General features: G+C 60.7%; 54 protein-coding genes and 1 pseudogene (2 of these 55 cut by a window edge). 17 read left to right on the top strand and 38 right to left on the bottom strand.

The window, feature by feature from the left end; genetic code table 11:
- Positions 1–123: the 3' portion of a hypothetical protein gene (locus ACO06P_RS17750; RefSeq protein WP_420346550.1), read on the top strand. 894 nt of this gene lie to the left of the window's left edge; the window shows 123 of its 1017 coding nt (coding positions 895–1017); its start codon lies off the left edge, out of view; the stop codon is at positions 121–123.
- Position 124: 1 nt separating this feature from the next.
- Entirely contained in the window at positions 125–1327 is a 1203-nt protein-coding gene (locus ACO06P_RS17745; RefSeq protein ID WP_420346549.1) for a S8 family peptidase, read from the top strand.
- Between the two features lie 1046 nt (positions 1328–2373).
- On the opposite strand, the gene ACO06P_RS17740 is transcribed toward ACO06P_RS17745, so the two are convergent.
- Both ACO06P_RS17740 and ACO06P_RS17735 read right to left on the bottom strand, forming a co-directional pair.
- Entirely contained in the window at positions 2374–3681 is a 1308-nt protein-coding gene (locus ACO06P_RS17740; RefSeq protein WP_420346548.1) for a type II toxin-antitoxin system HipA family toxin, read from the bottom strand.
- Positions 3678–3965 (bottom strand): helix-turn-helix domain-containing protein, encoded by a 288-nt coding sequence (locus tag ACO06P_RS17735; RefSeq protein WP_420346547.1) that lies wholly within the window; start codon positions 3963–3965, stop codon positions 3678–3680. Before ACO06P_RS17735 ends, ACO06P_RS17740 begins: the two co-directional genes overlap by 4 nt.
- A gap of 228 nt (positions 3966–4193) precedes the next feature.
- Here ACO06P_RS17735 and ACO06P_RS17730 point away from each other — a divergent pair, with 228 nt between their 5' ends.
- Genes ACO06P_RS17730 through ACO06P_RS17720 form a run of 3 tightly spaced genes read left to right on the top strand, consistent with a single transcriptional unit; the run spans position 4194 to position 8248 of the window.
- Positions 4194–4904, top strand: a complete 711-nt coding sequence (locus ACO06P_RS17730; RefSeq protein ID WP_420346546.1) for an RNA polymerase sigma factor — start codon at positions 4194–4196, stop codon at positions 4902–4904.
- Positions 4905–4915: 11 nt separating this feature from the next.
- The gene (locus ACO06P_RS17725; protein ID WP_420346545.1) at positions 4916–6469 is read left to right on the top strand and encodes a hypothetical protein; all 1554 of its coding nucleotides are present in this window, start codon (positions 4916–4918) and stop codon (positions 6467–6469) included.
- Positions 6470–8248, top strand: coding sequence for a DEAD/DEAH box helicase (locus ACO06P_RS17720; protein WP_420346544.1), 1779 nt, complete (start codon positions 6470–6472; stop codon positions 8246–8248).
- An 84-nt stretch (positions 8249–8332) separates the two neighbouring features.
- On the opposite strand, the gene ACO06P_RS17715 is transcribed toward ACO06P_RS17720, so the two are convergent.
- Positions 8333–9325: an HNH endonuclease gene (locus tag ACO06P_RS17715; protein WP_420346543.1), complete on the bottom strand. Its 993-nt coding sequence runs from the start codon at positions 9323–9325 to the stop codon at positions 8333–8335.
- A gap of 200 nt (positions 9326–9525) precedes the next feature.
- Here ACO06P_RS17715 and ACO06P_RS17710 point away from each other — a divergent pair, with 200 nt between their 5' ends.
- Positions 9526–9654 (top strand): hypothetical protein, encoded by a 129-nt coding sequence (locus ACO06P_RS17710; protein WP_420349719.1) that lies wholly within the window; start codon positions 9526–9528, stop codon positions 9652–9654.
- Here ACO06P_RS17710 and ACO06P_RS17705 read toward each other — a convergent pair.
- From ACO06P_RS17705 to ACO06P_RS17625, 17 genes and pseudogenes are all read right to left on the bottom strand, one after another.
- Positions 9655–9963: pseudogene (locus ACO06P_RS17705) on the bottom strand (endonuclease III domain-containing protein); the annotation flags it as partial.
- A 46-nt stretch (positions 9964–10009) separates the two neighbouring features.
- Positions 10010–11401, bottom strand: a complete 1392-nt coding sequence (locus ACO06P_RS17700; RefSeq protein ID WP_421938139.1) for a DNA cytosine methyltransferase — start codon at positions 11399–11401, stop codon at positions 10010–10012.
- 46 nt (positions 11402–11447) lie between these two features.
- Complete coding sequence (locus tag ACO06P_RS17695) at positions 11448–11639, bottom strand: hypothetical protein (protein ID WP_420346541.1); 192 nt, start codon at positions 11637–11639, stop codon at positions 11448–11450.
- 219 nt (positions 11640–11858) lie between these two features.
- Positions 11859–12167, bottom strand: a complete 309-nt coding sequence (locus ACO06P_RS17690) for a DUF736 domain-containing protein (RefSeq protein WP_420346540.1) — start codon at positions 12165–12167, stop codon at positions 11859–11861.
- Positions 12168–12170: 3 nt separating this feature from the next.
- Positions 12171–12428, bottom strand: a complete 258-nt coding sequence (locus ACO06P_RS17685; RefSeq protein WP_420346539.1) for a DUF2274 domain-containing protein — start codon at positions 12426–12428, stop codon at positions 12171–12173.
- Complete coding sequence (locus ACO06P_RS17680) at positions 12425–13744, bottom strand: TrbI/VirB10 family protein (protein ID WP_420346538.1); 1320 nt, start codon at positions 13742–13744, stop codon at positions 12425–12427. Before ACO06P_RS17680 ends, ACO06P_RS17685 begins: the two co-directional genes overlap by 4 nt.
- A complete protein-coding gene (gene trbG / locus ACO06P_RS17675; protein ID WP_420346537.1) occupies positions 13741–14766 on the bottom strand; it encodes a P-type conjugative transfer protein TrbG in 1026 nt (341 codons plus the stop codon). The genes ACO06P_RS17680 and trbG overlap by 4 nt, the downstream gene beginning before the upstream one ends.
- Positions 14763–15461, bottom strand: coding sequence for a conjugal transfer protein TrbF (trbF, locus tag ACO06P_RS17670; protein WP_420346536.1), 699 nt, complete (start codon positions 15459–15461; stop codon positions 14763–14765). Before trbF ends, trbG begins: the two co-directional genes overlap by 4 nt.
- Positions 15458–16798 (bottom strand): P-type conjugative transfer protein TrbL, encoded by a 1341-nt coding sequence (gene trbL / locus ACO06P_RS17665; protein ID WP_420346535.1) that lies wholly within the window; start codon positions 16796–16798, stop codon positions 15458–15460. Before trbL ends, trbF begins: the two co-directional genes overlap by 4 nt.
- A gap of 21 nt (positions 16799–16819) precedes the next feature.
- The gene (trbJ, locus tag ACO06P_RS17660; RefSeq protein ID WP_420346534.1) at positions 16820–17551 is read right to left on the bottom strand and encodes a P-type conjugative transfer protein TrbJ; all 732 of its coding nucleotides are present in this window, start codon (positions 17549–17551) and stop codon (positions 16820–16822) included.
- The gene (locus tag ACO06P_RS17655; RefSeq protein ID WP_420346533.1) at positions 17548–18255 is read right to left on the bottom strand and encodes a hypothetical protein; all 708 of its coding nucleotides are present in this window, start codon (positions 18253–18255) and stop codon (positions 17548–17550) included. The genes trbJ and ACO06P_RS17655 overlap by 4 nt, the downstream gene beginning before the upstream one ends.
- Entirely contained in the window at positions 18239–20698 is a 2460-nt protein-coding gene (trbE, locus tag ACO06P_RS17650) for a conjugal transfer protein TrbE (RefSeq protein WP_420346532.1), read from the bottom strand. The genes ACO06P_RS17655 and trbE overlap by 17 nt, the downstream gene beginning before the upstream one ends.
- The gene (locus ACO06P_RS17645) at positions 20692–20949 is read right to left on the bottom strand and encodes a VirB3 family type IV secretion system protein (protein ID WP_420346531.1); all 258 of its coding nucleotides are present in this window, start codon (positions 20947–20949) and stop codon (positions 20692–20694) included. The genes trbE and ACO06P_RS17645 overlap by 7 nt, the downstream gene beginning before the upstream one ends.
- Entirely contained in the window at positions 20946–21296 is a 351-nt protein-coding gene (locus tag ACO06P_RS17640) for a TrbC/VirB2 family protein (RefSeq protein WP_420346530.1), read from the bottom strand. The genes ACO06P_RS17645 and ACO06P_RS17640 overlap by 4 nt, the downstream gene beginning before the upstream one ends.
- Positions 21297–21308: 12 nt before the next feature.
- Positions 21309–22289, bottom strand: a complete 981-nt coding sequence (gene trbB / locus ACO06P_RS17635) for a P-type conjugative transfer ATPase TrbB (protein ID WP_420346529.1) — start codon at positions 22287–22289, stop codon at positions 21309–21311.
- On the bottom strand, positions 22282–22827 hold the full coding sequence (locus tag ACO06P_RS17630; protein WP_420346528.1) for a CopG family transcriptional regulator: 546 nt from the start codon (positions 22825–22827) through the stop codon (positions 22282–22284). The genes trbB and ACO06P_RS17630 overlap by 8 nt, the downstream gene beginning before the upstream one ends.
- A gap of 11 nt (positions 22828–22838) precedes the next feature.
- The gene (locus ACO06P_RS17625) at positions 22839–24866 is read right to left on the bottom strand and encodes a conjugal transfer protein TraG (protein WP_420346527.1); all 2028 of its coding nucleotides are present in this window, start codon (positions 24864–24866) and stop codon (positions 22839–22841) included.
- A 353-nt stretch (positions 24867–25219) separates the two neighbouring features.
- On the opposite strand from ACO06P_RS17625, the gene ACO06P_RS17620 reads away from it, so the two are divergent.
- Positions 25220–27742 carry a DEAD/DEAH box helicase family protein gene (locus tag ACO06P_RS17620; RefSeq protein ID WP_420346526.1) on the top strand — a complete coding sequence of 841 codons (2523 nt, stop codon included), beginning with the start codon at positions 25220–25222 and terminating at the stop codon, positions 27740–27742.
- A 44-nt stretch (positions 27743–27786) separates the two neighbouring features.
- Here the strand turns inward: ACO06P_RS17620 and ACO06P_RS17615 are convergent, their stop codons facing one another.
- From ACO06P_RS17615 to ACO06P_RS17560, 12 genes are all read right to left on the bottom strand, one after another.
- On the bottom strand, positions 27787–29778 hold the full coding sequence (locus ACO06P_RS17615) for a DUF3363 domain-containing protein (RefSeq protein WP_420346525.1): 1992 nt from the start codon (positions 29776–29778) through the stop codon (positions 27787–27789).
- Positions 29779–30027: 249 nt separating this feature from the next.
- Positions 30028–30489, bottom strand: coding sequence for a S26 family signal peptidase (locus ACO06P_RS17610; RefSeq protein ID WP_421938138.1), 462 nt, complete (start codon positions 30487–30489; stop codon positions 30028–30030).
- Positions 30490–30530: 41 nt separating this feature from the next.
- Entirely contained in the window at positions 30531–30998 is a 468-nt protein-coding gene (locus ACO06P_RS17605) for a DUF2840 domain-containing protein (protein WP_420346523.1), read from the bottom strand.
- Positions 30991–31209 carry a helix-turn-helix domain-containing protein gene (locus ACO06P_RS17600; RefSeq protein ID WP_420346522.1) on the bottom strand — a complete coding sequence of 73 codons (219 nt, stop codon included), beginning with the start codon at positions 31207–31209 and terminating at the stop codon, positions 30991–30993. Before ACO06P_RS17600 ends, ACO06P_RS17605 begins: the two co-directional genes overlap by 8 nt.
- Positions 31210–31318: 109 nt before the next feature.
- Positions 31319–31927 (bottom strand): DNA -binding domain-containing protein, encoded by a 609-nt coding sequence (locus tag ACO06P_RS17595; RefSeq protein WP_420346521.1) that lies wholly within the window; start codon positions 31925–31927, stop codon positions 31319–31321.
- A complete protein-coding gene (locus ACO06P_RS17590) occupies positions 31893–32141 on the bottom strand; it encodes a transcriptional regulator domain-containing protein (protein WP_420346520.1) in 249 nt (82 codons plus the stop codon). Before ACO06P_RS17590 ends, ACO06P_RS17595 begins: the two co-directional genes overlap by 35 nt.
- A 273-nt stretch (positions 32142–32414) precedes the next feature.
- On the bottom strand, positions 32415–32744 hold the full coding sequence (locus ACO06P_RS17585; RefSeq protein WP_420346519.1) for a DUF736 domain-containing protein: 330 nt from the start codon (positions 32742–32744) through the stop codon (positions 32415–32417).
- Between the two features lie 713 nt (positions 32745–33457).
- Entirely contained in the window at positions 33458–35167 is a 1710-nt protein-coding gene (locus tag ACO06P_RS17580) for a ParB/RepB/Spo0J family partition protein (RefSeq protein WP_420346518.1), read from the bottom strand.
- A 3-nt stretch (positions 35168–35170) separates the two neighbouring features.
- Positions 35171–35437 carry a hypothetical protein gene (locus ACO06P_RS17575; RefSeq protein WP_420346517.1) on the bottom strand — a complete coding sequence of 89 codons (267 nt, stop codon included), beginning with the start codon at positions 35435–35437 and terminating at the stop codon, positions 35171–35173.
- The gene (locus ACO06P_RS17570; RefSeq protein ID WP_420346516.1) at positions 35434–35724 is read right to left on the bottom strand and encodes a hypothetical protein; all 291 of its coding nucleotides are present in this window, start codon (positions 35722–35724) and stop codon (positions 35434–35436) included. Before ACO06P_RS17570 ends, ACO06P_RS17575 begins: the two co-directional genes overlap by 4 nt.
- A gap of 9 nt (positions 35725–35733) precedes the next feature.
- Positions 35734–36297: an antirestriction protein ArdA gene (locus ACO06P_RS17565; protein WP_420346515.1), complete on the bottom strand. Its 564-nt coding sequence runs from the start codon at positions 36295–36297 to the stop codon at positions 35734–35736.
- Positions 36298–36763: 466 nt separating this feature from the next.
- Positions 36764–37786 carry a hypothetical protein gene (locus ACO06P_RS17560; protein WP_420346514.1) on the bottom strand — a complete coding sequence of 341 codons (1023 nt, stop codon included), beginning with the start codon at positions 37784–37786 and terminating at the stop codon, positions 36764–36766.
- A gap of 462 nt (positions 37787–38248) precedes the next feature.
- Between ACO06P_RS17560 and ACO06P_RS17555 the strand changes: the two genes are divergently transcribed.
- The 9 genes from ACO06P_RS17555 to ACO06P_RS17515 all read left to right on the top strand — a co-directional run bounded on the left by ACO06P_RS17555 (position 38249) and on the right by ACO06P_RS17515 (position 48036).
- On the top strand, positions 38249–38704 hold the full coding sequence (locus ACO06P_RS17555; protein WP_420346513.1) for a (2Fe-2S)-binding protein: 456 nt from the start codon (positions 38249–38251) through the stop codon (positions 38702–38704).
- Between the two features lie 6 nt (positions 38705–38710).
- Entirely contained in the window at positions 38711–40888 is a 2178-nt protein-coding gene (locus tag ACO06P_RS17550; protein ID WP_420346512.1) for a molybdopterin cofactor-binding domain-containing protein, read from the top strand.
- Positions 40889–40896: 8 nt separating this feature from the next.
- Positions 40897–41451: a nuclear transport factor 2 family protein gene (locus ACO06P_RS17545; protein ID WP_420346511.1), complete on the top strand. Its 555-nt coding sequence runs from the start codon at positions 40897–40899 to the stop codon at positions 41449–41451.
- A gap of 201 nt (positions 41452–41652) precedes the next feature.
- On the top strand, positions 41653–42606 hold the full coding sequence (locus ACO06P_RS17540; RefSeq protein WP_420346510.1) for a zinc-binding dehydrogenase: 954 nt from the start codon (positions 41653–41655) through the stop codon (positions 42604–42606).
- 153 nt (positions 42607–42759) lie between these two features.
- Positions 42760–43653 carry a helix-turn-helix domain-containing protein gene (locus ACO06P_RS17535; RefSeq protein WP_420346509.1) on the top strand — a complete coding sequence of 298 codons (894 nt, stop codon included), beginning with the start codon at positions 42760–42762 and terminating at the stop codon, positions 43651–43653.
- Positions 43650–44552: a helix-turn-helix domain-containing protein gene (locus ACO06P_RS17530; RefSeq protein ID WP_420346508.1), complete on the top strand. Its 903-nt coding sequence runs from the start codon at positions 43650–43652 to the stop codon at positions 44550–44552. Before ACO06P_RS17535 ends, ACO06P_RS17530 begins: the two co-directional genes overlap by 4 nt.
- A gap of 122 nt (positions 44553–44674) precedes the next feature.
- Positions 44675–45391 carry an SDR family oxidoreductase gene (locus ACO06P_RS17525; RefSeq protein WP_420346507.1) on the top strand — a complete coding sequence of 239 codons (717 nt, stop codon included), beginning with the start codon at positions 44675–44677 and terminating at the stop codon, positions 45389–45391.
- 26 nt (positions 45392–45417) lie between these two features.
- The gene (locus ACO06P_RS17520) at positions 45418–46899 is read left to right on the top strand and encodes an aldehyde dehydrogenase family protein (RefSeq protein ID WP_420346506.1); all 1482 of its coding nucleotides are present in this window, start codon (positions 45418–45420) and stop codon (positions 46897–46899) included.
- A 555-nt stretch (positions 46900–47454) separates the two neighbouring features.
- Positions 47455–48036, top strand: a complete 582-nt coding sequence (locus tag ACO06P_RS17515) for an isochorismatase family protein (RefSeq protein ID WP_420346505.1) — start codon at positions 47455–47457, stop codon at positions 48034–48036.
- 254 nt (positions 48037–48290) lie between these two features.
- Here the strand turns inward: ACO06P_RS17515 and ACO06P_RS17510 are convergent, their stop codons facing one another.
- From ACO06P_RS17510 to ACO06P_RS17485, 6 genes are all read right to left on the bottom strand, one after another.
- Positions 48291–49694, bottom strand: coding sequence for an alginate export family protein (locus tag ACO06P_RS17510; protein ID WP_420346504.1), 1404 nt, complete (start codon positions 49692–49694; stop codon positions 48291–48293).
- Positions 49695–49726: 32 nt separating this feature from the next.
- A complete protein-coding gene (locus ACO06P_RS17505) occupies positions 49727–50494 on the bottom strand; it encodes an SDR family NAD(P)-dependent oxidoreductase (RefSeq protein WP_420346503.1) in 768 nt (255 codons plus the stop codon).
- A gap of 32 nt (positions 50495–50526) precedes the next feature.
- The gene (locus ACO06P_RS17500; RefSeq protein ID WP_420346502.1) at positions 50527–51561 is read right to left on the bottom strand and encodes a zinc-dependent alcohol dehydrogenase family protein; all 1035 of its coding nucleotides are present in this window, start codon (positions 51559–51561) and stop codon (positions 50527–50529) included.
- A 779-nt stretch (positions 51562–52340) separates the two neighbouring features.
- Positions 52341–52994, bottom strand: a complete 654-nt coding sequence (locus ACO06P_RS17495; RefSeq protein WP_420346501.1) for an NADPH-dependent F420 reductase — start codon at positions 52992–52994, stop codon at positions 52341–52343.
- Between the two features lie 70 nt (positions 52995–53064).
- Positions 53065–53757, bottom strand: a complete 693-nt coding sequence (locus ACO06P_RS17490; RefSeq protein ID WP_420346500.1) for an SDR family oxidoreductase — start codon at positions 53755–53757, stop codon at positions 53065–53067.
- Between the two features lie 280 nt (positions 53758–54037).
- Complete coding sequence (locus tag ACO06P_RS17485) at positions 54038–55714, bottom strand: aspartate:alanine exchanger family transporter (RefSeq protein ID WP_420346499.1); 1677 nt, start codon at positions 55712–55714, stop codon at positions 54038–54040.
- Positions 55715–56400: 686 nt separating this feature from the next.
- On the opposite strand from ACO06P_RS17485, the gene ACO06P_RS17480 reads away from it, so the two are divergent.
- A protein-coding gene (locus ACO06P_RS17480) for an NADPH:quinone reductase (RefSeq protein ID WP_420346498.1) crosses the window boundary here: on the top strand, positions 56401–57267 show its 5' portion. Its footprint extends 117 nt past the window's final position; 867 of the gene's 984 nt are visible here — the first part of the coding sequence; it begins with the start codon at positions 56401–56403; its stop codon lies off the right edge, out of view.

Here is a 57267-nt window from a genome sequence, read left to right as displayed (position 1 = left end):
GCTTGGGGCATACCTGACGGGGACATGTCCTACATTATTGGACCGGGCGATGTGGGCTTGGCCGATGTCTACGAGGAATTGGGTTTAAGCGGTCTCTCCGATAAGCAGTCTGAAAGGAATTGAAGTGTCTAGATACACCATTGTTTTTAAAAACATAAATATAGACCGCTCTGAAGCATCACAGGCATTGAAGTGTCAGCCGGAAGACTTGACGGATTTTACCGAGCTTTCGCGACTGAATAGAAACGATATAAGAACGAGCGCTCTCATATTCGAAGACGCGGGTGTCTGCTATGCTCAACTGGATAAGGAAACGGCAGAAAAGCTAAGTGGTCACAGTGCCATTTCTCATATCCGCCCAATCGACCATGTGATGCGGGATCCATCCGAAAACCCGACGAACACATTCACGCGAGAGAGCTTCAAAGCCACACCGGCTGCTCAAACGATCCCTTGGCACATTAAGCGGACAGGTGCTGATCGTTGCTGGGGAACGGCAACGGGTCGAGGCGTTAAAGTTGGCATCATTGATTCAGAAGTCGACAACGCACACCCCGATCTCCCAATTGTTGAGGGAGAGACATTTCATCCAGACACCGACAATTGGCATGACGGCAACGACTTTCATGGAACCTTTTGCGCTGGAATCGTCGGAGCACGCAACAACGGTACCGGCGTTGTCGGCGTGGCACCGGATTGCGACTTGTATGCTTTGCGCGTCAACAAGAATGGGGCCGGGAATACCGACTACATATTTGCTGCGATGATGTGGGCGGCAAATCGCAACCTGGACGTCGTTTCAATCAGCCAATGGAAAACCAGTGGAGCAGATGACCCCCAAGAAGCGCCCTGGCCGGACATGGTGAGAGGAGCTGAAATCCTCAATAAAGCTGGCTGTAGCGTTGTCGGCATTTCCGGAAACTCCGGCGCATTTGCCAATCATTGGGTAACTAACCCTGGACGATGCCCAAACTTCATCGCTGTCGGTGGGACGCAATCAGATGATACATGGTGGAATTCGTCGTCCTATGGGCCGGATGAATTGGAACCTAGAATGGCCGTAGAGCTTGTCGCACCTGGCTCCGATATCACTTCCACGATTCCAGGGGGCGGATTTGCTTCGGGAGGCGCAGGGACAAGCTTTGCCTGTCCTCATGTGACTGGGCTTATTGCACTCCTCAAGGAGCTTCATCCCGACTGGTCTCCCGACGATATTTTACAACACATGAAGTCAACAGCGGTTGATCTTGGACCGGCTGGACTAGATGCAAAACACGGCATTGGTTTGATCGATGCCTATGCAGCCGTTGTCGGAAGTATCGCGTAGGTCCAGTCTGCAAAGCCAGAGATAAGCGGAGGTTGAGACGAACCAACAGGCGAAGCTTACTCTCTCGGCGGATCTCATGACCATGACCGACCTTCAGCATCTGGATCACCAGTTCGGAATCTACCGACGGCTGGCCGAACTGCACCCATTCGAGCTTCGCGCAGCATTCGGTGCTTTGGTCTCGAAGCTGTCATGCGATGCGCAGCAGCGATCCAGTCGAGCTAGCACCCAGACCAACGAAAGTCACCGACCTAACCAGCGCAATCGCTCTTTCGGCTCAATGGTCATAAAGGGCTTAGCCCAGCCACCTGGTTACTCTGGTCGTACGCTAGTCTGGACGCATGTTGGTTGCGGGGTGATTTGAACCTGCAGGCTAAGTCATTGATTCTTGGTCGCATGAAAAAAGCGGACTCTTGGCCCGCCTTGTTTAGTCTTTGATCTTGTTGGATTATCTTGGCGCAAATTGGTTGCGGGGGCCCGCAACCGTCGTGAGCAGCAGGGGCTTTTCCAAGCTGCGGCATGATGGTCCAAGAAGCGCCATGATTGACCCTTTCTCGAATCGTGCAGTTTGATTGCCTCGTCACTTCAGCCCATCATGCAATGATGGAAAGCGTCGACCTTGATACACCGGCCGACCTTGAGCCGTCCCGATGCCTCCTGTCAGTATGGGCATTCCGGTCCGGGCGCAAGTATGCCCTCGACTAGCACGCGCCCCTCGGCAACCTCCTGACCCCGCTCCCTCAGGACGACCCGGATCAGTTCACCTTCCTTGTCCAGTGTGCAGAGGTCCAACTCATGGAGCCGTTGCAGGTCGGCACAGATGACATCGTGACTTGCGGCAAGCCCCAATCGGCTAAGCCAATCGTGCAGTAACAGAGCATTCGACATGTACGCGGGGCAGCGCAACAAGACACGAAGAATCGCTAGGAGACGGTGCTCATTGTGGATTTCTTCGAGCAGGTTTCTGTTGCTAGCCTTCATGCGGCGAACCAACTCTGTTGTTGCGCGAACCAGAGAATCCCTGGGTGACATCGAAGACCCAAGCGTTACGAGCCCCCAGAGGTGTTCTTCGAGGTGACTTGAAAGCTCTTCAAGCAAACTGTCGCTCTAGATGCCAAACGGTCGGCGAGGCGTCCGATCAGAGGATGATCTAGTCCTTGAGACTTCATGTCGTCACGAACGGCTATCGCATCGTCGGGCAATTGCTCAGCAAGGACCGCCAAGCGCCCGACAACTGCATCTGGGTCTAGTCGGACGTCCATAGCGAAACGGCGCCAGTCATTCGGGCCAACATCGCGCAGGCGATAGTTGCGGCCAATCTTCATTGCGAGTTTGAGTTTCTGTATGTCGATATCGTCATAAGGCAATGCGCTAGCGAGGTCATACAACGGCGCCAAACGCACCCGACCGCTCGGTCCAATAAGAACAGAGTAGTTCTTAGCGTGCGCGTCAGTGCCTGCAATCAGCCAGTTGAAAGCAAGTGCGTCCACGAATGTCGAGACATCTTCCTCTCTTGCTCCTGAGTATTCTCGCAGCAGGTCGATAACGGCGCGCGGTCCCGGCCCACCTTCGTTTTCATATTTGCGCGTCGGAAGCACACTGAGAGCTTGGCAAATGTCTTCCTGATGAACTCGGATCAGCCCCTTTTTTGTGTGGCGCCTATCATAGCGCTCAACAACAATCGCCGTTTGGTCCTCGAAGCGCATAACGTCTGAGGAAACAGTCGGCATGCCGAGACGCCCCGCCAACTTCAAACAGAGGTGCTCGTTCTCAGCGTGTCCGTCGAACTCACCTGTCGGGGGTTTCAGAATATGCGTCGTGGGTACGCGCCCAGAAGGCACACCCCATCGTCCATTTTCGAGCAGCAGGGCTGTCTTCGGCTGGGCACCAGCCAGACTGAACTGGCCTGTGTCCCGTGGCGCTCGCCAAGCTGAGTGGTCTGCTCGGAGCATACGTAGCCGTTCGGCCACTCCTAGCTCGTCGAGCCACTCCACCGCGCCCGGATCTGTCCCGACATATGCTTCAAACCTTTCTGATCGAACGAACTGCGCGGCACCGGCACAGTCTTCGCCGACATGAGATATGAGAGCGAAAGCGTTTCGAGCGGAGACGTGGAATTTCCGCGCCCATCGGTCGAGTACGAACTCGTTGTCGGGCAGGAGGCCCCAAAGGAATGCCTCGACAGCGGCATGCCCGTGCTCGGCTGCGGCCAGGGGCATCGACACTGACAGTGGATACGCACCACGCGCATCGCGCCAGTCATCGTTGTAGATAAAGGAGAGGCGTCCCCGACGGTCGCGGCGAACATGCCCGACGGCCCGTCCGCCAAGCAGAGCAACCAACTGATCCGTCATCGACCCTTCCCCTTCGCATTGTCTACGATTTGGTCAATGTCGATCTCCGGCTCTGTTTCGGTAGCATCGGTCTGGCGAGCACTATCAAGAGACAGACGGATGCCCAAGGCATCAAGGGCGCGGAGCACTAACCCAACCTCGGCTCGCGCTTTCCCCTTTTCCATCTCGACCACCCACTGGCGGCTGACGCCGATCTTTGATGCGAGTTCCTTCTGGTCCAGACCGTGCCGGCGCCGGTGCTCGCGGATGACAGCCCCCAACTCCCGGGGCGTGCGGATCAACATGGCATTTTCTCCGATTTGTCACCGTTCGCTTACATCATACACATGTCACCGTTCGGCGACAAGCAGTGATGTATGCGTTCGCCGACATTCACGCATGTCGCCGTTCGGCGACATGCGTCCTTCCCATCGACTCTTCAGCTAAAACCTGTTTCGGCTGGAGACTTATAGATGAGGGGCACGGCTAACGCGTCCGGCTCCTAAACCTGGAGAGACTGCCCGAGGCGCACTGTGACCCAACCAGCCCCCGACGACGAGCCCAAGCCGACTTCATCCGACGACCTCTTTACGGTTGCTCGGAAAGCGGCCGAAGACCGCCAGCCTGATCGCATGATTGAGGCTCTGGCGGCCAGTGGGTTCCTTGACGGTCTGGTTCGGCGCCTTGACGCGAAATGGGGCCAGTTGCCCAGGATGGACATCGAAGACACCGTCGCCAAGGCCGTTGACGGCGCCTATGACGCGCTCACGCAGGGGCGGGCTATTCGGAGTCTGGGTGCCTGGCTCTGGAAAGCAGCCGACAACCAGGCAAATGATCGCTGGCGGGACGACCACTCGCTCCGGGCCGCGGGTGATGGAGACATCGACGGAATCCCAGGCGAGACGCCGTCGACCGACGCCGAACGCCTCGACCGGGAGGAATTGGCGGAACACCGGCGTGCCGAGGCGATCCGGCTTGCGCGCCGCCTGCTGCCGAGGATCGGTCAGGGCCAGGTCGTTAGTGTCATGGAACTGGTGATCGATGCCGTCGAACACGGCGTGCCCGACCTGTCGCCTGCCGATATCGGCGACGCTCTCGGTATCTCATCGGATGCCGCTAGGACGCTGCTCGGGCGGGGGTTCAGCAGACTGCGCCGTGAAGCCCGCCGTGAGGGAATTACATTCCCGGATGACCTGCCGGGTGCTGAGCATGCCGACGACAGTCCAACGATGACGACCGAGTGAGGACAAAAGCTATGAGTGACATGCAGAACGATATCGCCAACGAATTCCGAGCGCTGGTCGAAGCCGCCCATCGCGTGTCAACCGATGTGGGTCAGACGGTCGAGGAAATCCTAGTAGCCGGCACCGGGGATCCTTTGCCGACGGAAGAGGCCCGCTCGCTCTTGACCCGGGTCGTCGAGGTTGTCCGCAGCGGTGCGGCCGATCGGGGCGACAAAGGTGGCGTGGCCGTGCTCAGCCGCGACCTGGAGGGATTCATCAATCAGGTCATGGCCACCCGTACCCGCCTGGGATTGACGCCCGGTCGTGCTCCAGACTGCAACAAGGCGCCACTCCTGCTACAGGGGTACAACGGCATCCAGCCGAGGCCGGTCAAGCCCAGCCCGGTCTTCCACGAACGTGAGATCCCAGTCGTGGAGGGGTTCGTCCGCACCCGTGACATCAGGGTCTGGGACGAGAACGAACGCATCGACATCCACCTCAACCAGTTCCAGCAGGTGCATGGCCGTGCGCCCACCTCTGACGAGCTCCTCGACATCATGCTGGGGAAACTGAAGCTGCCGGGCATCACGGACGATGACCAGTTCGCCATCCGTGAACTTGCCCGCAGCATCGCGGTGAACGGAGTGCGGAAGTCGCCGATCATCGATATCGACGGGACCCTGCTCGATGGTAACCGTCGCGTCTCGGCCTGCTATTTCATCCTGAACAGCCCGGACTTCTCTGCTGAAGAGAAGCGTCGTGCGGAGTGGCTCCAGGTCTGGCAACTGACGGAACATGCGACGGACGCCGACAGGGACTCCGTAATCGTTTCGCTGAACTTCGAGCCAGACTACAAGCAGGACTGGCCGGAATACGTCAAAGCCCGAAAGGTCTACGAACACTGGCAGGCCATGCTGGCTCTTGAGCCGCGGGCCAACCCGAGCAACACGCGTCAGCGCGAGATGAAGAGAGAAATCGCACGTCGGTTTGCGCTTAGCGTGGACGAAGTTAGCAAGAAAATCGCGATGGTGAGTCTCGCGGAGGAATTCGAGGACTACCACGTCTCGGAGCGCAACCAGGATAAGTACGCGGTCAAGCACCGGGCAGAGCGGTACTTCCAGTATTTCGACGAACTCGGCAAAGGCAAGGGGTCCGGCGGTGTCTATTGGTCCCTGAACCAGGACGACGCCTTCAAGCACCTCGTCTATGACCTGCTGTACGAAGGGAAGTTCCAGAACTGGAACAAGATCCGTGACCTGAAGTACGTGTACCAAAACGAGGATGCGCTCGCCTGCCTGCGTCGTGCCCGGGAAGAGGCTGACGTCGAAGCTGGTCAGGAACTGGTGAACGACGGGTGCGGTCTCGCCCGTGCGTCGAGGGCCGAACAGCGCCAGCTGGGCGCCAACACGCGGGTTAAGGTGTTCGTTGACTGGTTCAAAGACCTGCCCGTCAAGACGTTCCAGAGAGAAGAACCCGGCGCCATTACCCAGGACAACCTCAAGGGATTGCATGGCGTGCTGCAACTCGTGGAGCAATACCTAAGAGAGGCTGCAGAGGCCGATAGCAGACGCGCGGCGGGCGAATAGATGCTGACTGGAACGAAGATCGTCGCCGATGTCCGGATGTCGGACGTGTTGGACACGCTCTACCTCACACCGCGGGACCCTGGCCAAGGTTCCGACCTCGTCCGGATGCTGAAGAAAGCGCTCCCAGATGCGGCGGTCTCGAAGCGGACGGCCGACGGTGTGCGTATCTCCGCCAGCCATGCGGCGTATGTCTTCGATCGGCTGGAAGACATCGACTTCCGCCTCAATGCCGATACCGAGCGGTTCGTTGCCAACCGCCAACGGGCCGACGCGGCGCACCCTCAACTGTTGGCTAGGCTCCGGAACATCAAGGCTCGCGATCCTGAAGTGGCTGCGACACACATCCCGGATAGCGCTGGTCTCGGCGTGCTCGACCCACACCAGGTCGTCAACGTCGCCGCCATGACGATGCCGGACGGACTCGGGCTGTGTGTGTTCGACGAACAGGGCGCGGGCAAGACAGTCACCTTCATTTTCGCCTTCGACCTGCTCGTTGCCCGCGACCAAGCCGATACCGCGCTGATCGTTGCGCCGAAGAGCATGGTCCCCGAGTGGCCGAGGGACTTCGCGCGGTTCCGGGGCGATATCTACAAGGTGGCGGTCATAGCCGGCTCGGCCCGCGACAAGCGCAAGGCGCTCAACAGCGGTGCTGACGTGCTCGTCACCAACTTCGAGACAGCTGTGGCGATGGAGGCGGAACTGAAAGCGATCCTGCGTGCCGGGCGCGGCCGGTATGTCCTGGCGGTGGATGAATCGTTCTTCATCAAATCTCTCGATGCGAAGCGGACGCGGGCGCTGCGCCGCCTTCGGGAATGGTGTGACAGGGCATTTGTCCTATGCGGAACGCCGGCACCAAACGCGCCACAGGATCTGATCCAGCAGTTCAACCTGGTGGATTTCGGCCTCACCTTTGAGGGCGTAGATATCCCGGAGGATCGGAGCGCCGCAGCACCGGTGGTGCAACGCACCATCGATGAGCGAGGGCTGTTCGTTCGGCACCTGAAGTCGGATGTCCTCCCCGATCTGCCGGAGAAGACGTTCCATAGGGTCTACGTCCCTATGGAGCCCATCCAACGCCGGATCTATGAGGCCGCACTGAAGAACCTAGTGCTCGACCTCGAAGCTACGACCGATGACGAGTTCAAGCGACAGATCACAAGCTTCTTTGCGCGCCGCTCGGCACTGTTGCAGGTCTGCTCAAACCCAGCCGCTGTTGCCGAAGGGTACGCGGAGATACCGGCGAAGCTCCTGACCCTCGACAACCTGCTGCAAGAACTCGTCGAACAACAGGGTGAGAAGGTGGTCCTTTGGTCCTTCTACACGCAATCGATCTCCACGATGGTGGAGCGCTACGGCCGCTATGGCGCCTTACGCTATGACGGCCAGGTCCCTGATGTGGACATGCGACGGGACGCCGTACGCCGCTTCCAGGAAAGTGACGACGCCATGTTGCTGGTGGCGAACCCAGCCGCAGCAGGTGCCGGCTTGACGCTCCACCGCGCCCGGTATGCGATATACGAGTCTTTCTCGAACCAGGCTGCGCACTACCTCCAGAGCCTCGACCGCATCCACCGGCGTGGCCAAGGCCGCGACGTTGAGTACCTTGTGCTCCTATGCGAGGACACTTTAGAGATCCAGGAATACGACCGTCTGCTCTCCAAAGAGGCGGCCGCTCAGTCGCTGCTCGGCGATCAGGTCACAGCACCTGTCACTCGTGAATCCTTCCTCGCCGACGTTCGGTCCACGGCGACATTCCCACACGGTTCAGGTGACAAGTGACTTGTCTCGACGCCGGATTGGAATCTGTGCACTACCAACCCAGTGCGGGCAACTTTCATCGCTGTATGTTTGTCGATGAGTACCTTAGTCGACGAATATCTCAGATCGGTGGTAGGCTAAATATTTGTACTGAGGATCAGCGAAACCACGCGTACGCCAAGTTGCCGGAGCTTCTGAGAAACCAAAGTGCTCCCAAACAAGCTGTTGGAACCCAAGACGACGGAGGTCGTCCCCATCAACACGGGGCGAGACAAGGACTTCGCCGTCATCCTCAAAGCTAATAAAGCCGCGGTCGAACAAAAGATCGGCATCGGGCGTAAGCATCAGGCCATTCATACCGTCCAGACGTTCTTCAGTAGATTGGCAGAGCCGCCAGGGTTTAATGTGGCTTGCAATCAACAAGGAAGGGTTGCTTACGCCGGTCATGCGGCACGACCGTTCGATAGCTTCAACATTCGCGCGGAACTTTCCCTGTCCCCGTCGCGCTTGGATCACACTTTCCTTGATGGTGGCCTCGAGACCAACATCACTCAAAATCTTCTGTTCAGCAACGTCGTCCAAGTGCTCCGTGATTGCTTGGTACGTAAGGCTATTTGAGCCACCGAGTGTAAGCATATTGCGATCAAACTCGGCCCTGGCCACTATCGTATCGAACACCTCTTCAGAGATACTAGCGAGATAAGCTTTTTGATTGCCTGCGCCCGATATCGGATGGATCGGCGAGTACTTTTCAGGAAGATGAGGGCCCAACACCTCTAGCATATCTCGCGGGCGCAAGGCAGGATTCAATGGTGTCCAGAATACAGGAAGAAGCCAACCCTCATTGTTCCAATAGGCTCCAGCCGAACCAAACTCGGCAGGCTTGGGCGCAGTAAAGGCAAACTCCGCGACGCGTCCAACATACCTTATGACTTGGCCTGCGTATGACAAAACCAAGTCGCCGGGAGAGGCGCGTCGCATGTTGTTATAGAACTCACTACGCGCGCCGTTCCTCTCGGTTTTTGGAGACCAGAGGTACTGACCATCAATTTCCTGACGGGCCGTCTGATTGTGGTTCACCCACCAGAAATGAGGCATGTCTTGATGCCTAAGTTATCCATTCCTTGTAGCACTTCCCGAACCTAGTTAACCCAGTATCAAGAAGTCATCTCCAAGCTCCGTCACCCGCATGGCAGTTCTTTGCACTTCACCATGCTACAAAGTGACCTGGCTTGACAGAAATCGCATCTTGGAAGCCTTGCATGGCACACAGCACGTCCGTGGGAGATCGCGTTCACATGGAAATCATAGCGGTACGCCGGGGCAACGACAGCTTCCAAAGCCTCATGCCGCCGCCCGAGCGATACCTCTGCGTCAAGCAGTCCGAGCCGGGTCGCAACCCGCGCGACATGCGTGTCGATCGGTAGGACCGAGCGGCCCATTGCGTACATCATGACGCACTTGGCCGTCTTGACCCCCACGCCAGGGAGCGTTGTCAGGTAGGCTTCCACGTCCTGATCTTCGCAGGAAACCAGGGGGCTTAACGTCACACGGCCGAAATCATCTTTCAGCTTCCGTGCGATCGCAATGAACCGTGGTGCCTTCTGGTTGACGAGGCCGGCGTCGGCGATGATCCCCGCTAGTTCGGAGGTGTGCATACCTGGCAGATCGTGCCACGACGGCACCGCCTGCCGCAACCGCTCGAAGACGCGCTCGTAACTCGGCCCTGTCGTCATCTGTGACAACAGGATGAAGTATAGTTCGTCGAGTGGGTCGTCCTTATTATTCAGCCGCGGCGAGCCGTAGAGGGACCTCAGCCTTTCCGTGATCCTTGCGGCTCTTCGCCGCCGATTTCGGATCGCTCCGCTTCTTTCTCGCCTTGCCATTGCGGTCTTTCCGGGTCGACCCGTTGATTAAACACTGAAGTTCATCAGCCAGCTCAGGAGCTACGTAGCTCATGGCATCGTCGCGCATACGCGGCCCGTCGTCGAGCCAGTCGGCAATAGTTTCCTCTTCGGAGTCTTTACGCATGCGTGGCGGGTTCAGGATCGTGCGGGGCCGGCGACTCAGTTTTGCAAGCAAGTCCGTGTTCCAGCACTCAACCTGCCCATTGCGCCCGCGCTTCTTCCGGGATCTCATTGCTTTTCGGATTGCCTCGCCGATGGCCTCGCCAAGGCCAAGGGGCACTGCGTTGCCGACCTGCTCGTATTTCTTACGGACCATCCCTGCAAACACCCATGTATCAGGGAACTGCTGGATGCGGGCGTACTCGCGCACGGTCAGGGGGCGCAACCGGGTCGGATGACAGAGGCTGGTCGCTTTGCTGTCAGGTCGGGTCGTCAGCGCCGGGCTGGGCCGATCCCACGCCAATCTGCGGAAGAAGCCCGACCGCCCGCCCCAGGACACATATGCCTTTCCAAGCGCCTTCTTTCGCAGGTTCTCAGGAAGATCACGCCAATTGCCACCTTCGGGCACTTTCTTAAGGTATTTCTCCTTCGCGGGACAGAACTGGTAGAACTCCGGATTGTCCTCTGCCAGCTCTCCGATAGCCGCCTTCAGTGTCCGCCAGGTTGCGCGCCCGTTGTCGCCGGTTTCGCTGTGGGTAGCCGCGGGCATGCGGATATTCTCGCCCAATCTGCTTCCGATAATCACGAGTCGCTGTCTCCGCTGCGGCACGCCATAGTCAGCAGCATTGAGAACGTCGAAGACGACGTAGTAGCCAAGCTCCTTTAGCTTGGCTGTTACCACACGGAAGGCGGAACCAAGCTCCTCGTCTGGTTCCAACGGCGGGTAGCCGGGACCTCGTTCTCCTAAAGGCCGGTGCTTCACAGCAGCGGAAAGAAGGCCCCGGACGTTCTCCATAACGAAGAAGCGTGGTTTCGCCTCGCGCACGACGCGCACAAAGTGCTCGAACAGCGTACCGCGCGGGTCACCTAGGGACCCACGTTGACCAGCCGTACTGAAGACCTGGCACGACGGCCCGCCCGAGACTACGACAGGGTCACCCGGCTTCAGTCCGGCAGCCTTGAGGATCTCTTTGGTGGTTACATCCTCAATACACTTATCGATTATGGGTAGGTCGGGGCGGTTCAGACGGATTGTCTCGACCGCATACTTGTTGCACTCGACGGCAACAGCGATAGTGAAGCCGGCCCGCTCCAGTCCCAGGTCCAACCCCATCGCACCTGAGAAGAGCGAGATGACCGGGAGCTTTCGAGGCTTAGCGCTTCGGGGCATGGGTCTCTAGCCCGAGATCCAACTGACCGCCGTCCAGCTCTTCGAATAGGCGCTTCAGCGCGAGTTCAACAACGTAACGCTTCGGCAATTGCGGCTCCCCCTTGTCTGTGACGGCGACGAGCCGGTCATAGAGCGCCTTATCAACGGACACAGTGAACCGCTTCGTGTTGGCCATCGACAGCTCCTACTCCAGAGGTCGAACCTGTGCAGTTCGGTGCGATTCGAACCTAAATGCACCAAATGGTGACTCAGCGCAAGCCTCTGGATGGAGCGGTCTTCGGCTGGGATGATCTCGGGCAGCTCGTGGGCCGGGCGCAGACGATGGGCTTACAGTGGATTGAGACCGATCATGTCCGCAGCTTCTCAAGTGAGTTGCCTGATGCAGGCTCTGACCTTACCGCTCCCGGCGATTCCAAACGAGCCATGCTGCGCCGTCATCCTCGAACAGCGCCGCCCGGATCGGCTCGGGAAAGCTCGGGTCGTCGAGCTGGACGCTGAGATAGTCGCGCGGCCCGTCGCCGTTGGTCTGCGCCTTCCAGGCGGCGCCAAGTTCGGCCCGGCCGGCATAGACCCGGAAGTCCGGCGCGCCTTCGCTCTTTTTCTGATCGTTCGCGACGATCTTCGCCTTCACATTGACGGTCAGGGTGCGGATCGTACCGCTGTACCCGTCCGGAATAGCCGTAAAACTGCCTATGGTCGCCATATCTCAAACCTCCGTTGTTTTGGCTGGCGGGGACGATGGGCGCGCAGTTTCGAGTTGCTTGCGCGCCCGCTTGAAACCGGGGTCGGCGTTCATGAAGGCGTCGAGCATGAAGGGGATCAGCTCGGCGACGCCCTCGTCCTTGCCGTAGGTCTGGCGGTAGATTTCCGCGTAGTCATTCAGCGCCGCCTTCAAGTCGGCGTTGGCCGTGAAGGTGATCTTGGCGCTTTCCCGGTCGGGCAAGGGTCCGAGTTTTAGGGTCATCTGAACACTCCCGGATCGCGGTAGGGCCTCAAGACCATGTCCTTGTTGACGATGATGCGGAGCGGCCAGCCGGGTCGCACGGTGATGGTCGGCTGGATGTTGAGGTTGCGCTCGGTGATGCGCTGGCCGGCCTGGTTCACGCTGTCCTGGGTCGACTCGCGGATCGCCTCGACGAGGTCGTCCTCTTCGTCGCCAAAGGTGAGTTCGGTGGAGACGCCGAGCAGGGTCGAGAGTACGATGCCCTTGAGGAGCCGCCAGGTGTGGAAGTTGACCTCATCCTCTAGCCCCGCGTACCCGGCCGTGTCCGTGGCCGGCAGGTTCTCGATCACAACCGACGAGCCGTCCGGCATGATGATCCGTTGCCAGACGACCAGCGCGCGCTCCTGACCGAAAGCGACGACGCTGTCATAGGTCCCGATGACGCGCGAGCCCTGCGGGATGAGGACGTAGCGTCCGGAGACGGTGTCGTAGACGTTCTCCGTCACCTGGGCGATGACGCGGCCCGGCAGGTCCGAATTGATGCCCGTGATCAAGCTTGCGGCGATCACGGTTCCCGCCATGACCTGATAGGGCGAGGCCGGGTCCTGGAGGGCGTGCGGATTGTAGATCGCCGAGTCGACCTCTTCGCCGAGGAAGTCGAGCTTGCGGCCTTGCAAGTTTTGATCGTTCTGAAGATCAAGCTCCAACGCCCCGGACGCTGCATCGCCGCGCGCAATGTCGAAGGGGCTGCGCGAATCCTCGCCGGCGGCGCGGGCGATCTCCGCGACCGATCCCGGTTCGCCGACGCCCCCCACACCGGCCGTGCGTGACGTGAGCTGGAAGAAGACGCCCGATTCGCGGCCTTGCTGCGCGAGCCGCGCCTGCCGAATGCGTTCGGCTCTTGCCGCGTCGTCCTCCGGGCTCGGGCGAAACGGCAATTGGCCCGGTGGGACGATACCGAGTTCGCGTTCGGCGTTGACGACGGCGGGACCGATATCGCCGGCCAAGGGCGGCCCCAATTCAACTGGCGGCCTTGGGATCTCGCTGTAGCGACGCGGCAGCGTCTCCAAGCCCTCCGGCGTTGGATTGTTCTCGGTGCGAATGAGCTCGCGGCCGGATTCATCCCGATCGAAAAGCCGCGGCGGATCGAGTGCGAAGATCGTCGCGCCGAAAATCAAGAGCAGACCCGTGCCGGAGAGCAGGAACAGAACGCGCCGATTGATCCGCGTCACGGGGCGCGGCTGAGCGCGCAGCGCGATCTCTTCCGGATCGATCTTCGGCGCGGCCCCAGACGGCGGATCGCCGCTTGCGCCTGCGGTCTCGCCCGGTTCCGTCATCGCCCGCCGTCCTCAATCTCGGGCGCGCGCGCCGACACGCTGCGATGACGCGCAGCGTTGCGGCCGTCCGTACGCGAAATGCGGACGACCTGTTGCGGGTCTTCGCCAAGGCGAAGCTCAGCGGCGGCGAACAGGCGATCGACAATGTAGTAGTTGCCCCGCATCCGGTAATTGACGAGCTGGTTCTCACCGTCCGGCCCGACGACGAACAGCGGCGGCGCCTCGCCCTGATCGAGGCGGCGGGGAAACTGGATGTAGACCTTGTGGGTATCGTCGAAGACGCGGACCGGTCGCCAGGGCGGCGTGTCGCCGGTGATCTCGTAGCGAAAGCGGAGTTGCTCCAGCCGGAGGCCCTCGTCGATCACACGGTCCGCCGCCTCGACGGCATCACTGTTGCGCTGCTCAAGCGCCAGCAAGGCGTCACGCGGATAATGCCACGAGACCGACGCCATATAGGTTTCCGGCGTGCTCCTGAGTTCGAGATGATAGGCGCGCCGGTCAGTGATGATGACGAGATTGGTGCGCAGGCCCTCGGCGATCGGTTTGACCAGCACATGCGCGCGATCGCCACTCAGGGTATCGCCGATCACCCAGCGGACCGTGTCGCCGGCCGACACGGCGACGATCTCTTCGCCAGATTGGAGCGCGATGTTGCTGACCATTTCCGGCATCGTATAGAGCTGGTAGAGGGCGCCCTCCGTATAGGGATAGACCTGGATCGCATTGACATAGCCTTCGCCCGTCGGCTCCATCGCCGCCGCGCTGTTGGCGTCGCCGATGCGTGTTTCCGGGTCGCGGTGATCCTCCGGCGGCGGCTCCCATTCGCCCGGCATCGGCATCAACTGTCCCGGCAAAGGAAGCGGTTCAGGCAAGGTGACGATCTCGACCGGCAGCGGCGGCTCGGTGGCGAGCGCCGCGGCGCTGAAGTCGTCCGTGTCGTAACTGATCTCCGGCGGCGGCTCTTTGTGAGCGCAGGCGGCGAGCGCAACCGGCGCGGCCAGGGCGATAAGGGTTTTTCTCATTGATCGTCTCCCGAAATGAGGTCGCGGCTCCAGTTGAGCGCATGGACGTAAATGCCGAGGGGGTTTTGGCGGAGCGCCTCTTCCGTGCGCGGCGGTTGCACCACGATGGAGAGAACCGCCGTGTATCGGATGGTGTCGGCGAGCGCGCCGTTCTCGAAGACCTGCTCGCGCCAGCGCATCTCGAAACTGTCGTTCGAGGCGCGGACGATGCTGGTCACTTCAACCGTCACCGTACGCCGGCCGACCTGGCTGAAGGGATCGTTGTCGCGGGCATAGTCGTTAAGCGTGGCGGCGGCGCGGTCGGTGGCGTAATCATAGGCGCGCAGCCAGTTCTGGCGCACCACAATCGGGTCGATGGAGAGGGATCGGACGTTTTCGATGAAGCGGGCGAGATGGTAGGCGATCTGCGCGTCGGTCGGCTCATAGACCGTGACGGCGGGACCGACGGCGCGCACCTCGCCCAGGGTATCGACCTCGACAACGTAGGGCGTGATGGTGCTGCGCCCCGCTTGCCAGACGACGCCGGCGGAAAGCCCGATGGCAAGCGCCAGGCAACCGAACGCCATGAGCCGCCAGCTCCGCGCCTGCACGCGGGCCGAACCGATGCGATCGTCCCACACCTGCGCCGCACGCTGGTACGGCGTTTCGGGCGCGGGCGTTTCGCCATAGGTGGTGGTCGATCGCTTAAAGATCATTCGTCGTCATCCCTGATGCGTGGGTTCTCACCGGCGGCTGGCCGGTCGCCGTCTCTGATGGTGTGGGCGGTCACCGTCGCGCCTTCGCGCAAGCGTTGATCGCGCCGTAGACGCTGCGCCCAATCCGGCGCCGCGTTCGTCGCAGCGGCCGTGGCCGCGCCCGCCGATGCGCCGCTGTCGGGCAGCGTTCCACCCGTGGCGGTGAAGGCGCCGCGCTGCCCGTCCGAGAAGGCGGACCGTACGCCGGATGTCGCGCGGTCTGCGACGCTCCGCACGCCTTGACCGACCGCGCCGGCCCCGCCCCGTGCAACGCCGGCGACGCCCGCCGCCACGCCAGCCGCGCCAGATGCGCCGGAGGTGGCGCGCGCGAGTCCATAAGCGCCCTGGGCGCCGCCCGCCATCGATGCGGCGGCCTTCGTGGCCCCGCTGGCCCCGGCGCCGAGTGCCCGCGCGCCGCCCATAGCGACCCCCGCGGCGGCGGCTCCGCCGATCGCGAGCCCGGCCGCCGATCCGACCACCGCGCCGGCGCCGAGCTGCGGCGCGTCAGAGACAAGACCGGCGGCGATGCCGGGACCGAAAATGCCAAGCATGAAAATCGAGAGCGCGGCAAGAACCGTTGAAAGCGCCTGTTCGATCGTGATGTCACCGCCGGCGAAGGACGCGGCGAAAGCGCCGAACAGCGTCGAGCCGATGCCGACAATGACAGCGAGGACCATGAGTTTGATGCCGGCGGCGATGACGTTGCCGAGCACGCGCTCGGCGAGGAACGCCGTCTTACCCCAAAGCGCGAAGGGCACCAGCACGAAGCCGGCAAGCGTGGTGAGCTTGAACTCCAGGATCGTGATGAAAAGCTGGATCGCCAGAATGAAGAAGGCCAGCAACACGATGATCCAGGCGACCATCAGCACGGCGATCAAGACGAAGTTCTCAAAAAAGGCGATTGGTCCGAGAAGACTCTGCACCTCGTCCAGCAACGGGGATGCCGCGTCATAGCCGGTCGCGGCGACAAAACCCGGTCGCATCAAATCGTCTGCACCGATCGGCGATCCGGTGGCGCGAAGTCCGAGACCGGCGAAGCTGTCGAAGATCACCTCCGAGAGAAAGGCGAAGTTATTCAGAATGAAGGCGAAGGCGCCGACATAAAGCACCTTCTTGATCAGCGCCGGGATCACGGACTTGTCGTCGGCGAGCGCCCAGAAGAGCCCCGCCAGGGTGATGTCGATGCCGATCAGGATGGTGGTCAGGAAGGCGACGTCGGGACCAAGCAGTCCGAAACCTGAATCGATGTAGGTGACAAAGGTCTCCGTGAACTGATCGATGACGTTGAGGTCGTCCATCGGCCGTCGCCCCTCTTGCGCTCAGCGCCGCGTGTAGGCGTCGCCGTCGCCCATGAAGCGTTCGAACCGGGCGCGAGCCTGTTCGTGAGCCGCGACGTGCCGCGCCCTTTCGAGGGCGTCGGCCCGCGCCGAGGCGGCCAACAAGGTCTGGAGCTGCATCGACTGTTTCGCCGCGAGCGCCGTGAGCTGGTTGCCCGCTTGCGCGACCTGAAGGTTCCCGACGGCGCCCTGGCTTTCCGCCACGAGCCAGTCGAGAACGAGCGTGTCGCCGCGCACCTGGTTCACGACTTCGGCCTGGACCTCGAGGCTATGTTGGAAGCCCCCGCGCGCGAGCCGCCACGCCTCTTGGGCGTCCTGGATGATCTGGGACGTCGAAACGGCCGCGCTGTACTCCTCCGGGAAGAGCCGGCGATAGGTGCTGTCGATTTCCGAGACTTGATAGGCGATGCCTTGGGCGTCGAGGATGAGTTGATCGACGGCGCGCAGCGAGGATTGCAAATCGGATGCGACCGAGGTGGGCAGGTTCGCCAGGTTCTGGGCCTGATTGACCAGCATCTGCGCCTCGTTGGCGATCTGCCGAATCTGGTTGTTGATCTGCTGAAGCGAGCGGACGGCGGTGAGCAGGTTCTGGCTGTAGTTCGAGGGGTCGAAGACCGTGATGGCATGGGCCGGCGGCGCCGTGACGGTCACCGTCGAGAGCCCGAGCGCCAAAGCGGCGCATGCGGACAAAAGCCGTTTCCTGAGCTGGGTCATTTGTCGTTCTCCTCATTGTCGCCCCACGTCCAGCTTTCCCCGCCGTTCGCCAAGATCTCGACGCGGTAGTGGTAGGTGTTGAATTGGCTGATGGCCGCGACAGAGGCGCCGAAGGGCCGGACGCGGCCCCGGCCGAAGCCGTCATAAACGCCGTAGAAATGGCCGTCGGCGTAGCTGTCGCCGAAGACGTAGCCGTCGGCGAAGTCGAGCGCGATGCCGCCATAGGCGACTCCGCCCTCGCCAGCGTCCGGCCCGATCCGCGCGTGACAGCCTTCGAAGGTCGCCGAAGCGGCGCTCCCATATCCGCGCGCGAGCACGGCGCCGTCGCCCGGCAAGTTCGCGGATGCGATTTCCGGAAAGTCAGTCTCGCCGCAGTGCCCACCGATCGAGGACACGCGGATTTCATCGACCTGCGGATGGAGAGGAATGCAAAGCGATCCGCGGGCCGTCGCGGCATCCGCGTCAAGCCATTGGCGGATCGTTTCGCGGGCATCGCGCTTGTGCCAGACATGGCGCCAGCCGCCGGCACAGGACCGCGAGACCGAAAGCCGGGCGTCACCGCGCACGGTCGTCACGGTGAGATAGAAGCCGGGACAGTCGTCGTCTCGCCAGCAATGTGGCCAGCCTTCATTGGCGCTGGCCGGCGGCGCGGCGATCAGGAAAGCCAGCGCAGCACCCGCGGCCCATTTAAGCGGTGGTTGCATGTAAGTCCTCCTTGGTTTGCTCGATGGTGTCGTCGTGGATCGGGGACGCGATCAATTCGGCGGCCCAATCGAGGCCGCGAGCGCGCAGCCAGCTATCGGCGAACTCTTCGGCGCCATGGGCGGCGATCAGCTCGTCCATGAGTGCATGGTCTTGCTTGGTGGAAGCGGCCGTGAAGGTGAGCGCGACCGGCCCGAGGCTCAGATCGAACAGCCGGTTTCCGGCACGGGACTGGAAGTAGTAGTCGCGCTTCGGCACGGCCCGGGCGACGATGTCGATCTGCCGGTCATTGAGCCCGAATGCCTCGTAGACCGCCTTGGCCTGCGGCTCGATCGCGCGGTCATTGGGCAGGAAGATGCGGCTCGGGCAGCTTTCGATGATCGCCGGCGCAATCGAACTTCCCGAGACGTCTGATAGCCCCTGCGTGGCGAACAGCACCGAGACGTTGGCCTTACGGAGCGTCTTCAGCCATTCGCGGATGCGCGCGGCGAAGGCAGGGTTGTCGAGAAAGAGCCAAGCCTCGTCGAGGACGAGAAGCGCCGGGCAGCCGTCGAAACCGGCTTCGAGCCGATGGAAGAGATAGGTCAGCACCGGGAGCACCGCACCCGTTTCGTGCATCAACTCTTCCATCTCGAAGCATTGGACCGACCCGAGCGAGAGACGATCTTCGTCGGCGTCGAGCAAGCGTCCGTAGGGTCCTTCAAGCGTGTAAGGCTGAAGTGCCTGGCGAAGCGCGGTCACCTGCAAGAGCGTCGCGAGCCCGGTCAAGGTGCGCTCGGCCACCGGCGCGGCCGCGAGGTTGGAAAGTGCTGACCAGACCGCGTCCTTCACCTCCGGCGTGACGGTCACGCCTTCATGAGCGAGCAGGCTCTGCACCCATTCCTGCGCGAAGGAACGCTCCGGTGTCAGATCGATGTTGGCGAGTGGCTGAAACGCAAGATCGCCCTCTGCCCCGAGATCGTACCAGTCGCCGCCCATGCCGAGGACGGCGGCGCGCGCCGAGCCGCCCTTGTCGAAGATGGTGATTTGCGCGCCGGCGTAGCGGCGGAACTGCAGGACGATCAGCGCGAGCAGCACGGACTTGCCCGCGCCGGTCGGCCCGACGATCAGGGTGTGACCGACATCGCCGATATGGGTGATCAGCCGGAAGGGCGTGGTCTCGTTCGTCCGCACCGTGAGTAAAGGCGGACCGCCGAGATGCGCGTTGCGCGACGGACCGGCCCAGGCCGCCGAGAGCGGCATCATGTGGGCGAGGTTTAATGTATTGACCGGGGCCGTCCGGACGTTTGCGTAGACGTGGCCGGGCAAGGACGAAAGCCACGCCTCGACGGCGTTCGCGCTTTCGTCGACGGTGGCGAAACCGCGCCCATCGAGGATGCGCTGCGCGGCCCGCACCTTCTCGCGTGCGGCGGCTTCATCGCGGTCCCAGACGACGAAGGTGGTCGTCACATAGCCATAGGCGACAAGATCGGCGCCAAGCTCCTGCAACGCGGCGTCTGCATCGGCCGTCTTGTTGTCCGCGTCAGTGTCGACCAGCACCGACTGCTCGTTGGTCAGCACTTCCTTGATGATGGCGGCGATCGACTTGCGTTTGGCGAACCATTGCCGACGGTAGCGCCGCACGACCTTCTCGGCGGCGGCCTTATCGAGCGGCACGAAGCGCGTCGTCCATCGGTATTCAAAGCCGAGATGATTGAGCGCATCGAGCAAGCCGGGCGTGGTTGCACCGGGATAGCCGAGAACCGTCAGCACACGCAGATGCGCGTCGCCAAGCATCGGCGCCAACCCACCGGTGAGCGACGTGTCCACCAGAACGGCGTCCAGATAGACTGGCGTCTCCGGCACGGCGATTGGGTGCCGTCGATTGGAGATGCAGTTATGCAGGTAGGTGAGCGTCTCTTGATCGGAGAGCGCCGCCACCTCCGGCATGAGCTGTTCCAGTAGGTCGAGGGCGCGGTCCGAGCGTTGGACAAAGTCGTGAAGGTGATCGCGATAATCTAGGTCCGGTCGCGCACCCTCGGTTTCGACCAAGAGCTTTTCAGCACGCCCGACACGCTCCGGCGGCGGCATGTAGACGAATGTCAGGACATAGCTGCTCTCAAAAAGCGTTTCCGAGCTTTCGAAGGCAGCGCGGCGCTCTTCGTCGATCAACCGGGAGACCGGATCGGGAAAGTCGGACTGCGGATAGTCGCGGGCAAGATGGCGCTCGGCTTCCAGAAACAGCGCCCAACCGGAACCGAACCGGCGCAGCACATTGTTGATACGCGCACAGGTCGCGACGAGCTCCGCCTCGGTGGCGCTTTCAAGGTCCGGGCCACGAAAGCGCGCCGAGCGCTGGAAGGACCCGTCCTTGTTGAGGATGACGCCCGGGGCCACCAGGCAAGCCCAGGGCAGATAGTCGGCGAGCAACGCCGGCCGCTTGCGATATTCGGCCAAGTTCAGCATGAGAGATGCCCTTTGTGCCTGATGTGGCGAACCAGCACTTCCATGAAGGCCGGGTCCTTGCGCGCCGCGTAAACCGCAGCCGTGTGACCGACGATCCAGGCCACGATCCCCGCGACCCATAGCTGAAGCCCGAGCCCTAGCGCTGCCGCCAGCGTGCCGTTGACGATCGCCACCGTACGCGGCGCGCCGCCCATCAGGATCGGCTCGGTCAGCGCGCGATGCAGCGGGATTTCGTAGCCTTCGACCGTCATGAGATGAGCGCCCCGCCGCCGAAGGAGAAGAAGGAGAGGAAGAAGCTCGTCGCCGCGAAGGCGATGGAGAGGCCGAAGACGATCTGGATCAGCCGGCGGAAGCCGCCCGACGTCTCGCCGAAGGCGAGCGACAGGCCGGTGATGACGATGATGATGACCGCGATGATGCGCGCTACCGGCCCCTCGATGGACTCAAGGATGGCGGTGAGCGGCGCTTCCCACGGCATGCCTGATCCGGCTGCGTGGGCGGCTTCCGCGCAAAACAGAAGAAAGCCGAGCGCCGCGCCGGCGAATGCGGCGTGGCGATAGGGAAAGCGTGTTGAAAGGTCCGGACCGAGAATATTCATATGGATCTCCTGTTAAGCGGTTGGAACGAGGCGGACGGCCGTGAGCGGGCGGAGCTCGTAGTCGCCATCGGCGCCGAGGCCTTCGAGGCGAGCGACCGTTTCGACGCGCCGGGCTGAGCCTCGGCCCTTCAGAAAGACGACGATGTCGATGGCGTCCGCGATCAACCGCCGCGGCACGGTGACGACGGCTTCCTGGATGAGCTGCTCAAGGCGGTAGAGGCCGGACACGGCTGAGTTGGCGTGCAGCGTCGTGATCCCGCCCGGATGGCCGGTGTTCCAGGCTTTCAGCATGTCGAGGGCCTCGGCTCCACGCACCTCGCCGACGATGATCCGGTCGGGCCGGAGCCGCAGCGTCGAACGTACGAGATCGCCGAGCGCAGCGACGCCCGGCTTCGTCCGCAGGCTGACGCAGTCCTTCGCGGCGCAATGAAGCTCTCGGGTGTCTTCGATGAGGATGATGCGGTCGCCGCTCTCGGCGACTTCGGCGAGCAGGGCGTTGACGAGCGTGGTCTTGCCCGAGCTGGTGCCGCCGACCACGACGATGTTCTTCGCCGAGCGCACCGCGTCGCGCAGCGTCTCGGCCATCGGCCCGGTCATCACCTGCGCGTCGACGTAGTCGGAGAGCCGGTAAAGCACCTTGGCGGGCTTGCGGATTGCAAAGCACGGGGCCGACGCCACCGGCGGCAACAGTCCCTCGAAGCGCTCGCCGCTTTCGGGCAGTTCGGCCGACACGACCGGCCGTTCGCTGTGGCATTCCTGTCCGACGTGGCTCGCGACCAGCCGGATGATCCGTTCCGCCTCGGCCGATCCGAGCGCTTGACCGGTGTCGATCCTTCCGTCGCCATGGCGATCGAGCCAGAGCCGGCCGTCCGGATTGACCATCACCTCGATGACGGCCGCATCGTCGAGCGCCGACGCGATCGCCGGCCCCATCGCCGTGCGCAGCATGGTGCGCTGGCGGTCGCGGGTTTCCCGGTGGAAGCGGTCAGCCATGCTCCGCCTCCGTCGCGTCTGGTGTGGCCGCTTCCCCGTTCGGTTTGTTCGGTCCCTCGTCTCCGCTTGGGGAAGCGGCCGTCTTCACTGCTCGAAGGGCTTCCAGCTCCTTCTCAGTGAAGAACTCGGATTCGTCCGCGCTCACCTCTTCGAGGATGTCGCGGATCATGTTCTTGCCGCCGGCCAGCCGCCGGGCGAGCTGGGTGGTGAAATACTCGAACCGCTCCTTGCCGAGAGCGCGCGCGGCGTCCTGATCGGCGTTCGGCAAGGGCGGCGTCACCGTCAGGAAGAAGCGGATGTAGAGCGCCAGTGTCTCGGCCGTGATGGAGAGATTGCGCTCCACGCGCTCATACTGCCGCGTCAACCGGTCGAGACGCCGGATCAGCGCCCCGTCGCGCTGATCGTCGAACTCCTTGGAGAAGAAGCCGAGCAACGCCGCCTCGACCACGGCCGCTTTTGTGACGCCCGGCCGTTTGGCGGCGATCTCGACCTTCTCGAACAGTTCGTGGGCGACATGGACGTTGAGGCGGGGTTTCATCGGCGCGCTCCTCAAAAGCTCGGGATCAGGTCGTCGTCGGCCTGGTCCATGGCGTGGGCGCGTTGGACGGTCGCGGTGTTGCGCGCGAGCTGGTCCATTCGCTTGGCGTCGTTGGGATCGAAATCGTCGTCAAGCAGGCCAGCGTCCGGCGCGCGTTCGGGCGCGGTCTTCGCCGGCGCTTCCTCCTTCAATCCGGGATGGCGTCGCAGGCCGCCGCCATCGTCCTGTTCGCCCGAGACAAGATCCGACCAGGACCTAATCAGGTCGGCATGAGGGCTGCGCACCTGACCCGACCAGTCGTCGGCCCGTGACTGCGGACGGTCCGCGTAGGGACCGTCCGCCACGAGCGCGGACGGGGGGAACACCCGGCCCGTGAAGTTGGCGTCCTCGTAGTAGCGCAGCTTGCGAGCGCGGATCGGCGGCTGGCCGGAGACCATGACGATTTCTTCGTCGGCCGGGAGCTGCATCACCTCGCCGGGCGTCAGCAATTGCCGTGCGGTCTCCTGGCGCGAGACCATGACGTGCGCCAGCCACGGCGCGAGCCGGTGACCGGCATAGTTCCGCTGTGCGCGAAGCTCCGTCGCCGTACCCAGCGAGTCGGAGATTCGCTTGGCCGTCCGCTCGTCGTTCGAGGCGAAAGCGATCCGGACATGGCAGTTGTCGAGGATGGCGTTGTTCTCGCCATACGCCTTGGAAATCTGGTTGAGCGACTGGGCGATCAGAAAGCTGCGGATGCCGTAGCCGGCCTTGTAGGCGAGCGCGCTCTCGAAAAAGTCGAGTCTGCCCAAAGCCGGAAACTCGTCGAGCATCATCAAGAGCTGGTGGCGGCGCTTCCCGTCGTCGGCGCCCTGCAGGCGCTCGGTCAGCCGCCGCCCGATCTGATTCAGCACGAGGCGAACAAGCGGCTTGGTGCGCGACAAGTCCGATGGGGGAACGACGAAATAGAGCGACACCGGACGATCCGCATCGACGAGATCGGCGATGCGCCAGTCGCAGCGGCTCGTCGTCGCCGCGACGGTCGGATCGCGATAGAGCCCTAGAAAGGACATGGCCGTCGACAGGACGCCGGAGCGTTCGTTGTCGCTCTTGTTCAGAAGCTCGCGCGCGGACTGCGCTACGACCGGGTGAACCTGCGGTTTATCGTCCGTCCCGAGATGATTGGTGCTCATCATCACGCGCAGCGTCCGCTCGAAGCTGCGCGAGGGGTCCGACAGGAAAGTCGCAACGCGCGCCAGCGTTTTTTCTTCTTCGGCGTAGAGAACGTGCAGGATGACGCCGACCAAGAGCGAGTGGCCGGTCTTTTCCCAATGGGTGCGCCGTTCAAGACTGCCTTCGGGGTCGACCAGGATGTCGGCGATGTTCTGGACGTCGCGGACCTCGAAACGGCCTTTGCGCACTTCGAGCAGCGGGTTGTATTTGGCGCTCGCCGGATCGGTCGGATTGAACAGCAGGCAGTGCGAGAACTTGCCGCGCCAGCCCGATGTGAGTTGCCAGTTCTCGCCTTTGATGTCGTGGATCACGGCGGAATGCGGCCAGGACAGGAGCGTCGGGATGACGAGGCCGACGCCCTTGCCCGAGCGCGTCGGGGCGAAACACATAACATGCTCCGGCCCGTCATGACGCAGATAGCGGCCCTTCAACCTGCCGAGGAAAACGCCGGCAGGCTCGAAGAGCCCCGCTTTCTCGACTTCGCGCCGTGTCGCCCAGCGTGACGAACCGTAAGTCGTCACCAACCGGTTCTGCCGCGCGCGCCACAGCGAGCCCACGATGGCGACAACAACCCCAAGGATGCCGCCCGCCGCCGCCATGACGCCGGCGCGGTTGAAGACGCCCGGCGCGTACGGTTCGAAGGCGTACCACCACTCGAACAGCCGCCAGGGCAGATAGACGGGATAGGAACCGAGTTCGAACCAGGCCGGACCAAGGCGGGGCTGATGCCCGAGCTGGCCGGCGACCCATTGAGTCGAGAACCAGACGGCGCCGATGACGATCCCGAAGACGAGAAGGATTTGGCCTATGAGGAGTTTGGTCGGGGTCATCTATCTTTGCCGGTGTTGGGGCCGAAGGCCCAAGTGAATTCCGGCAAAAGATCGCTTTTAGATCAGAGTTTATTCAATGCAATGACTTCCAACTCCATCCAACAAAGGAAGAAAAAGCCAAGCAAAACCAAGTCGATCCAAGTTTGTCGCAGATCGTCAGGCATACTTTTTTCAGGCCGTGCGGCCTATAACCTTGGATTGAGATGGACAGGCGTTTCGTCGGCGTTCAGCATTGCTGCCAAATCAGGCCGAGTTTGGATTCGAGGGCGGATTGGGAACTGGGTTTTGAACCATTAACCCTCGTCGTAAACTCAGCGCTAGATGTACACGGTGGTAGACGTTGAGGTGATGTGATGGACTTCTCAAAGCTCGGCAGCGCTAAGAAGCCAAAGGCGCCGAGCAACCCGATCAAGATATTCGAGACTTTGCCGAGTCTCGCTGGAACGCCGAACGATCTCTGGCGCGGACAGGACAGGGCGCTCATCGAATGGCAGAAGGTCCGCGACAAACGCGATGTATTGATCTCGCTGAACACCGGTGCCGGGAAAACAATTGTCGGCTTGTTGATTGCCCAGAGTCTCGTAAACGAGGGTTTGGAGAATATCGTGTATGTCTGTTCGACCATTGATCTTGTCGAGCAAACCTCAAAGGAAGCGACGCGGATCGGCATCGACCACACGACGCGCGTTCGCGGCGGCTATTCCAATGATCTCTTCGAAACCGGTAAGGCGTTCTGCATTACGACCTACGCAGCCCTCTTCAATGGGCTAAGTTCTATCCGCCGCAACTACTTCCCTGGTGCAATCATCTTTGACGACGCCCATGTTGCGGAATCGCTACTCCGCGACGCGTTCACCTTACGGATCGACGTTCGGGAGGACGAGGCTCTCTTCAATGAAATTGCCGGGCTATTTCGACCCCATTTCAAAGAGCTTGGCATTCGAGGCCGGTTCGCCGATAGCCTCGACCTCTCGAAACAGAACACGGCGTTCGTGGCGCCCGGCGGCCTTTATGAGCACCGTGAGCGATTGCTGGAAGTCTTTCACAGGCATGGTGTCAAGACAGACGACGATTACAAATACCCATTCGCCTGGCTTGAAGATCGTCTCGACTGCTGCGCGGCAATCTTCACGCGGGGCGTCTTTGAACTAACACCACCTTTCTTACCTTCGCTCGCCCTCGACATCTTTGAGCAGAACATCAGGCGGATTTATCTTTCAGCGACGCTCCAGAGCCAGACCGAGTTCATCCGAGCTTTCGGGCGCCAGCCCGGCGAGATCATTACGCCTTCAAACGATGCTGGAAATGGCGAACGCCTCATTCTCGATGGTCGCAAGGTGAAGAAGGGTTTCGGACCCAAATTCGCGAAGAAGCTTGTGAAGGGCCGTAAGGCTATTGTCGCGGTGCCGGACTATGCGCGCGCCAGCGAGTGGGAAGACCTTGCCGAGCCACCGACGCCGGAAGAGTTTACCGATGCGCTCAATGATTTTCGCGAAAACCAAAAAGATGGCGCCTTCACACTGGTCTCAAGAGTCGACGGGATTGATTTGCCGCACGACACCTGCCGCATCATGATCATGGACGGTGTTCCTTCGGCTACGTCGCTCCTGGAGCGCTATCAATGGGAATGGCTGCGCATGGACAATGTTCATGCGAGCCGCATCGCAAACCGGCTGGCGCAGCTCTTTGGTCGGATCAATCGCGGCCGGAACGACTACGGTTCATTCCTGCTACAGGGAGAGGCGTTGAGCAAATGGATTGCGCGCGACCGCAATCTCGCGCTGCTGCCACCGCTCCTCCAGCAACAGATATTGATCGGCCGCGAAGTGCAGACGGAGTTCAAACTGACCGAAGGCGACGACGTAATTGAACTCGTCGACCGGGTTCTTGACCGCGACGAAGGATGGCTCGACTACTATAGGCGCGAGGTAAAATTGGCTGAGCTCGACAAGGATCAGCTCGAACGAGCACAACAGGCCGAACCCGTCATGGTGGCCGCTACCTTGTCCGAAGCGAAATATGCGGCCGCCATGTGGAGCGGTGACGCGGCGACGGCGCGACGCGAATTGGAAAAGACTATCGATAAGACCGCTACCGACGATGCAAAGCTGAGCGGCTGGCATTCGATCTGGCTTGGGGCCGCCTATGAGCTCGACGGTGACAAAGACGCAGCATACCGGGCTTATGGAATAGCAATGCGGCGGCTCAACCGCTCGATGACGCTGCCTAGACCCTTGGGGCTCGGTGCCAAAGATGCCGCTTCTTATGAATTCAATGAATTCGGGAAGTCGTTGAAAGACCTACTCAGCTACCCGCAAGGCGCGAAGTTCGAAGGTGAGCTAAAGAAATTAGCCGATACGCTCGCGTTGATCGACACTGGCACTCCGAACCAGGCCGAAGCCGGCGTACGTCAGCTCGGCGAACTACTCGGCTTCAAGGCTATTCGTCCCGATAACGACGAAGGGACTGGACCGGATGTCCTGTGGCTCGATGAAGCGCAGCCGCGCATGATTGGGTTTGAGCTCAAAACCGATAAGGACGATCCGGCGACGTATTTCAAGAAGGACATTAGTCAAGGTCATGACCATCTTGAATGGATGGAGCAAACCCATGGCGAATACACTTGCCTCGGCCTTGTTTACATCGGCCCCGATGGGTCGGTGGACGCCAAGGCTAACCCATCGGACGAAATGGGACTCTGCTTACCTCAAAGCGTTGTCGCTTTGCGAGACAAAGTGATCGCCTTGATCGAAGATCTCCGCAAGGAGACCCCGATCGAGCGGCTGACTCTCATTTCGAAGATTACAGAAGAGAAACGATGGGATATTGAGGCGTTGCTGGATGAGTTCTGGGCTAAGGATATGACCAACCTCTGATAGGTCGATCAACGGCAACCTCAGGCCCGATTTTGTCAATCCCTTCAACCAATCCCGATCCCGCGCTTCTTCCTGATCTCGAAGGACACCGATGCGCCGCGCATCACACCGCCGACCGTCTGACCCCGCTGGCGCTCGAGAACCGGCCGCCATGGGACCAGTGTGAACTCCTGGGATTCCTCGATGAAGGCGAACTTGCCGCTGGCCAGCCAGACGGACTTTCGATAAACGCCGTCGATCCGATCGCCGTCCTGCGTCGGCGAGAAGGTCAGCCCCATCTCCTTGGCGAGCTTCTCTCCGGCGTGCGCCACCTCCCGCTGCCGGAGCAGTTTCAGGAGGTTTCGCTGATAGCGCATCGTCTGGCCGTCGCGCTCGGCGAGGTTCTGCGCAATCAGGTGTTCTTCGCGCCGGCTGAGCGCCTCGGCGACGTCGGCCCCGAAGCGGTCGCCGCACAGCGCCACCCGCTCCATGGCGACGAGCTGCGCATCGAGCCAGGTTGCGCCGTCCGCCCGCACCTGATCCTCAAGCCCAAGGAAGGATAGCGCCGCGACGCTCCCCGGATAGCTCGGCCCCTTCTTGGCGAACTCGGCGACACGATCCTCAAAGTCGATCGGCACCTCCCAGGACCCGTCCGGAAAACGCCGCACGATGTTCGCCCGGCGCAGCGCCTCCAAACGCCGAACATGCGCTTGAACATAGTCCGCCGACGCGCGCGGATCAGCGGCGTGATGGGCGCCCGTCTCATAGAGGCCGCCATTGCCCCGCGCCACCTCGGCGATGGTGCGGTCGGCCGGTTTCAGGCCCGCCGCCGCCGGGCGCACTTCGACGACGCCGCCCATCGGTAAATCCTCCAAGTCCTGTTTGGGATTGAGCGCCACGTAGTGAACCCGGCCATCGGCACCGTCGATCATGACGTAGTGGCCGTCATTCAATTCATCATGGAGGCCCCGGTCGATGATCCGCCCGATGATCGTCGGCGCACGCGGATCGGACGGATCGTAAACGGCGTATTCGCTCGCGCCGGCATCGAGGCCGGCCCGGCCGAGCCCCCGGTGCATGGTCTTGATGATGTCGCCGCGCTCGCCGGCCCGCCGTAACGTCCCTTCTAATCGTTCTGACAGTCGCCACTGGCCGGGCGCCGCCTCTTCCGCGAGGCCGCGCTTGGCGAGCGTGCGCAGCCGGCCGAGCTGCATGGCGTGTCGGAACCGCGCGCGCTCGCCCTGCGGCGCGGTTTGCAGATCGATCAGATTGTCGGTCGCATCCCTCAGCAATCCGCGGTCAAGATCGTTAAAGCGATCCTGTTCGACCTGAACGGAGAGTTTCTGCCGCAACTCCTGCTCGGTCTGCGGCCCCAATTCCAAGGTGACGAGTTCGCGGGCGTGCTCGCGCATGCCATGGGCAATGTAGTCGCGCGCGATGACCAGGTCCTTACCGAGGTCGTCCTTGCCGCGCAGCACGATATGGGTGTGCGGATGCGCGGTGTTGAAATGGTCGACGGCGACCCAGTCGAGCTTGGTCTCGAGATCCTCCTCCATGCCGGCCATCAAATCGCGGACGAAGGACTTAAGGTCTTCGAGCTCGGTCGCGTCCTCCGGCGAGACGATGAAGCGGAATTGGTGCCGGTCGCCCTCGCTGCGCTCCAGGAACGCGTTGCCGTCGGCGTCGTCGGTCGCCGCGTCAAAGAGCCGGCCCGGCTCGTTCCGTTTTGAGACCCCGTCGCGCTGGATGTAGCGTAGATGCGCGCGGGCCGCTTCGACGCCGCTGGCCTTGAACTTGACGATCCGCGTCTTGATGATGACGCGGCGCGACGACGGCCCTAAGCGGTGGCCCGCCCGGCGCTGGCGCATGGCGGAGCCGCCGCGCCCGATCCGGTTGCCTGAAAACTGCCCCGGCGCGCGCCGCGTTCCGAAGCCGGTCTTGCCGGCGGCGGAGACCTGGTGCAGCACCCGGTTCAGGTAGCTCTTGGTCCGCTTGCCGCCGAGGCTGCGGATACGTCCGAGCTTGGGTTTGAAGATGTCTTCCGTGTCGTCCGCCATGGTCGCTCACTGACTTAGGCGCGCCATCGCCCGGCGAAAACAGCGCCTTCCTCCTTGCACCAACAATTCCGCAATCCAACCAGCGCTTTAGCGCTGACCGCCTGCACATGGGGCGCAGCCCCATGTGCAGGCCAACCCGATGTGCAGGCTGGAAAAAGCGCCGCTTTGCACCATGACCTTTTATCTTGCCCTCCGCCGCCTCATACCTCTCATACGCTCCAACTCCTTCCTGACGTTGGATCAACTTTCCTAGTCCTTCTGCCAAGGGACACGCAGCCTCGTCGCCCGACCGGTGATCAGACGCCGATCCACCGGCCCGAAATAGCGGCTGTCAAAGGAATGCCGATGGTCTTGCAGCAGGAAGACCGTTTGTTCGGTCAGGACGTGACAGCCATGCCAATCCAGCATGTCGCGCCCCAGTCCGTCCCAACGGTTCGCCGTCGCGACCGGCGAACCGTTGACGGAAATCTCGTCCAATTGGCGACAGATTCGGTCGCCGTTGAGGCCCACAACACGCTTCAGAAGCGGCACGTCCGGAGGCAAATATCCGCGCTCGATCACGAGAAGCCGGACCCGCTCGGGCACGCGCATGAGGACGTAGTCACCACGCTTGATGGGCCGATTGTCGAGCCAGTAGAGGCCGATGGGAGCGCTTGCGGAAGCGTTGTAGATCAGCTTTTTCGGCAAGATGACGAGCGATGCGACCGCCAACGCTAGCACCGGAACCGCAGTTGCAAGGAGCCAAAACCGTCTCATGACAGCACCCGCCTGCCAGCTAGGTGCGCCGAATGCTGAGCTTCCGAATAGGCGCGGATCGGCCGTCTCGTAGCGATCCGGTTGTGGACATGACGGTAGTAGACGATCGAAACGTCCGCTGGCTCAAACCCCTTCGTTTCGAGCACGTCGATCTGTAACAGCGCGCGCTTCACCTTGGCGTTTCCGATTGCAAGCAGGAGGACTTCGCCGCCGGGCTGAACGCCCTTGATGCGGCTCGACAACACTGAAGGCCCGGCGGTTCGGACGACGGAGAACCGCCACTCTTGCGTACCGTATTCGTTGGCGCGCCAACGGACGTAGCCGAAGACACGGCCCGGTTTGAACAGCGCGAGCGAGCGTCGCCGGTCCAGATCGTGCTGCTCGTCGGACATGCCGAAGCGCAGCCAGTTGTTCAGATGCTCTGGATAGAACGCGATCTCGACGCGAGTGAAGGGCTCAGACATCGGAGGTCGAGTCCTTCCTGCGCAGGTCTGACCAGGCGGTCAGATCGTCGATGTGATAAACGACATGGCGGCCGTGCTTGCGGTACTGCGGGCCGCCGCCATAGACGCGCATCTTCTCCAGCGTGTTGGGCTTGAGCTTGAGAAAACGTGCCGCTTCTTTGGTGGTCAGAAAAGGGCCGTCCTGAGTCGCTTGGACATCATCCTCGATCATAGGTCCTCCGGCGTGGGCGAAAACGCGCTATGCCGGGGAAGGATCGGGCATGGTGCCAATCAGCGGAAGTATCGGCCGAGCGGATACGCGACAACGATACGCCGAACCGCTACATCAGCAGCTTTCGATAGCCGCCGTTGATCATCCGCATGCCACGCCTAAAGCTGCGGATCGTGCGGTTCTTGAGCGTCGCGTTCGGGTTGGTCCATTCCTCGTCGACAAACTTATCGCCGTGGATGAACCGCGCGATGTCCTGAAACTTCCAGCCCTGTCGGCGCAGATCTAAGGTTACCAGTGCATCGCGATGGCGCATCGCCTCGACGGTCCAGCCGCCGGTGCCGCCACCAATACGACGCTGCCGATAGACATCCGCCATTGCTTTCAAAAGCCGCAGGCGGCCTCCAAATTCCGGAAACTGATCAACCACTAACTCGATGGAGAACGTGTCCGTCCGAAGATCGGCGCCTCGGCACAACAGCTGGATCACGTGGCGCCGATCGCGCAACAGAAGGTGCTGCTCGCCATCCACCGCCTTCAGAAGTGTGCGCCAACATCGCAGGTCGCCCAGTGAGATGATGCTGCCGAAAGCGGGGTCGCCACTGGGGCGAACATATGCTCTCAGAACGCGCGCGAAGGTCTCCGTTCGCCAGAAAACATTCGCCTCGAGGCCATTTTCCGACGGATCAACGAAAGCAATAAAGGCCCCAACCTTCCGCATGCATGAAGCGACGCCGTGCCCGGAGCAGGACCGTACCATCGGTAAGGTGGATGGGTTTCGGGCGTCCAGGCACCGAAAAACGCCAATCACGCTGATAATCGCTGTTGCGCCGAAGATACTCCCAGGCCACCCGCGAACGCGTCAGAAACCGCAGATGGTCGTAATCGCCAAGACGATGCGTGTTTGAAGCTAAAGAACTTAGCAACTTCACCATTATCCTCTCCTTTAAAGCAGGACGATGGCCGACGCGGTCAGCGTCGCAAGTTCATGCAAGCCCCTCTCTTCTTGTGCATCACGTTCTCATCGGCGTCTTGGCCACCGCTCCATCGACCCGGTTTCAGATTTATCTCACCACTCAACCAAGACACGAAACTCGTCAGCGATTTGTTAAGAGTTATGGTGATTTTGTTAAAACACTCACGATATCGGCCTTCATGTCCTGACTGAGAATGCCCCGCGCCTGAAGGCGCGGGGCTCTTGGTCGCCGCTAGCTGCGCGGGTTCCAGAGGATTGCCATGGCGTCCGGATCGTCCTGTCCGGCGGCCCGGCCGAGATTGGCATAGATCTTCGACGGCCCGAATTCGGGAGCCGCGAAGGTCAGCGAGACGTAAGCGTTGCCGGAGGTCTTGCCGACCCGGTTCCAGCCGCCGCCGATCTCCACGCGGTCTTCAGTGTAGACCCGGAAGTCGGGTTGTGCCTCGCTCTCCTTCGCCCGGTTGGGCAGGATGCGGATGCGCTTCTTGAGGCTCATTGTTGAGAGCGTACCTTCGTATCCACCGGTCTCGGTCTTCGTCACATATCCAAGTGCCTGCGCCATCTTTCAGTCTCCTGTTTGGGTGTCGCCGGGGACCATCCCCTGCTGACGCGGAAAGGGCTATGGCGGACGGCGGGCGTCTGAACCCCCTCTTCTTGGGAGCGGAGCCTTAGCGGAGACCGCCGAGGCGAGCTTTTTTGGGCGCGCTGCGCCATGCGCGAGGAGCCGCGAAGCGGCGGGGAAAAAAGTCCGAAGCGGCGGTTTCAGGCGACTGGCGTTTGCCATAAGGCCTGAAAGCAGAAGCAGGGGATGGTGCCCAGCGACAAACCATAACTCCGGGAGACGAGCGGCACGGGTGCTTGGATATGTGATGACGGGGCCATGTTGGAGCCGTTGGCTGTACGCTCTCGACGGTGAGTCGGGCGCAATCCCACGGCCCATGTCGCCTGCAGCGAAAGAGAACGAGGCGCAGCCCGTTCTGAACCACCGAACCATGGACCGGCAGATCTGTGGCGGCTGGGACCGGGTTGGCAAGATCAACGCCTCTCAAAGGCATGCTCACCCCGTTCTCAGCGTCTGTCGCATCGATTCCACGCCAATCTCGGCCGGGCTTGAGGCAGCCCCCCTGAGCCATTCAAACCGACTGATCGCACAAGCGTAGACGCGACCAGCCCCGCGCCCGAAGGCGCGGGGCTTTCTTGGTCTCGCAGATCAGCCGGAACGCGCTCGCGGCCCTCCCGTCGGGGTGAGAGGGCCGCTCCCGCCTCCCGCCGATTTCAGGAAACGAACGATTTGATACGGGCCGTGTTGTCGCTGAGCCGTCCACCGCCGCCCTTCGTGTAGGATTTGAACGGAAACTCCATATAGCGCGGCAGCCATCCTTCGGCCTTCTTCCTCCCGTCGCCGCTGATGAAGTCCCGGATGATCTTCTTCTGGACCTTCGTCGTCGCCGTCACATTAGCGTCGGCAACTGCCTTGCCGCCGATATGGCGGAGGATGGCATTGACCGCTGCCTTGTCGCGGAGAAGGTCGAAGAAGGCGTCGTCCGGCTGCCAATAATCGCGCATATCCACTTTCAGATAGGCGCCGAGCGCCTCGACGACGCCGGTCCCGGCTTCCAAGGTCTCGGACATGACGAAGGCGAGCACGCGCATGACGTCTTCGTCCGAGAACTTCAATAACGCCGCGAACAGCTCGACGACGCGGTAGTCGTCACCGTTCGAACGCACCACGGAATGGCCGTGTCCGGGCAATCCGAGAAGCTTGAGGATCGCCTTGCGATCCTCGGCGAACGCGGTCTGGGCCTTGGCCTTGGTGATGCTCTCGGCGGTTTCATCTTTGCGCGTGGCCTGCGGATCGGGCTTGGTCTGCCAGAGCGCGGACCCGCCGATGGCATGGGCGACCATGAGCCGAAGGGCCGTGTCCGCATGGCTCAAGAGCGCGTGGCGAACGGCGGCGTGGCGGTGCAGTTCGATGTAGTTCTGCGCCGGGTTGGTCAGCTCGGGTCGGTCCGTGGCCCTTGCCTTTTCATCGCCACCATCCGCCGCTTTCCGCAAGCGCCGCTGATGTTCCTTCGAGGTAATGAAGCCTTCATGGATAGTGACCTCGCCGTTCTCGCGCACCTCGATCACGACGCGTCCACCGCCCTTTTTCGTAGTCTTCACATGGTCCCAAGTGAGAAACCGCTCGCCAACATCGAGGACGACAACATCACACCATCCGGCTTCGATAAGGGCATCCCGCTTGGCGGCGATGGCTCCGTTTTGCAAGGTCCAGAACTGCTCCAGATCATCGAGATATCCGGTTTCGTCAAAGAGATCGGTGACAATCCGGCCCTCGTAGGCGTCGAGCGGAAAAAGGGCCGCCTCGGTGCTGATTTCTCCTCCGAACAGCCATCGCTTGAGTTGCCAGCCGCGCGGGGCGCGTTCCTCTGGATTCTGAAAGAGCTTGAACCATTCAGCCTGCTGCGTCTCACTGGCCAGGGTCAGTTGCCTCACAGTCTGTGCATCGATTTGTTCGGCACGGTAAGCCTCGCGGATGGCAGGCAACAGGCTGCCGAGCGCCAGCGCGCGTTTCACCATGATCTCGGTGACACCGAAGGTGGCTGCAATGTCGTCCACCGTCCGTCCCTCTTTGACCAGCCGAGCGAAGGTCTCCCAGCGCGAGACTTCGTCCGGGTCGAGGCGCGCGACGTTCTCAATCAATGATGCCTCAATCGCCGCTGCGTCATCACCCTCGACCATAACGGCACAGGGCACAGGGCCGATTTCACCGCCTTCCTTGGCGATGGTCTTAAGCGAGAAGAAGCGCCGCCGCCCGGCGACGATCTCATAGCCCTTGCCGTTCTGGCGCACGAGAAGCGGCTGCTGGACACCGCGCGCACGAATGCTTGGCAGAATATCCGAGGTGTCCGGCGCTTTGCGGGCATAGCGCATATTGAGTGGTGAGACCTTCAATTGGTCGAGCGGGATATGCGTGAGTTCCATGGGTCAATCCTCATCTTGTGAGTTCGGAGTGGGTGCGCCACTGTCGGCGGCGCGAAGGAAATCGAGCATGTCGAGTTGATTGCGCGCGGCCTTATCAAAGAGGCCAAGGTCGCAGGGCTTCTGCGGCGCGTTCGGGTTGCGCTTCGGTGCGATGGGTTGCGCGGCGCGCGCCGCCAGCCGGTCGCAGAGCGTGATCGGCTTCACGCCCGGCGCGATGATCTGCTCGCCTTCGGGCGTCGTCTCGGTGAGAAGTTCGGGCGCGCTGGTCATTGCCGCGCCTCGCGCTCGATCAGGTGGATGTCGGAGATGAGGCTGCGCTGGCCGTCCGCAAGGCGGCGCACCTGTGCGAGGAACATGCCGTGCGTATGGAAGCTCGACGCCCAGCGGCCTTGATGATCGCGCCGGTCAGCATGGCATTCACGCGGCAGCCGTGCTTCGACGATAACGGTTGCGCCACTCAGCTTGCGGATGGTCCCGACCGGGACGGTTCCGACAGACAGGACACGACCGCCGATCTCAGTCAGCCGGTGGGGCGAGCAATGACGTTGCCGGAGCATCGCCGTGCCTCACCGGGACCAGAAGACGTGAACCTCGTCGAACCCGAGTTCAACGGTGAACACATCGCCATTCAGTTCCATGTCCCGCGCCATGGTCTCGTAATCAATGTAGTTGACGAGGCTCTGCGGGATTTCTGTGGTTTCTTCTGTGAGTTCTTGCGCGAAATCGGCAAGACTCCTGTGCTCCCCTGCATATTCTTCAAAGGCTGCTTTGGTGTCGTCCAGATCACCCCCGAACTGCTCAAGCACCTTCGCGCCGAGCTTGCCGTGTTCGACGATGAACAGCGCCAGCGCGTGCGTTTTCTCGATGCCGGAATACTCTTCCAGCCGGGCGCCCTCGAAGCCCTCATAGTCGTGGATCGCCCACTCCTCGGCGCCCGGAATGGGCGACGCAGCAAGCATCTGCGCTATCTCGGCTTGGATGTCCTCTGGGTCTTGGGTGACATCGATCCAGCGCCCGTGCAGTCGCCCGTTGTTGTAGGCGGCAAGGCAGGCAGCATAGATGCGTGGGGTGTTTCCGTCCCGGCTCCCAGCGTCTCCGGCTGCACTGTCGTTTGCGGTTTCTTGCGCCATGGTTGCGGCTCCCTCTGGTCCTCCGCGCGCGCCTTTCCCCGGAAGGGGGGCGGGCGGTAAGCGACCGGAGCCTCGCCGGATCAGGCGGGACGCAACTGTCTTGGTAGGACGAGAAAGCTGACGTGGACGGACTTAAAGCCAAGGCGGTTGCGGGCCGTCCCGGCGGGGCTATAAGGGAGTGTCCGGCCGCCCCCCGCCCCGGGAAAAGGCCATAAGTAAAGTGTCGTCGCCCGGAGGGCGGCGTCCTTCTCCCGAACCGAAGGTTCGGGCCTGCGTCAGGGATGGAAGCCCGCAGGGCCGAGACCCGCGCTAGCTGGGCTCGGTTCACGACAGCCCGGCGACCGGCCTTAAGGGCCGGGCGGGCGCCCCAATACTCTTCGTAGTCGCGCTAAGGCTGATGGTCCCATTCAGACAAGAACCGCTCAGAACTACAGTATTGATCCCTCGCTGCAACGGCGGCCGTTCGTCAATGTCGACATGTCGAGTCGCCACTAAGAGGCAGTCGGACAATTGCGGGAGGTTGCAGCTCCAATCCCTCGAACAGGCCACCATCGCCCACCACGTAGAGATAGGCCCCCTCTTTTCTCTCGACGATAGCCGCAGCCGTTGCCCCTGCGATGCTTTGGTCTTGGTTGGCGAAAACTGAGACATCGAATTGGTCGGAAATGCATAGAACTTCATGGGAATGCGTCGCTGCAAATATGTGCCCGTCATTCGCGAAGACGAAGTCGTCAATCGTCACGCCACTCAAGACGACTTTAATCGAGTCTGGCCGAGGATCGTCGGCAGGCACGGTCAGCAAGAGCCTTTTCGAAGAGTTCGAAATGTAGGCGAGGCCGTCATTCAGTTTTATTCCATTCGCGGCTGGGACAGGGCTGTGCGGATCGGCAGGCGCGAGGCGTTCGTCGTCCAACCATCGCTGTGCAGTATTCTGCGCCGTGTCCACGAGATAGATGATCCCGAGAGCGGAGTCGGCCACGATGAACTGATCGTTTGCGATCTGAGCAAGGCCATTTAAGAAGCGCGCACCGGGGACAGCAAAAGTGTCCGTGACCTTTCCGTCTGCGTCTAGCTCCAAGATGACGTTCTGCCCCGTATTGCCAACACCAGCCATCAGGCTGCCGGAGTGTGCCGAGACGACAAAGCCGGTCTCATGAGCGGCGATTCCGACCGGATACACGTCCAAGCGCTGCACAAGCCGTAGGCCCTCACCTTCGCGATACTGTAGAATCGTCCGACCCACATAATCTGTAATGTACAGGTCGTTTTCCCTAGAGACGGCCACGTTTTCCATGAAGTGGCCTTTTGAGAGACTTGCAACGACTTCTGCGACACGTGGCGATTGTGTGTCGGCTTTGGCCGAAATGGTGGAAGTGAATGCTAAGAGACCGAGGCCGACTGTCAAGGCGCGGAAGGTTTTGTATAGGGAGGGCGCACCTTCGCTTTGGCGAAAACCATCCTGAGTGATCGGGCGTTCGTTACGTCTCATTTGGGTTTGCCCACCTCAAGCTTCTTTTCTCCCGGACAGACTGCAGGACGGCGTCAAAGTGGCCGCTCTGATGCCGCGAGATTGATCGACCCAAGATCCATCAAGTTCCGGCCGATACCTAGGGCGCATCGGAGACCTATGACACCTGCGTAGATGCCAGACCCAATCTGGGTTGGCATATAGCGAAACGCTACCGGACGGTGCCAGTTAAAGCATGCCAGAATCCGAATGTCCTTTGTCAGGAACGAAACCAAGCTGAAGCGCCATCTTTACTTAGGGTGGGCGCACCGACGACCCTGTTCTGGCCTGAGTGAATCGATCTTGTTCGATCTGACATCTAGAAGAGCCTGATTTTCCCAAACAACGACAGATTCTCGATAGCGGACGTTGGAATCCTGAAATCGGTGAAATGGTCGCCCAACTAGCATCCCTACGGTATTCCTCAAGGAAGGAACGGCTCGTATGCGGCTCAATATCAACGGTGAGGATTTCGACCTACAAGTCGACCCAGATACGCCGCTGCTTTGGGTGCTTCGCGATCACCTGTCGATGACCGGGACAAAATTCGGCTGCGGCATCGCCGCCTGTGGCGCCTGCACCGTTCATATCGACGGTTTTCCTCAACGTTCATGCGTTTACCCCATCGAAGCCGCCGTGGGGACCAAGATCACCACCATCGAAGGCGTGCGATCACGCGCAGCAGACGCGGTTCGGACAGCTTGGGCGGAGCTACAGGTACCGCAATGCGGATACTGTCAGTCGGGCCAGATCATGTCCGCCATCGCGTTGGTTCAGGAAGTCAACGAACCAACCGATGAAGACATCGATGCTGCCATGGCCGGGAATCTTTGCCGCTGTATGACCTATGACCGCATACGCTTGGCGATCAAGACTGCCGCAGGATACATGAACGGGTAAACGGCTATGGACATCGCTCTTCGAAAAGCGACCGAACTTGACCGGCGGCATTTTCTGAAAGCTACAGGAAGCGCGGGTCTGGCTCTCAGCTTCGCTCTATGGCCCTCTGGCCTCACTGCGCGATCCGGCAAAGACACAGCACAACACGGCGTACGCGTCAGCGCGTTCCTCGCGATTACGCCAGATAACCACGTAGAGGTCTTCGTCGCTCAGGCCGAGATGGGGCAAGGCATCACCACCGGACTCACCCAGATACTTGCCGAGGAACTCAGCGCCGATTGGGATCGGACGCGTTTCCGGATTACTACGGAGCGCAGGCCCGAGTTCATCAGTCCCAACCTCTATGGCGGCATCGTGCTCACCGGCGGCAGCACTTCCACCTACACGTTCTTTGAGGCGATGCGGCAAGCCGGCGCCGCCGCACGGACAATGTTGATCGGCGCTGCCGCGAAGCAGACCGGAGCCGACATATCAGAGTTCCACGCCGACCAGTCGACGATTGTTCACGAGCCCACAGGTCGGGCCTGGACTTTCGCTGAATTGTCCGAGGAAGCGCTGCATCAACCCGTTCCCTCTGACCCGCCTTTGAAGCCTCAATCACAATTCACGCTTATCGGACAATCTCGGCCTCGCCTCGATCTCATGGACAAGCTCGACGGCTCCGCCATGTTCGGGATCGATCATTCCGTGCCTGGAATGCTCTGGGCCGCAGTCCGGCACGGACCTCTGGGACGAGCACCTGTCTCCTCTTTCGATGGGTCCGTCGCTGTCGAGATGGCCGGCGTCCGCGAGGTAATGGCCGTTCCCTATGGGGTCGCAGTCGTTGCGGACCACTACTGGCAAGCGGTGAAGGCCCTCGAGATGGTGGAGATGGAATTCGAGCCGATCGAGGCCAGCGGTTTTTCAACGGATGAGATGCGTGCGGCACTCACAACCGGCCTCACGGGCGACGGCGTCGAGACCCCCGGCAAGAAGGGCAACATCGACGAGGGGCTAAAGATAGCGTCCCATGTGATTGAGGCGACCTATGAAATGCCGATGGCGGCGCATGGGTGCATCGAGCCCGTCACATGTACCGCCTTCGTGCAAGGAGATGCTTGCAAGCTCTGGCTCTCCACCCAATCCCCGACGCTGGATGCAGGTTATGCCGCGGACGTGCTCGGCGTCGGCGCTTCCGAGATTGAGATCCACAATGAGTTTATGGGCGGCGCATTCGGGAGGCGGACCGGGCGCGAACATATCGAGGAAGCTATCATTCTGTCAAAGGCGGTCGGAGCGCCGGTGAAGGTGATCTGGTCTCGGGAAGAAGACATCCTGATGGATCAGTTCCGTACAGCAGCAATGGTGAAGGGCCGCCTGGGCCTCGACGAAAACGGTCGGCCGATCGCTTACCAAGCCGCAGTGTCAGCCACCGGTTTCTGGCAGAACATGCTTCCCGACTGGTACGACAGGGTCAAGCCGCTCGATGTGCCTGCCTTCAGCCTGCTCGGATCCGACTACGGCACTGAGGCAGAGGACGGTCGATACATGCCTTATCTTTCTCCGCCGCGGATCGGACCATGGCGCGGCAATATGGACAACCACAACCTGCTGTTGATCGAGTCCTTGGTCGACGAAGCGGCTCATCGTCTAGGGCGCGATCCGCTGGAATATCGATTGTCGCTCATTGCAGACGAACGCAGTCGCGCGGTGATCAAACGGGCTGCGGAACTGTCCGGTTGGGAGCCAGGCGAGGCCAACACATCGCGCGGCATTGCATTCATGCACAACAAGAACTACTGGCGATCGCGTCTCGCAGTCGTTGTCGAGCTGCAAGAGCAAGACAATAGGTGGCGCGCCACAACCCTCTATTGCGTGTGCGACTCAGGTCTGGTGATTAACCCACTGCTGGCCAAACAGAACCTGGAAGGTGGTTTGTTGTTCGGGTTTAGCTGGGCGCTCCAGGAGGAGATCACCTTCACCGACGGCTATCCGGATCAGCGCAACTTGTACGATTACGAGATGCTCCGAATCGACATGGCGCCGCGTCTTGTCGTTGAGATCATCGAAACGGGCGAAGAGCCGGGATCGTTCGGCGAAGTCGCGACGCCGGTGGTGCCTCCCGCGCTTGGCAATGCGATCTTTGCAGCCACTGGCCAGCGGTTTCGTCGAATCCCTTTTGCCAAGCACGGCGCACCTTTGTGATACCGATCATGACCACCCAGCACGTCACAGCCCGCACTATCAGCCCCGCTGGCCTGCTAAGCCCGCAGGAAAATGCTCCCTTGCCCACCGAGGATCGCCTCGCTATCCACGAACTGATCGCCCGTCACTGCTTGGCCTTGGATACAGGCGACGAGGCGCACCTCGCCTCGATCGTTACCGAGGATTTCCGACAAGAGCATGCGGTCTTTGGCGCTATGGAGGGGCGGAGCGGATTTGCGGCGCTTATGCGCGACAACCCTGAACTTCTCGGCGCCATCCGGCATCAGGCCGTTAACATTGCAGCCGTGGGAACGGGAACGGAGACCGCCAAAGCCGTTCACTACACCATCGTCATGCAGGTCCATGCGATGGGAGCTGAGCCAACGGCCCTGCTGCCGCGGCTCTTCGCCCACGGCGTCGTGCGTGACCAACTCGTCAAGCAAGATGGCCGCTGGCTCATTCATCGCCGGACTTATGACCAGATGTCGTTGACGGCGGATCTTTTCCCGGAAGATCAGCGCAAGGAAGCGTTAAGGCGCCGCACGCCCGATTGGGAAACTTAAACCTGATCCTGTGATAGGTACGGTAGTGAAACCACGGATCTGCAGCCAGACGCCCCGGCCACCGTCAGATGTCCAGTTTCTGACAAACACGCTTCATATCGAGATAGCATCCCGTGACTGCGCGCCAGAGAATGCATCAGGAGCGCTCCCGGCCGCTGCAACCATGACCGGCAGCGCTCGACCGGACCGGGAGACCCAATCATGCGCGCCGTCGTCGTTCGCCACGATTGCCAAACCCGCTTGGAACTCGCTGAGGTAGCCGAACCGATTGCGGGTCCCGACGACGTTCTGGTGGACGTCGACTATGTTGCGCTCAATCCAGGTGAGCTGCGTTATATGGAAAGCGTGGCTGATGGCGCACGCATCGGTTGGGACTTCACGGGCCGTGTAGCAAGAACTGCGCAGAACCGCCCCAGTCCTGCGGAAGGTGCCCCCGTCGTCGGTACCCTGCGCGCGGGCGCTTGGGCTGAGCAGATTGCCGTCGACGCCGGCATGATTGCCGAGTTGCCGAAGAGTGTCGAGATGACGGAGGCCGTCTGTCTCCCCGTGCCGGCGATGACGGCTTTCGTAAGCTTGCGGCATGGAGGGTTCCTCTACGGAAAGCAGGTTCTCGTCACCGGTGCCGCCGGGGCCGTGGGCCAATATGCCTGTCAAATAGCGCTTGCGGCGGGCGCGAAAGTTAGCGCGGCGGTGCGGCGCGATTCGCAGGTTCCGCAAGCTAGCTGCCACGGCGACATCGACGTGCGTGTGACCGAAGGCGTCGCGGCGTTCCTGGGCGAAGGCCCATTGTTCGATCTCGTTGTCGACATCATAGGAGCGGGCGTGGCCAACGATGTTCCCGCAATCCTCAAGCCTGGCGGCGCCTATGTGGTGGTTTCCGCCGTCGGCGGTGAAAGCATGACTGTGCCGATACCCGAAATACTGGCCTTGAGTGGGCAGATCCATATCATCAATTTGTTTGCTGAGATCGAGCGCGGGCCGGACACCGGAACGGAGATCCTCCAGCGACTGCTCGACAGCCTTGGTCGAGGCTATCTGACCGGACCTGTCGGTCCCACCGTCGATTGGGCGTCGATCGACGAAGTCGCACGGCACTACATGGCGTCATCCGACCGGGCTAAGCCGGTTCTACAGGTCAGCACTGGTGAAGACTGATTAGGCAGCTGCCCACTTTAGGAATTCAGTCTCGGATATGCTGAGCGGCAACGACCGAAGAGCCGCGTGCTGCCCTTGTTTAACCGGACCCAACCCCCACTTACCATCTTAAGGTAGATTTGGAAATCGAGGGGCCGCAAGTGTCGCCGACTTATGGTGGAGGTGTTTGACGGTACCGACCTTCGCGACCGAATGTCGGTGCGGCCTGTTCTCCTTGGTGCGCTGGCAGTCGACCACACCCGTCTCGATCTGACATATCCCGGCGCTCGAGGCTGGACTCTTAATGCAACGACTTCCGCCGACCTTATGGTCTTCAATTATGCGCCCTACCGCTCATGGTACGCGCTAAACAGCGACCGTTCGCACACCCTCGAAGGAAGCCCCCTCACCTTCAACGTACATCCGTCCGGAACAGCAGCATCTGAAAGCGACCTTCGTCACCACGGCGAATGCCTGTTCGTCGAGTTTCGAGATGGCTTGCTGGATGACGCTCTGCGTGAAGCCTCCGGACTTGAGGCTATCGATCGATCGCTCATGATGCTGAGCGATCGAAAGGTCACAGCTCTAGCGTGTACTTTGCGTGACGCCGTGATTACGGCGCATCGCAGCAAGCCTCTAGACACGCTGTACGTCGAGGGCGTGAGCCTAGCGCTTCGCGCCGCGCTGGCGGGAGCATACATCCCACACGGGAAAGAGTTGCCGAAGATGCTGGGCTTGTCGATGAACGACCCACGCATCGGGCGCACGATCGACTATATTGAGGCGCATCTGGGCGAGGCGATGACGGTCGCTGAAATCGCCGCCGTGGCCTGCCTGAGCGCCGGCCACTTTTCCCGCAGTTTCAAGGCGACGACCGGGCAACCTGTCTGGGCCTATGTCCAGCGCCGACGCGGCGAGCGGGCGAAGGAGCTGCTGCTCACGACCCAATTGCCCGTAGCCGAGATCGCCTACCGCTGTGGATTTGCGAACCAATCCCATCTCACCGCCTGCTTCAAGCAGCAGTTCGACGTGACACCCGCACAGGCGCGGCGGGAGTTGCTGTCATGACCGATCCGAACCGTGGAGAGTCAAGCGTCACGTCGAATTGTGCCGACTTTTTTCAGTCCGAGGATGTTAACGCCACTCACAGCGAGCGACTCACTGCAGGCTCCTATGGCTTGACACTTGTTCGCGCGACGAAGGGTGCAGGTGAGGGGTATGTCGAGGAGATGGCCCAATTCACGATCAACGCATGTATGTTCGGGACATGCGAGCTGGTGCTTGATCTTGGCGATGGCCCGCGCATTCATCGAAACGTCCCTCCTCAAACCATCAACATACTCCCTCCGCACACCGGCGCGGATTTCACTGCTCATTCCGCCACAACTACGCTCACCGCCGCTTTCGCGCTGCACAAGTTTCAGCCATTGCTTGACCGGTATAACTTGGGTGACACAACGATCGGTCAGTTCTATGGGCGGGCCGCGCGGTCTCCGCAGGCGATCCAATTGTTGCAGAAGATTTGGCGACTCGCGATGGCGGAAGACCCAAGCCATACTATTTTGGTCGATGCCACCACACTGCAATTGCTCGCTTTGCTATCAGGCGATCAAGACCTTTCTCCAATTGGCTCGGCGCTCCCGGAAGACACGCGGATTGCCCGCACGATCGACTACATTGAGGCGCATTTGGGCGACGCGTTGACGGTGGCCGAAATCGCCAGCGTCGCCTGCCTCAGCCCAGGACACTTTTCGCGCAGCTTCAAGGCGACGACCGGAGAACCGGTCTGGGCCTATGTCCAGCGCCGCCGCTGCGAGCGCTCCAGAGAGCTGCTGCTGACCACTAGCCTGCCTATAGCCGAGGTCGCCTATCACTGCGGCTTCGCGAACCAATCCCACCTGACTGCCTGCTTCAAGCAGCAATTCGGCCTGACGCCAGGTGCGATGCGACGGGAGGCGTTATCGTAACCACCGCCGCACGGCGGCGCACATCGTTAACGTGGTAAAGCACGTTCGAATCGTAAAATACGGAAGGTGCCGCTTTCCTTTACATCTCGTTCCATGGTTTGGACTGCGGAGGCGAGACAGTAATGGCGGACGCAGACAGAGTAGCGGTCATTACGGGCGCATCATCCGGCATCGGAGAGGCAGTCGCCGAACGTCTCCGCGCTGGAGGCTATAGACTGGTTCTGTCGGCACGACAGACGCCTAATCTCGACCGCGTTGCGAAAAAGGTCGAAGGACACGTCATACCGCTCGATCTCGCCCACGACCAAAGCGCCCCTAATGCGCTCTTGAACGCCGCCCTGGAGAGCCAAGGCCGGGTCGATGTGCTCATCAACAATGCCGGCATGATGGTAGAGGGAGCCGTTGATGAGATCGACCCTGAGGAAGTCCGCGTCATGCTCCGTCTCAATGTCGAGGCCGCTATCCTCATTGCCTTACGCTTTGCGCGTGCGTTCAAAAGCCAAAAATCCGGACATATCTTCAACATATCGTCCTTTGCCGGCTATAAGACCGGGGCTAAGCTCGCCGCCTACAACGCCAGCAAATTCGCCGTCGAAGGCTTTACCGATGCACTCCGCATGGAGCTCGTCGGAACAGGCGTCAATGCTCACGCCGTCGCGCCAGGCACCGTTGCAACCCGCCTCTACGACAACTGGAATGAGGAAGCTCGCCAGTATGTGTTTTCAGGCGGCGCTTTGCGACCTCGCGACATAGCTGAGGTCGTGCACTTTGTGTTGAGCCAGCCAGATGGCGTGCTCATTCCCCGCGTCTTGGTCGTCCCACGCGATCTCCCTGTTTAGTTGGAAAACGTGTCAGGAGCCCCGTCATGACTCAAGCCGCGCCCTCCCGAACACACCGTCCTGACTCGCAGCTCCTGATTGACGGGGAATGGCGCGACGCGTCGAATGGCGCAAAGACGACGCTAATCGACCCGACAACCGAGGATGCATTCGCGGCGACCGCGCGCGGCACGCCGGAGGACGCTGAAGCGGCGGTTGCCGCCGCCTATGCAGCATTCACTTCGGGTGACTGGCCGACATTCCATCACGAAGCCCGCGCGCAAGTCCTATTTCGCATCGCCGATCTCATCGAAGAGCGCGCCGAGGACCTCGCGCTTCGCGAAGCGATGGATATGGGTATGCCCTACCGGGATTTCATTCACGCGATTATCCCCCATTGCGCCGGCATGTTCCGCATCTTCGGCAGTCTCGCTATGACTTCAATGGACGGGGGGTATCGGTCGAGCTACCAGCCGGATTTGCGAATCCTGACTCGCCGCGAGCCGCTTGGCGTCGTGGCCGCAATCACGCCGTTCAACTTTCCATTCGCGCTCTCCATGTCGAAGATCGCTCCAGCCCTGGCAGCCGGCAATACGGTCGTCCACAAGCCTTCGGAAACGACACCCTCAAGCGCCATCGCTTTCGCGCAGATCACGATCGATGCGGGCCTGCCGCCTGGCGTATACAATCTCTTGACCGGCTCCGGCCGGGAAGTGGGCGACGTTCTCACTGCCCACCCAGACGTTCATAAAGTGGCGTTCACGGGCTCGACTGCCGTCGGCCAGCGCGTCTTCCAGACCGGCGCTAATTCCATGAAACATCTCACGATGGAGCTGGGCGGCAAGTCTCCGCACATCATTTTCGCCGACGCCGATCTCGATCGCGCCGTACAAAATGCGTTCATAGGGATCTTCTGGAACAAGGGCGAGGTCTGCGTCGCGGGATCTAGACTGCTTGTTGAACGCGCCGTCTATGATGAGGTAATCGCCCGACTGTCTGCGCTTGCGGCGAATGCAAAAATCGGCGACCCGCTCGAGTCCGATACGGTGATCGGCCCAATCGCCACCAAAGGCGAATTCGACAAAGTTATGGGTTACATCGAAAAAGGGAGATCAAGCGCACGGCTCTTCACTGGCGGCAATCCACGATCGCTAAACGGCAAGGGCTTCTTCATCGAGCCCACCGTCTTCGCCGACGCCTATAACGACCAGATCATCAGCCGGGAAGAGATCTTCGGCCCCGTAATCTCAGTCATGCCGTTCAACACCGAAGACGAGGCACTCCAAATCGCAAACGACACGCCTTACGGCCTAGCGGCGGGAATCCAGTCCGGCGACATCGGCCGCGCTATACGCCTTGCTGACAAATTGCACGCAGGGACTATCTGGCTCAATACATGGCATCGGTTCCATCCGAACGCGCCGTTCGGCGGGTTCAAAATGTCTGGCTTTGGTCGGGAACACGGGCCCGAAGCACTTGAAAGCTACACGCAGTATAAGAGCATATGGGCTAATCTAGCATCGGCATGAGCCTCAGTTCGCCCTATTCCCCCCCAAGCGACCCCATAACACGCCTAACGAGCCGCCAGTGTTTCCAGTACCGAGTACGGAGATTTTCACTACTATCTTCTTGAAGAATAACATTTTATGAGATCTCGCGAGCAGCGTCGCAAAGCCCCGGGTCAGCAAATTTCGAATTCAAGCCAGTCTCCAATGAAATTCTTGCGGTCTAGGGTTGGGCCACTCCCACCACTGATGCTGTGCCTAAAGGAATCGAGCTAGCGTCGCGACACTTTCGTCTCCAACAGAATGCACGATTCTCACAAGCAAATGTCTGAGATCTGGAAGGCAGCCGGAAATTGACCTGAAAAGCTATTGGTAGAGCGCCGAGCGGTTCATCACATCTTTCCTCGAAACCACGAAAGTGCGCGAGTCGACGATGGAGATCAGCGGCGTTTGCAATGTTATCTTTGTCAGTCAATCGATTTGGCTTAAGAGCTGCATCTCATCGCGCAAAAAGTATGGGACGCGCACCTGGATTCAATCGTTGCCGGAACGAGCTTCCCGCGTCCAGGTGCATGTCCGGTGAGCCACGACATCCGTCAGCGGAGCGCTTTGCAGTCACCGGACCGTATAGGGATCGTAATTGTCGATCATCTTTCGAAACACTATCAAACCGTGCCAGATTCGCAGCAAACTCAGGCCATCGGAGCCTTGCTGGCGCTCCGCGACGCACTGGATCTTCCTGCAACCATCACGCGCTACCGGGAGAAGGGTGTCAAGGACTCGCGTGATCCGATTGCGTCGGGCGGCTCGACCATCGTTGTCACCAATCGACAGGTTCTGGACCCTTGGGAAGATCAAGGCTTCGTCAACGTTATTGCTTCTTGGGACCGAGCTACACTCTTAGTTTTCGGGCGTTGCACCGAGGCTTCTCTGACTTTCACCGTGTTAGGCGCCTTGGCGCATGGCCATGATTGCTTTTTTGTAGTCGATGCCATCGTGTGGCCGTCCTCCTCAATCGAAAGCGCCCACCGATCACGCATTCAACAAGCGGGCGGTGTGCCAGTATCAACGCGGCAGATAATTCTCGAGCTCTTACGCGACTGGAACGATCTGGAGACACGCGCTCGGGCCAATCAGATCATTTCTAAATTTGGGATATGAGCGTTGATCCGTGGGGTAGTCCGGATGTCGCTTAACTCTCGTGTCATAGGTCATGACGTTCGGGACCCAGGACGAACGCACAGAGTTACGCGCCGCTAGGCCACGGACCGCGAGTTCTATGAAAGACTCGTCGAGGCGCTGGATCAGCGACTTGCGAAGGCAAACAGGCTGACAAAGGAGATGTCAGATGACTTTCCACCTAACGGCTCTGGACGTTGGCTGTCTGGAGCTCCGGCAAGGTATGTCTCTGAAAATCAGAACCGAAAGCTCGCGTGGACCAAACCGAAGTCAAAATCGTTGCCGCCAACCCGGTCGATGATCGAACCTGCGATGCCTCGCACATAGCTTGCCTTGACCTCGATATGATCGGTGACCGCCCAAATGCCGGTGATCTCGACGAGCGTTGCGATTTGGCCGCTACCGCCTTGTCCAGCCGGCACCAGCGGGATGTATCCGGCCCCATAGACGGCATCTTCCTCGTACATTCGGAACAGAAAGTCAGCCCCCACTTCGAAAGTGAGCTTTTCATGCGGCCGAAACTCGACAAATGGATGAGCGTCGAGCATGTTTGCCGGCGCGAAGGTGGTAGCGTCGGTAAAGTAGCCAAGGTTCGGATAAAGCGCGTTAAGTGTTCCGAGATCAGGATCTTCAAGATCATCATCACCCGATATTGCGTTGGCGCGCATGGCGATGCGCGGCGTCCAAGGTAACTCATCGAACTGGTAACCGGCCTCGGCTGAGAGGCCCCAGGCAAAAATGTCGCCATCGGCAAAGCTGCCGGTTTGGATGCCTCCCTGAATGTCATAGTCGAACGTTCCGGTCGACAAAGGCGTCTGGCCGAAAGCCCGCGCGGAGAAGGTGTGTCGTGTTTCGGATCCGACTCCCTGCGCCCAGGCTTCATCTTCGTCACGCCGTCCGATGTAGGCGAGGTCTAGGCCACCCGACGAGGAGATCGGTGATGGCGACTGCAGATATATGCCCCAAACGGACTCTGTATCGTCCGAGCTGTCTGAAAACGCACTATCGTCCAGTTCAATCGGACGTCCGGCGAAGAGTGCCAGCTCGCTGTTCTCGATTTGAAGGTCGAGACGTACCGCATCGAACCTTCGCCGTGTGTTCGCGCCTTCACGCAGACTGAGAAATCGTGGCGCTCCGAAGACGATCTCCTGGCGCCCAAGCCGTAGCGTCGGTGAAAAGGGTAATGTATCGCCTCGTAGCTCCAGAAATGCCTGCTGGATATCGGGATCGCTTTCGTCGAAAGGCCGGGCTCTAGGCTCCCGGCCATTCTCCACATAGTAACCGAGTTCGGCGAATGCTCTGATGTTGTCACCGACATGGAGGTCGCCATGGGCTAGAAACCGATGTGTTACGGACGTGAAGTCGTCCTGTCCGGGAACCAGACCGAAACTCGGATTGCGAACGCTGTCCAGTCGCAGCCGGTACTGCCCTCCCAGGTTGAGCCGGATGTCGGGGGAACCCATTGGAAGCCACTTGAGATGCTCAAAGCCTACTCGTGGTCTGTCCATCTTCTCGATGTAAGAGTAATCCTCCGCCCACCGAAAAATCTGAATCTGCTGACCCGCCGTCTGCTCGTCCTGCGCGACCGCCTGCGTGGACGCGATGGCGGCGACACTCACGCTTGAGGCCGAGAGCAGCATCACCGCTGCGCAACAACGCGCAGATCCACGCTTCACTCTGCAGCCGGCATGACCACGGTTATCCCGCCGTCGACGCCGAGCGACTGGCCGGTGACATAGGACGCCGCGGGGGAGCATAGCCAGGTAATTGCCGCAGCGACTTCTTCTGCTCTTCCTGCGCGGCCCATCGGCACGTTCTTTTCGGCACTGAAGCCACCAATCGTCGAGGAGAAGCGCTCGAGCATCTCAGTTGCAATCGCGCCGGGGACGACGCAGTTGACCCGCACGCCGTTCGCTTGCTGTTCGACTGCAAGGGTTCTTGTAATGCCCTGTACCCCGGCTTTGGTCGCTGAGTACGGACCGACGCCAAAGCTGCCGACTGTGCCCATCAAAGACGATAGGAGGCACACCGATCCCTTCGCCTTTACGATATGCGGTAAGCCAGCGCGGCAGGTCAGAAGGACACCGCGAAGATTGACGGTCAAAAGCTTGTCGATGTTTTCAACTGTCCAGTCCTGAATAGGGACCGTATCTGTAGGCTCTATTCCGGCGTTGGCAATCAGGACGTCGAGGCGGCCAAAAGTATCGATGACCGCAGCAACACCGTCGTCAATCTGTTTCTGATCGGACACGTCAATCGTGAAGATGGCACCATCACCTCCAGCCTCTCGAACAGCGGTTAGCGTTTCTTCGCCGTCGCCGTCCTTGCGGACGCCAATGGCGACTTTCGCGCCCCTTTCGGCAAGCTGTTGGGCGGTCGCAGCGCCAATGCCGGACCGGGCGCCTGTAATCAAGGCTACTTTGCCTTGGAAGTCATTCATCGTTCGCCTCCTTTTATGCGTAGAGCTCTTGACTAACTGGCGGCACGTCCATGCGCGGTGCGCAGGACGACCTTGCCGGTTTTGTTTTCTTCATCGAGGAAGGTGTGGGCCGCGGCAACGTCCTCGAGGTCGAAGACCTTGCTGATCTCGGGTTTGAGGCGACCGTCGCCCAGTCGCGGTATCAGAAAGTCTCTCGCCTCATTGACGAGATCGGTCTGCTGTTCGAAGCCGAGGCCTATCGAACCTGAATAGGCAAATACAGTGTAGGCGACGATCTTTGCATTCTTACCGATCAGTTCGGTCGTCGAAAGCTGCGCAGGGTTCGGGTCGAGCGCTCCATAGAGAACCAGCGTGCCATTTGGTTTCAGGCAAGCCAGTGATGTTCCGACGGTCGCGCCAGCGATGGGGTCGAAAATCGTCTTAAGGCCCTTGCCACCCGTAACCTCCTGGACCCGCGTTTGCAGATCCTCCTCGGGGGTAACGACCACGTGATCTGCACCTTTTTGACGAAGCAAATCGACACTGTCCGCGCTGCGCGTAGTCGCGATGACTGTCAGCCCGAGTTCCCGCGCCACCTCGATTGCGGTAAGCCCGACGCCGCCGGTGGCGGCCGGAAGCAGGACGGTATCGCCATCTCTTGCGCCGCCGACCTCTTTAATGCCGAAGTACGTCGTCAGATACTGTACGCCGACACAGGAAGCTTCTTCGGCGGACATGGCCTCCGGCCACGGCCAGAGCGCATAGTCGGGGACATTCACATCTTCCCCGCAGACGCCGTAGTGCGACTGTAAGAACGCGGGAATCGTCATCACCTTATCGCCCACCTGAAAACCCGTTACACCATCGCCAATGGCCGTGATGCGCGCGGCTGCGTCGTAGCTCATGCGACTAGGGAGATCGGGGCTTTCGATGTACCGGTCCTGGCGCAGCAGGATATCGCCGCGATTGATGCCGATCGCTTCGACCGCAATGTTGACTTCGCCGGGTCCGGGCGGTTGGATGTCGACATTATCGATCCTCAGACCGTCGACGCCACCAAACTTGGCGATGTGAACGCGTTTGGACATACTGTTCTCCTTTTTGAGAAACGGCGAAGCGCCTACGGACTTGCCCTTGATCGCCGATGAAAATGACTCCGACTGTTTGCAAGCCTCGCTAGGAAGAACCTCGCGGGGCCTGATGACGGTGGCGGGGGGTCGCATTCATGCACCGCCATCACGGGACAACAGAGGTCATGGACGGAGAGGTGCCGGTCGAGGCCACGCCGGCGGAATCAGAAGCTGTTGCTCTTGCAACAGCGGGCGTTGGCGCTTCGACGCTACCATCCATCGTCGGACACCAGAGGCCAGCGATGGGCAACTCGTCGCTCCCGGCGAACACAATCGGTCCGCTGAGAAAATGAAATACCGTGGTTAACCATCGGACACTCCAAACCATTTGCTCGGCTGAACCCTAGCGAAGCGGCCGTGGTCTGGATTTTACGATCGTGTCGAGGCTTTACAGAAAACCGTCATGTCGGTTGCTTGACAGCCGACTACTCAGCAGCGGCGAGTAGAAGCATCTCCCATACGGCCGCGCCCATCTGCCGTAGCAGCGGCCAGAACATCCCCGTGCTCTCGGCATTCCCAGTGAACTGCGTTCCAAGAACCGGGTTGACGTAGGCTGCATCGACCGACGCGGTCTCTCACTCAAACAGTATCAGTTCCTCTGCAATGATCGCGCGCAAAGTGATGTGCCCCTGCCCAATTCCGACTTGGGAAACCATGACCGTGGTTATGTTGTCCGGTGAGACGCCTTCGTAGGCATTTAACGTCGCGATATCGCCCGTTTGGGTTCGAGGACCAGGCTACGTCTCTTCGGCGGTTTTACGCCGGAATTCGTCGACTTGGGCCTCAAGCTCCTCGGCTGTCAATACGACGTTCCAGATCGGGCTCGGCGGATCGAGCGGGCGGGACTGGGCGAGCCGCCCCAGATCGACGGGGACGAGCCCGGCGTCCCGAATGAGCTGGGCGACGGTCTCGCGATCTTTGGCATCGTCACCGGCCAGGGTCATGGCGATCGTCGGGTCTGCAACGTTTGCGTGACGCTCGACGTAGCCAGTCCATAGCGTCGTCAACCCTTTGGCGATCCTGGCTTCGGGCAACATATCTGCCATCACCATTCCGGCAATCTGATCGTCCTCGATCACACGCTCGGTACCACCGTCTTCCTTTTGACGCAGCGGATTGGTTGCGTCGATGACTAACTTGCCCTCTACATAAGGTCGGATCGCGTTAACAGCTTCGCCGACAGTCGAGTAGTTGACGGCAAGAAGAATGACCTCACCGAACTGAGCAGCCTGAGCCGTTGTTCCGGCTTGGACATTCGCTCCGATGTCCTGGACAAGCGACACCAGCTTCTCGGGGTTCCTGGAACTCAGGAAGACTTCATGCTCCGCCGCGCTCCAGAGCTTGGCGTATGTCTGGCCAATCGCTCCAGCGCCAATGATCCCGATTCTCATATCTTGTTATCCGTCTCCGCAAACGAGCTATGCAAGAGTTGGTACAATTGGCGCTTCAGGAGTGCTTGCATTAGATCCCCGTGTCGAGGGGCAGCACAGCGCCATTGACGGATTGGTTAGTGACGGAAAACCAAACAGCTCCGGCAACGTCGCGAGGCGTGGCATTCCGTCCGAGTGGGGACGCCTGCTTCATTGCCTCGGTCATCTCGGCACGTTCCTTCTCTCCCAAGCTTGCGTAGATCGGCGTCTCCACGAATCCAGGAGAAACGCTGTTAACTCTGACCGGCGCCAGCTCTTTGGCGAGCACAGGAGTCAGTGTTTCGAGGACGGCGTTCGCGGCTATCAGCGGCGCCATTCCTGGGGCAGGCTTTCGTGCAAGCGCGCCAGTCACAAACGTCATGGAGGAAAGCGACGACAACGTATCTTTCGCGGCCTGAAGCACCATCAATTGTGAGCCTGCCTTCGTTTCGATCGCCTGGACGATGCCGGATGCGCTCATCGCAGCAGAAGGCACTGCGCCCGCATCGCTGCCACTGGTGGCGACGACGGCTTCGACATCCAAGTCACCAAGAGCTGCGCGTGCCTTATTCAGATTGTAGGCATCAAAAGAAATCGTGCGGACATCTCCCAACTTCTCCTTCGCGGCCAGTAGACGCTCTTCCGACCGACCGGCAATCACAACGAGCCAGTGATTTTCAAGGGCCAACTCAGCGCAGGCGAGCCCGATGCCCGACCCTCCGCCTACAATCAATATGGACGACATGACGCTGCGCTCCTTCGAGCTTTGTGAGTCGTAGCCTATGGTTTCAGGTTGGGAATAGATGTCAGGATCGTGCGAAGTACTTGCAGAATCTTATTGTGGAGCTCACGGGGAGCAGGAGGTCGCCGGTCGACTTACACGACGCCTAAAGATGGATTTGGCCGAGATAAGTGGAGAGCGTCAGTTAAAGAGGCAGGACGTGTTCTGTGCCTCTAAGGAAACGAGCGACGCTGAAGTTTCTGTGCGATGCCGTGCGCCCAGAACCTATCCAGGCTACGGACCGCTACAGCATCATCAAGGTGCCCGCCACGGTGAGCAGTACGTTGGCGAAGGCATAGGTGCCGGCGTAGCCGAGCGCTGGCATGGAGCTCTTAGCAGCCTGCTGGACCACGCCGAGCGCCGGCGTCGAAGTCATGGCGCCGGTCAGGGCGCCCAGCAACAGTGCGGGGTTGAGCTTCAGCACGTAGGTACCGAACAGGAAGCCGATCACCAGTGGCGCCAGCAACACGATCATGCCACAGAGGATTATTACCGGTCCGACCGACAGCAGCGCCTCAAGCACGCCCCCGCCCGCCTGTAGCCCGATGTTGACCATGAACAGCATCAGCCCCAACTCCATGATAGCGTAGCGCGCCGCCGGTGGCACCCGCCCGAAAGTCGGGTTGTGCGACCGCAGGTAGCCGAACAGGATGCCGGCCAGCAGCAGGCCGCCGGCGCTGCCCAGCCCGACGCTGATGGTGCCGACCTTGACGCTGACCAGCCCGATCAACAGGCCAAGCGCGATGCCGGAGGCGAAGGTCACCAGATCGAGTTCCTGCACGTCGCGCTCAATCACGCCGAGCCACTCGGCCAGCTTATCGATCTGCCGCGAGTCACCAACCACGGTCAGCGTGTCGGCGCGCTGCAGGATGGTGCTGTCACGCAGCGGCAGATCGATCTGGCTGTGCTGGATGCGCGTAACGAAGCAATTGAAGTCTGGTGTCAGACGCAGTTCGCTCAAAGACCGGCCGGTCACCTCGCTGCGTGTGACCACGATCTCAGCACTGGTGATGTAGGTATCGAGCAGGTCTTTATCCAAGATACCCGAGGTCAGGTCCGGATCGTCGCGCATCTCCGCGTGGCGTTCGGGCGCAGCCAGGATCGCCACCTTATCGCTAGCCTCGACCAGGTCGTCCATGCCCAGCTCTATGATCTTCTCACCGCGTTTGACGCGCACGGCGGTGACGCGCTGGTCTTCTGTAGCTTGCAGTTGGCGCCGTGTCTTGCCGGCAATGCGCCCGCCCTCCTTGACCTGGTAGCCGCGCACCACCGGCAGCCCTTCGGGCCGCTTCTTCTTGTCCTCCTGGTAACCCTTCTTCCTGGCATAGGACCGGGCCTGTCCGGCCAAGTCGATTCGCAGCAGGTTCGGCATCAGCTTGACCAGCAGGATCAGCCCGACCATGCCGAAGACGTAAGTAATGGCGTAGCCGACCGAGATGGTTTCCAGCAGCGTGTCCGCCGACGCGCCCGGCGGCACGACCGCGACGCCGGTCTCCAGCGCGCTCTGCGCGCCGACTAGGGTTGGAGTGCTGGTCAACGCACCGGCCAGAATGCCGGCGGCCAAGCCGTTGTCCAAGCCGAAGCCGGCGGCCAGCAGCTTGGCGGCGATGAAGGCGGAGGCGGCGACGACCAGCGCCAGCCCGATGTAGCGTGCGCCGTCTTCCATCAGCACGTTGAAAAAGCGCGGGCCCGCCTGTAGGCCGACCGAATAGATGAACAGCGTGAAGCCGACCGTGCCCAGGAAGGGATGCGGCGACAGATCGTAGTGGCCGAACAGCAGCGCGATCAGCAACACGCCGCCGGTCGCGCCCAGTTCGAAGCCCTTGATGTTGATTTTGCCGATCAGATAGCCGAGCGCGATGGCCAGGAACACGGTGAGCGTGGGGCTGCTGACCAACAGGCTGTAGGGATCGACTTCCAAGATGGACTCCGCATTCTTTAGATGACAAATGAGATGGACATTGTCTCCTCCCATCGAACGACCGCGGATCCAAAGGTTCGCTCCTCTTCATCAGGACTCATGAAGACTGTTCGCCTGCGAACAACTGTGAATCCAGCAAAAACGCCGCTTCCCTTCGTCACTGCCGCATCCCCAAAGTGATAACTATGCTGATGTTCATTTACATCTCAAGCGGCCACAGGACGTTACTTGATCATCAGAGAAGGCAGAATCAGCAGAAAACATCCATAGACAATTCACTTGTCGGAGGGCGTGGCAAAGTGGGGACTCTGTAAGAGAGTACGGTGCTTCCCAAAAGATGACCGACAAACCGTTCCACGGTTGCCGCGAAAGTCGCTTTTCCAAGAGCAGGAGCAACGACAGGAGTCGCGGTCTGAGGAGTGATTTCGATCTCGTCAGTCTTTGCAATGCCTTTAGAGATCATGCACTTGGTTTTGGTACATCAACCGGATAGCGCCCTCTCTTTTCACAAATACGAACCTGGGATCGAAGAATACCTCTGCAGGGTGCAGAGGATTACTCGCGCAGTGTCAACCGTCCCTGCTACTATTCGTTGGTCCGGTACTGCGATTGCGCGCAGGTCATGTTGTTCCCGCCATGCAATGGCGCAATGTGCCGGCATCACAGCGCCAAAAACAGAGCCCACAATGAAAGCAGCATGGTACGAAAGAGTCGGTCAGCCTCATGATGTTCTCCAGGTCGGGGAATTGGATACGCCTGCCCCACGTCACGGAGAGCTGTGCATCCAGGTCCACGCCTCTGGGGTCAATCCTTCCGACGCGAACCGCAGGCGCGGCGAGAAGTGGCCTCGACTTTCGGGGCCGATCATTCCCCATTGCGATGGCGCCGGTGTTGTCGTCGCTGCGGGCGCTGGCGTTTCCGAGGATTGGGTAGGCCGCCGGGTCTGGACCAACATCGCCGACGGCTACCGCCAGAACGGCACCGCAGCACAGTCTGTTTGCTTGCCGCTCGATAACGTCGCGCCCTTGCCGGACAACACCAGCTATAATGAAGGTGCATGCCTGGGCGTGCCTGCCATGACCGCCCATTGCTGCCTGTTTTCCAATGGCTCAGTTGCCGGCAAGGACATTCTTGTAACTGGAGGTGCCGGTGCTGTCGGTCACTATGCGATCCAACTGGCCAAGTGGGCCGGAGCACGAGTGATCGCTACGGTTAGTTCAGATGAAAAGGCTGCCGTTGCGGATGAGGCTGGGGCAGACTTGACTTTGAACTACCGCATGATTGACGTCGCCCGGGCTGTCAAGGACTTCACAAATGGAATTGGCGTCGACCGGATCGTGGACGTCGATTTCGGCGGCAACCTGGAAACGTTGTTCGGAGCCATCAGGACTGGCGGCGTGATCGCTACATATGCCTCGCGTACAGAAGAAACACCGAACCTACCGGTCTATCCGGCCATGATGTTGTCGTTGACCACCAAGTTCGTGCTGCTACCCACAACCCCAGGAGCACTCAGGTCGCGCGCAAAGTCCGACATCGTGCGCTGGCTGGAA

It is taken from the genome of Pelagibius sp., assembly GCF_965227505.1.
Lineage (GTDB): Bacteria > Pseudomonadota > Alphaproteobacteria > Kiloniellales > Kiloniellaceae > Pelagibius.
This window is presented reverse-complemented; position numbering and strand designations above follow the sequence as displayed.

Coding starts and splice junctions, on each gene's coding strand:
- ACO06P_RS17715 (WP_420346543.1), bottom strand. CDS start 9,325: ATGCCTCATTTCTGGTGGGTGAACCACAATCAGACGGCCCGTCAGGAA.
- trbE (WP_420346532.1), bottom strand. CDS start 20,698: ATGCTGAACTTGGCCGAATATCGCAAGCGGCCGGCGTTGCTCGCCGAC.
- ACO06P_RS17500 (WP_420346502.1), bottom strand. CDS start 51,561: ATGTCCAAACGCGTTCACATCGCCAAGTTTGGTGGCGTCGACGGTCTG.
- ACO06P_RS17490 (WP_420346500.1), bottom strand. CDS start 53,757: ATGTCGTCCATATTGATTGTAGGCGGAGGGTCGGGCATCGGGCTCGCC.
- ACO06P_RS17535 (WP_420346509.1), top strand. CDS start 42,760: ATGGTGGAGGTGTTTGACGGTACCGACCTTCGCGACCGAATGTCGGTG.
- ACO06P_RS17570 (WP_420346516.1), bottom strand. CDS start 35,724: ATGCTCCGGCAACGTCATTGCTCGCCCCACCGGCTGACTGAGATCGGC.
- trbF (WP_420346536.1), bottom strand. CDS start 15,461: ATGATCTTTAAGCGATCGACCACCACCTATGGCGAAACGCCCGCGCCC.
- trbJ (WP_420346534.1), bottom strand. CDS start 17,551: ATGACCCAGCTCAGGAAACGGCTTTTGTCCGCATGCGCCGCTTTGGCG.
- trbB (WP_420346529.1), bottom strand. CDS start 22,289: ATGGCTGACCGCTTCCACCGGGAAACCCGCGACCGCCAGCGCACCATG.
- ACO06P_RS17545 (WP_420346511.1), top strand. CDS start 40,897: ATGACCACCCAGCACGTCACAGCCCGCACTATCAGCCCCGCTGGCCTG.
- ACO06P_RS17555 (WP_420346513.1), top strand. CDS start 38,249: ATGCGGCTCAATATCAACGGTGAGGATTTCGACCTACAAGTCGACCCA.
- ACO06P_RS17725 (WP_420346545.1), top strand. CDS start 4,916: ATGAGTGACATGCAGAACGATATCGCCAACGAATTCCGAGCGCTGGTC.
- ACO06P_RS17605 (WP_420346523.1), bottom strand. CDS start 30,998: ATGTCTGAGCCCTTCACTCGCGTCGAGATCGCGTTCTATCCAGAGCAT.
- ACO06P_RS17685 (WP_420346539.1), bottom strand. CDS start 12,428: ATGACCCTAAAACTCGGACCCTTGCCCGACCGGGAAAGCGCCAAGATC.
- ACO06P_RS17645 (WP_420346531.1), bottom strand. CDS start 20,949: ATGACGGTCGAAGGCTACGAAATCCCGCTGCATCGCGCGCTGACCGAG.
- ACO06P_RS17540 (WP_420346510.1), top strand. CDS start 41,653: ATGCGCGCCGTCGTCGTTCGCCACGATTGCCAAACCCGCTTGGAACTC.
- ACO06P_RS17565 (WP_420346515.1), bottom strand. CDS start 36,297: ATGGCGCAAGAAACCGCAAACGACAGTGCAGCCGGAGACGCTGGGAGC.
- ACO06P_RS17740 (WP_420346548.1), bottom strand. CDS start 3,681: ATGACGGATCAGTTGGTTGCTCTGCTTGGCGGACGGGCCGTCGGGCAT.
- ACO06P_RS17630 (WP_420346528.1), bottom strand. CDS start 22,827: ATGAAACCCCGCCTCAACGTCCATGTCGCCCACGAACTGTTCGAGAAG.
- ACO06P_RS17550 (WP_420346512.1), top strand. CDS start 38,711: ATGGACATCGCTCTTCGAAAAGCGACCGAACTTGACCGGCGGCATTTT.
- ACO06P_RS17615 (WP_420346525.1), bottom strand. CDS start 29,778: ATGGCGGACGACACGGAAGACATCTTCAAACCCAAGCTCGGACGTATC.
- ACO06P_RS17580 (WP_420346518.1), bottom strand. CDS start 35,167: ATGGAACTCACGCATATCCCGCTCGACCAATTGAAGGTCTCACCACTC.
- ACO06P_RS17600 (WP_420346522.1), bottom strand. CDS start 31,209: ATGATCGAGGATGATGTCCAAGCGACTCAGGACGGCCCTTTTCTGACC.
- ACO06P_RS17510 (WP_420346504.1), bottom strand. CDS start 49,694: ATGCTGCTCTCGGCCTCAAGCGTGAGTGTCGCCGCCATCGCGTCCACG.
- ACO06P_RS17505 (WP_420346503.1), bottom strand. CDS start 50,494: ATGAATGACTTCCAAGGCAAAGTAGCCTTGATTACAGGCGCCCGGTCC.
- ACO06P_RS17690 (WP_420346540.1), bottom strand. CDS start 12,167: ATGGCGACCATAGGCAGTTTTACGGCTATTCCGGACGGGTACAGCGGT.
- ACO06P_RS17495 (WP_420346501.1), bottom strand. CDS start 52,994: ATGAGAATCGGGATCATTGGCGCTGGAGCGATTGGCCAGACATACGCC.
- ACO06P_RS17720 (WP_420346544.1), top strand. CDS start 6,470: ATGCTGACTGGAACGAAGATCGTCGCCGATGTCCGGATGTCGGACGTG.
- ACO06P_RS17625 (WP_420346527.1), bottom strand. CDS start 24,866: ATGACCCCGACCAAACTCCTCATAGGCCAAATCCTTCTCGTCTTCGGG.
- ACO06P_RS17585 (WP_420346519.1), bottom strand. CDS start 32,744: ATGGCGCAGGCACTTGGATATGTGACGAAGACCGAGACCGGTGGATAC.
- ACO06P_RS17680 (WP_420346538.1), bottom strand. CDS start 13,744: ATGACGGAACCGGGCGAGACCGCAGGCGCAAGCGGCGATCCGCCGTCT.
- ACO06P_RS17640 (WP_420346530.1), bottom strand. CDS start 21,296: ATGAATATTCTCGGTCCGGACCTTTCAACACGCTTTCCCTATCGCCAC.
- ACO06P_RS17595 (WP_420346521.1), bottom strand. CDS start 31,927: ATGCGGAAGGTTGGGGCCTTTATTGCTTTCGTTGATCCGTCGGAAAAT.
- trbL (WP_420346535.1), bottom strand. CDS start 16,798: ATGGACGACCTCAACGTCATCGATCAGTTCACGGAGACCTTTGTCACC.
- ACO06P_RS17575 (WP_420346517.1), bottom strand. CDS start 35,437: ATGACCAGCGCGCCCGAACTTCTCACCGAGACGACGCCCGAAGGCGAG.
- ACO06P_RS17530 (WP_420346508.1), top strand. CDS start 43,650: ATGACCGATCCGAACCGTGGAGAGTCAAGCGTCACGTCGAATTGTGCC.
- ACO06P_RS17520 (WP_420346506.1), top strand. CDS start 45,418: ATGACTCAAGCCGCGCCCTCCCGAACACACCGTCCTGACTCGCAGCTC.
- ACO06P_RS17710 (WP_420349719.1), top strand. CDS start 9,526: ATGGAAATCATAGCGGTACGCCGGGGCAACGACAGCTTCCAAAGCCTC.
- trbG (WP_420346537.1), bottom strand. CDS start 14,766: ATGAGAAAAACCCTTATCGCCCTGGCCGCGCCGGTTGCGCTCGCCGCC.
- ACO06P_RS17695 (WP_420346541.1), bottom strand. CDS start 11,639: ATGGCCAACACGAAGCGGTTCACTGTGTCCGTTGATAAGGCGCTCTAT.
- ACO06P_RS17620 (WP_420346526.1), top strand. CDS start 25,220: ATGGACTTCTCAAAGCTCGGCAGCGCTAAGAAGCCAAAGGCGCCGAGC.
- ACO06P_RS17590 (WP_420346520.1), bottom strand. CDS start 32,141: ATGGTGAAGTTGCTAAGTTCTTTAGCTTCAAACACGCATCGTCTTGGC.
- ACO06P_RS17560 (WP_420346514.1), bottom strand. CDS start 37,786: ATGAGACGTAACGAACGCCCGATCACTCAGGATGGTTTTCGCCAAAGC.
- ACO06P_RS17655 (WP_420346533.1), bottom strand. CDS start 18,255: ATGCAACCACCGCTTAAATGGGCCGCGGGTGCTGCGCTGGCTTTCCTG.
- ACO06P_RS17525 (WP_420346507.1), top strand. CDS start 44,675: ATGGCGGACGCAGACAGAGTAGCGGTCATTACGGGCGCATCATCCGGC.
- ACO06P_RS17735 (WP_420346547.1), bottom strand. CDS start 3,965: ATGTTGATCCGCACGCCCCGGGAGTTGGGGGCTGTCATCCGCGAGCAC.